Below are 57,671 nucleotides of genomic sequence, written 5' to 3'. Positions count from 1 at the left end.
GCAACGCGCTCTTCGGGGGACCGATGAGTGCCGTCAACACCTGGCTGATCGACAAGACCGGTAACACCATGTGGCCGGCGTATTTGCTGATGGGCGCGGCCCTTCTCGCCCTGGGCGCCGTCGTATGGTCGAAAGACCGCTCCGACTCATCTCTCGAATTCGGCGATCCGGTTGAACCCGCCGAAGAAAAGATTGCGTGAATTGTGACTCAGGGACCACTGTTTCGCGGTGAAACACGGCCTTTCTAGTTAGGGTGCCTACCACCTTCTGAGCTAAAGTCGCCTCAGGGGAGCGTCTGTCTCCCGCGATGATCGATGGGTCACGGCGGATGAGGGCGCTCCACGACAATCAAGCCGGATGGGCTGGACGGTTCACCCGGCACGACTTCGACGAAGAAGGACACATATCCGTGGACCTGTTTGAATTCCAGGCACGCGATCTCTTCGAGAAGCACGGTGTACCCGTACTTCAAGGGATCGTTGCCGAAACTCCCGAAGAAGCAAAAGCTGCCGCTGAGAAGATCGGTGGCGTGACCGTCGTCAAGGCGCAGGTCAAGGTGGGCGGTCGCGGCAAGGCCGGCGGCGTCAAGGTCGCCAAGTCGGCCGACGAAGCTTACGAATACGCTTCCCAGATTCTGGGCATGGACATCAAGGGTCACACCGTCAACCGCGTGATGATCGCGCAGGGTGCGGACATCGCCGAGGAATACTACTTCTCGGTTCTTCTTGACCGTGCCAACCGCTCCTACCTGGCCATGTGCTCCGTAGAAGGCGGCATGGAAATCGAGCAGCTCGCAGAGGAGCGCCCAGAGGCATTGGCCCGCGTCGAGGTCAACCCGGCCGACGGGCTGAACCAGGCCAAAGCGGAAGAAATTGTCGCTGCCGCAGGCTTCCCCGAGGAGCTCCGTTCCAAGGTCGCTCACGTGCTGGTCAAGCTGGGAGAGGTCTTCGACAAGGAAGACGCGACCCTGGTTGAGGTCAACCCGCTGGTCAAGACCGGCGAAGGCGACATCCTTGCGCTCGACGGCAAGGTGTCCCTGGATGACAATGCCGAGTTCCGTCACGAGGACCACGCAGGTCTCGAGGACAAGTCCTCGACCGATCCGCTGGAGGCCAAGGCAAAGGAAAACGACCTCAACTACGTCAAGCTCGACGGTGAGGTCGGAATCATCGGCAACGGCGCGGGTCTCGTCATGTCCACGCTCGACGTGGTGGCCTATGCCGGCGAAAAGCACGGTAACGTCAAGCCTGCCAACTTCCTTGACATCGGTGGTGGCGCCTCTGCTGAGGTCATGGCCAACGGTCTCGACGTCATCCTCGGCGATGACCAGGTCAAATCGGTTTTCGTCAACGTCTTCGGCGGAATCACGGCATGTGACGCCGTGGCCACGGGCATCGTCAAGGCCCTGGAGATCCTCGGAGACACGGCAACTAAGCCGCTCGTTGTCCGCCTCGACGGCAACAACGTCGAAGAGGGCCGCCGGATTCTGAATGAGGCCAACCACCCGTTGGTAACCCAGGCAGAAACCATGGACTCCGGTGCAGACAAAGCCGCCGAGCTCGCGCATCAGGCTTCCTAAGAACCCGCCGATACATCTCAAGATTTGTAAGGAAAACATGTCTATCTTTTTGAACAAGGACTCCAAGGTCATCGTTCAGGGCATCACCGGCGGCGAGGGAACCAAGCACACCGCGCGCATGCTGGCCGCGGGTACCCAGGTTGTCGGTGGCGTGAATGCACGCAAAGCCGGCACCACGGTGTCCCACAAGGCCCAGGACGGCTCCGACGTCGATCTGCCCGTCTTCGGAACCGTTGACGAGGCCGTCAAGGAGACCGGCGCCAATGTGTCGATCGTCTTCGTCCCGCCGGCATTCACCAAGGACGCCGTGATCGAGGCCATCGACGCCGAGGTGCCCCTCGTCGTCGTCATCACCGAAGGCATCCCGGTCCAGGACTCGGCCGAGTTCTGGGCACATGCCAAGGCCAGCACGGGCGCGGACGGCAAGCCCAAGACGCGGATCATCGGGCCCAACTGCCCGGGCATCATTACCCCCGGCGAGTCGCTCGTGGGCATCACCCCCGCGAACATCACCGGCACGGGCAAGATCGGCTTGGTCTCCAAGTCCGGAACCTTGACGTACCAGATGATGTTCGAGCTGCGTGACATCGGGTTCTCGACCGCGATCGGAATCGGCGGTGACCCCGTTATTGGCACGACGCACATCGATGCCCTCGAGGCCTTCGAAGCGGATCCCGAGACCGAGGCGATTGTGATGATCGGTGAGATCGGCGGAGACGCCGAGGAGCGCGCCGCGGATTACATCAAGGACCACGTCACCAAGCCGGTCGTCGGCTACGTCGCGGGCTTTACCGCTCCCGAGGGCAAGACCATGGGCCACGCAGGCGCCATCGTCTCCGGCTCCTCCGGCACGGCCGAGGCCAAGAAGGAGGCCCTCGAGGCCGCCGGCGTGAAGGTCGGCAAGACTCCTTCCGAGTCTGCTCAGCTCATGCGCGAGATCTTCGCGAACAAGTAAACTCGACCGAGTTTCGCCCAACCGCCCGGACCATCAGGTCCGGGCGGTTTTGCGTAGGCGCACGCTCACGGGAATAACACGAAGTGAGCAGTGTTCTACTGAACAGACAACCGTCGAAGGAGCCGTATGCAGTCCTTGTTCGCCGAAGCATTTCCCGAGCTGTCCGTCGAATGGAAGGCAGATGAGCCCGAAGACGCCGGTCACATTGTGCTGAACGAGGACTTGGCGGATTTTCTCGGCCTCGATCCGGAGTACCTCCGGAGCCCGGAGGGACTTCGTTTCCTGACAGGTGCAGCACCTTCCGAAGATTCCACGCCAGTGGCCCAAGGATACGCGGGCCATCAATTCGGTTCCTACGCGCCGCGGCTCGGGGACGGCAGAGCGCTTCTTCTCGGTGAGATCACTGCTTCGGACGGCAGACTGCGGGATCTGCACCTCAAAGGGTCCGGGCGAACGCCGTTCGCTCGAGGCAACGCTGATGGGAAAGCCGTCCTAGGCCCGATGCTTCGCGAATACCTCGTGAGCGAAGCCATGTACGCCCTAGGGATCCCCACGACTCGTGCCCTGGCCGTGACCACGACGGGCCAGGACGTCCTTCGCGAGCGGATCCTTCCCGGAGCCGTTCTGGCGCGAGTCGCGAGCAGTCATCTGCGCGTGGGCACATTCCAATACGCCGCGCAGAGTCTCGGGAACTTTGATCTGGTCAGGCGACTGGTCGACGTCGCCCGCGAACGCCACGGTGCAGAAAGTCAGGAACAACCCGACAACCCGGGCCTGGACTTGTATCAGCGCGTGATCGCCGTTCAGGCCGAGCTGATTGCCCAGTGGATGGCTGTCGGCTTCGTCCACGGCGTCATGAACACCGACAATATGACGATTTCCGGGGAGACGATCGACTACGGCCCCTGCGCTTTCATGGATGCATACTCGCCCGCGACCGTTTTCAGCTCGATCGATTCGGGCGGACGTTACCGTTACGGCAACCAGCCGGGCATCGCCGAATGGAATCTCGCGCGCCTCGGCGAAGCGTTGCTGCCGGTCCTCGACGATGACCCCAACGAAGCCGTCCGAGTCGCGACAGAAGCCCTCCAAACCTTCGCACCCCTCTACGAGTCCGCATGGACACGGGCGATGGCACGCAAGCTGGGACTCGAAGGCGCTTCGGCCGATCACGAGGGGGCCGAGACAGACGAGTCGACGGTCCGCGAGCTTGCGAATGAGCTCTTGGACCTCATGTCGGAATCCGGCCTGGATTTCACCAGCACGTTCCGGTCTCTCTCCGACGCCCTCCGGAGCGAGGACTCATCAGATGCGCTTCGAGAGCGCATCGAGGATCCGCGCTTCGACGCGTGGTTTATCCGTTGGAGCCGGCTCCGGCCGAACCCCGAGGCCATGGATCGGACCAATCCGGTGTACATACCTCGAAACCATCTCGTCGAGGAAGCGCTGTCTGCCGCGAACGACGGGGATATCGGGCCGTTCAGCGATCTGCTCGACGTCGTGACCCATCCGTTCGTCGATAGGCCAGGCTATGAACGGTACGCCGAGCCTGCCCCGGCTGATCAAGGACGCTACGTCACCTACTGCGGCACCTGACCGGCCGACGGACGGCGTGCCACAGCCTGAGGCAACGTGCACCGGCAGCACTAGCCACCGACGGATGTGCCGAACAGCAACCCCAGAACATAGGTCGCTGCTGCGGCCCCGTATCCGATCAGAAGCTGGCGGAATCCGCGCCTGAGCGGGGATGCTCCGGACAACAGCCCCACCACAGCGCCGGTCCCCATGAGCGCGATGCCCACGAGCAATAGCGAAATGACCATGCCCGGAAATCCGGAGACGCCGAAGATATAGGGCAGGATCGGAATGATCGCGCCCGAAGCGAAGAAACAGAAGCTCGACGCCGCCGCCCCGAGGTCCGTGCCCAGAGCGACATTTTCCGCGGACTCCTCTTTCAGCTCTGCCTCAGGTCGATGAGAGAAGGAGGGGTCGCAATCGCACTCGAAGTACCCGAACCTCTCCATGGCCCGGTGCCGAGCGGCTTCTTGGTTCATGCCGCGCGCCCGGTAAATGAGTTCGAGCTCGTTGCGGTCGATGTCCAGGTCAGGGGCCACATCCAGGGTGACCTGGGTCGGGCGAGAGGCGTCCAGAAGCTCCCGTTGGGATCGCACCGAGACGAATTCGCCCGCCCCCATGCTCAAGGCGCCCGCCAGAAGGCCCGCCACACCGCTGAGCAGGACCATGTGCGGGCTCGCTCCAGAAGCTCCGATACCCATGATGAGGGCGACGTTGGATACCAGCCCGTCATTGGCGCCGAATACCGCGGCCCGAAAGTTGCCGGAGAGCTTCTCACGGCCGTTGGTTGCCAGGGCCCGTACGACCTCCTCGTGAACTGCCTCGTCCGCGGCCATCGAGTCGGGCGCGTCCGGATCCTCGTCGTAAGGTGAACGGCCTTCGGCTCGTTGTGCCAACGCCAGGACGAAAACGGACCCGAAATGCTTTGCCATGAACTGGAGCGCAAGGGACGAGGCAGACGGGCGCGGCTCGGGGTACGCGCGAGGACCGAGAAGATCCCGCCAATGCTCTTGGTGCCGTTTTTCGGCGTCGGCCATTTCGGACAAAATTTCGCAGTCGCGCCCCTCGGTGCGTTCCGCCAAGTAGTGGTACACCTTGGCTTCAGAAATCTCGTCGGCAAGGTACCGACGCCAACGGCGTCGCTGGGATGCGGTGATGGACTCGGGACTCACCGACTCTTGGGCGGCGCCGGGGGAATCGGGGTAGCGGGAACTGGATGAATCGTGGCCGGCGGGATGGGGGTTCATCGGCTCTTGGCTCATAGGGGGTGTCTCCTCCGGGCCGCGCACCACGAGGAAATATCGCGGAGACTTCGGCCCTAGTTTGTTGATCCCTGGATGGGTCATGGGGCCGAAGGTCTCGCTCGCCCATAGCATCATTCCGCAAGGCCGGGGCCTCTGCGATGCGATGGGTGGATTGCCGGGAGAATGCTCTCCAGCGTGTCGACAATCCTCTTTGGCGCCTCAAAGCGCCGTTGGGAACTACTCCCCTTCGATGCGCTCCACCTTAGCCGTTTTCTGGCCGCGAAGCACGACCCCGGAGAATAATGCGCCGAAGGCCACAACCGCGATGCAGAACCAACCCGTCAGTCTCCAGCCGCCCGCAATGTAGAAGAACCCTCCTGCCCAACCCACGACTGCCGAACCGGCGTAGTAGAAAAGGTTGTACATCGCGGTGCCTTGGGCCTTACCGTCCCCCGCGAGCAAGCCGGTCCACGCGGAGGCCGCGGAGTGTGCCGCGAAGAATCCCATTGTCAGCAGGACCAGTCCAATCACGACGAGGATGAGGGGCCCGGTCGTGGTCAGCAGAACTCCTGCAATCATGACGAACATTGACACCAGAATCGTGGTGAGCCGACCGAACCGCGCGGCAAGTCGACCCGCGATGCTCGAGGTGAAGGTCCCCGAAAGATACGCCAAGAAAAGTAACGAGATCGCTACCTCGGAAAGCGAATACGGTGGCAGCTCCAGTTTGAACCCGACGTAGTTGTACACCGTCACGAACGCGCCCATGAGAGTAAAAGCCAACAGAAAAAGGCTGACCATGCCGGGGTTCCTGAGGTGCCGGCCGATGCGCTCGAGGGTTGTGCGGATAGCACCCGATGCGGGCACGGGTGTGAATCGTCGGGCCTTGGGCAGCAGGATGAGGAACGCGACGGCGGCGGCCGTCGCCAGAACCGCCACGGACATGATGGCGATGCGCCAGTTACCCGTGAACTGTGCGACGGGACCCGAGATAAGGCGACCGGCGAGCCCCCCGATCGTGGTTCCGGCAACGTACAACCCGGTCGCGGCACCCGCATGGAGCGGTTGGGTCTCCTCGGTGATGAACGCGACGGCGACCCCCGCGAGCCCGGCCAAGGCGGCGCCCTGCACGAACCGGAAGAACAGCAGCATCTCGAAGTGAGGTACCCAAGGGATCAGCAGGCCCAAGAGTGTTGCGGTGATGATCGCGATCGCCATGGTGCGGTTCTTACCCCACCGATCGGCAACGTAAGTCCAAGGCAACGCGAAGAGAGCAAGACCAAGCGTGGCCGCAGAAACTATGAGGGCAACGGATGCGACATCACGATTCAGATCCGAGGCAATGGACGGCAAAACGGCCTGCGGCGAATACAGGGGAGCGAAAGTCGCCACGCCCGCACAGAACATTGCTACGAGCATTCTCGTGAATTCTGGGGTGCCGCGTGTATAGCCCAACCACTCGTTGTCGATCGGACCTGTTGGCGGCGTCGAAGACACCAAGAATCATCTCCTGCTCAGCGTGAGTGTGGTGAGGCCCTAAAGAGTCGGGGCCGTGGCAGACCGGCCCAACTCGTAGATGGCTCCCGACCCCCACCGGAATCGGTATGGATCGGAACAGCCCCTGCCGTAGCGGAGCGCGTCCACCAGGATCCCGGCCGCGTCATTCAACGAGAGTTGGGACTGCTCCCAGTGCCACTGATCCGGATTCGGTGGCGTCCAACCTGCTTCTTTCAGGTATTCCTCGTCCAGGGGCCACATGATCGCCGGGAGGAACTGCTCCGAAACCAGGGAAACCGAGACCCCACCCGGACCGGTAAATGCCTGTGCGTAGGGTGAGTCACCTCCCGTATTGCCGGTGTCGTAGTCGACAGTGAGGAAATGCTTCCACGGCAGTTCCTTGATTGCCTGGCCTATTTCTTCGATCAGGCTGCGCCAGGCCGTCTCGTCACCGGTGGCCTCACCGCCTATGTGTTCGACGACGCCAATGCCCCGGTCAATCCAATGCTGAGGCGACCATGAACCTGGCCCTTGCGCTCCTGAGGTGGACTGACCGTTGCCCCAGGGGCCCACCCAATTCTCCTCGTATCGCGGATCGCACCGACCGGGAGCCTCCTCATTGATGAGCCGACGGCCATGAACCAAAGCCTTGTGCCACGACCCGAAACGATTGCGCAGAGTCGCCAGAGTGGGTCGGGGCGTCGTGTGCCGGGCGACGTCGGAAGACCACCGACCGTAAAGCAACGCCAACGGTTTGCGATTGTTCCGGATGCAATACGTGAGGAAGTCAGCGATGGCACTCCGAAACCGGTCCTGCGTGAAATCCGGGACGCGGTCCGTGCCATCCGGACCATAGCGCTTACCGGGAGCCAAACCGATCGAGACAAGGGCACGTGACCACGAACCTTCGCCGAATTGGGAACTCAGCGACCGAGCGCTCGCGGGCCAGTTGCTCCGCACCAACCGTGACATCTCGACGAGATCGCCGGGCAATTCATTGCGGAAGGCCTCATACTCTGTGCTGGTGATCGACGTTTGCGGGAATTCGGTCAGAAAAGACAGCGTTGCCCCGACTTTGCCCAGAAGCGCAGCTGTCTGTTCCTCCGAAGCCCCGGCGGCCTCGAAGATCCGGGAAATATCCTGGACGATCGCGGGGTCGCCCGAAACCGCAATGAAGCGGCGGTCCTCGCCGAGGTCGAGTAGATGATTGAGGGCCAGCCAGACACCCGAGGCGAGCAACGTGCTGTTGAGCGACTCCTCGCCGGGATGCACGAATCGCTGGGGGTATTGGGACAGGGCCCGGTCCAGATAATGGCGCGGAATTTTCGGGTACAGCGTCACCAAACGGTGGCGGGATTCGCTGCGCGTCCAACCAGCGTCGGCGAGTTCATTGACCAGAGGTTTGAAAGCGTCGAGGAACTCCGCGTATCCCTCGCATTCTGAACCGTCCATGATCCCTTCATCCCACCGAGAATTATCCGCCGGGCGGCGGGCTGAAAGACGGGAGCGGACCCATTGCCGCTGACTGCGTCTTTCCTTATGAGCGTATGCATCCTCGACGTGAGCTGCCAAGAAGCGAACGCGATATTACCTGATACTGCGAACGCTTACACTCCGCGGCCGACACACAGAGGCGCCCCTTCCGGACTTTGCGGAAGGGGCGCCGACGGTTCTCGCACTGCGAACCTTCGCTACATGGTCTCGGATGGATCGTGACCGATGCGACCATCTTCACGACTGAGGCCGCTGATGGACTGGATTTCCGCGTCCGTAAGCTTCAGGTCGAGGGACTTGAAGTTCTCGACGATACGTTCGGGCGTGACCGACTTGGGGATGACCACATTGCCCAGAGCAAGATGCCACGCGATGACAACCTGGCCCGCGGTCACACCGTGCTTTTCAGCGATGTCGGTGATGACCTTCTCCTGGAGAACCTCTCCGCCCTGGCCCAGGGGAGACCAGGCTTCCGTCGCGATGCCCAACTCGGCGTTGACTCGGCGTATGTCCTCCTGATTGAAGAAGGGATGCAACTCGACCTGATGGATGGCCGGAGTGACTCCGGTTTCCTCGACGATCTCGCGCAACTGCTCTTCAGGGAAGTTGGAGACGCCGATCGACTTGACTTTGCCTTGCTTCTGGAGCTTGATGAAAGCTTTCCACGTGTCCAAGTACCGCTTGTTCTCGGGCTGGGCCCAGTGAATCAGGTAGAGATCGACCGGTTTGTCCAAGCCGAGGCGCTCCGCGGAACGGTCAAAGGCTTCGAAGGTCGACTCGTATCCCTGATCGTCGTTCCACAGCTTGGTGGTGACGAAAATATCCTTCTCGTTCACGTCGGATGCGGCAATACCGCGTCCCACGCCTTCCTCGTTCCCGTAGATCTTCGCGGTGTCGATGTGACGGTAGCCCGCGGCGAGGGCCTGCTGAACTACTTTTTCGGCGACGTCGTCTTCGACCTGGAATACGCCATATCCCAACTGGGGGATCTGGTTGCCGTCGTTGAATGTGACATTCGGTGATGTGCTCAAAACGTAAATTCCTTTCAAAGATTGCCTTGTCTTGATCGCCATAACAGCTCACCGGGCGAGGGTATTCCCGGCTAGGCTCTTCCCATGTCCAAGCTGTTCATGGACCTCACCCCGTTGAGGAAGTACCCGGACTTCCGCCGGTTGTGGATGGGCTCTGCCTTTTCGACCCTGGGTTTCCAAGTCACCACGATGGCTGTGTCCCTGGAGATTTTCGCCATCACAGGGTCGACATTCGCCGTCGGTGCGGTCGGGCTGGTCGCGGTGCTTCCGCTGATCGTGGGCGGAATGTACGGCGGGGTCATCGCGGATGCGATGGACAGACGCGTGGTCGCGCTCGCGGCTTCGCTGACCCTCTGGTTGGTCAGCGTATTGATCGCTCTCCAGGCGTTTCTGCATCTGGAGAATGTTGGGGTGCTCTATGGACTCGTGGCCGTCCAGTCCTTCTTCCATCCGATCAACCAATCCGCACGTGGAGCCATTATCCCGAAAGTCGTCGGGATGAAGCGGCTTCCGGCTGCCAACGCGCTGAACATGTCCATCAATACTCTTGCCATGACCTTTGGGCCGATGCTCGGGGGTTTCCTGGTCGCGGCCGTCGGATACGGATGGACATACGTCGTCGACGTCGTGACTTTCACCGTGGGGCTGTGGGCGCTGTACCGTTTGCCCGCCCAGCGGCCTGATCACGATGACGCCGCGCCGTCCCGTGGATTCGCCGCGGTCTTCGAAGGTTTCCGCTTCGTGCGCAGATCTCCGGTGATCTCCATGACTTTTCTCTTGGACTTGTGCGCAATGATTTTCCTGTTTCCCCAGGCATTGTTCCCCGCGATGGCCATCACCGTGGTGGGCGGCAATGCGGCGGTGGCCGGCCTGCTGTCCGGAACTATGACGGTCGGAGCTTTTCTGGGGACCTTGCTTTCAGGCCGCGCGGTCGCCGTAACCCGGCAGGGTGCGGCGCTGACGTGGACGTATGCGGGATGGACCGTAGGGATGCTGTGGTCTGGGCTGGCGATCGTGTGGGTAGCCACCGGCACGACCCCGGGGAGCGCAGGCGCCTGGACCGGCCTCGTGCTGTGCTTGCTGGGCCTCATGGTCGCCGGTGCCTCCGACGCGGTGGGCGGTATTTACCGGTCTACCATTCTGCAGACCGCGGCCCCCGACCATATGCGCGGAAGACTGCAAGGCCTGTTCATCGTGACCGTGACCGGCGGGCCGCGCATCGGCTCCGGAGTGATGGGTGCGGCGGGGCAGTGGGCCGGTCCGGGTATGGCGTTGGTCTACGGCTCGATTGCGTGTGCGGCGAGCCTCGGAGCACTGAGCGCGAAGTTTCCGCAGCTTCGCGGTTACCGTGCTCCTGCGCCGCCGGAGACGTCAGCCATAGACACGATTCAGATGCCGCAGACCCGGACCGAGACCGCGGAATTTCCCCAGATACAGCCCCGGAGACCCGACCAAAACGAGTAACGCGCACCGGGGCGGCTGAATTTCGCGAGGCGGCACATTCGCATCGTGCATGCGGCATGTGCCGGGCAAAAGTGCCACCTCGCAGGGATCACAAGATTAGGCGTTGTCCTCCGTGATCAATTCGGCGGCACGTTCACCAATCATGAAGCACGTGATGTTGGGATTGACTGCCACGATCTCCGGCATGACCGATGCATCGGCCACGCGCAACCCCTGCACGCCCTTGACGCGAAGACGAGGATCCAAGGGAGAGTCGATGTCGTCGTCGGCCCCCATGCGCACGGTCCCGACGGGGTGGTAGACCGTGTTGTGGGTCTTGGCGACGTAGTCGGCGATCTCTTCGTCGGTCTGGACGTCTTCGCCGGGGAAGAGTTCGCGTCCACGCCACTCGTCCAAGGCCGACTGCGACGCGATCTCACGGGCCTTCCGGATGCCCGCAACCATGATCGCCATGTCGTAGCCCTCCTCGTCCGTGAAGTACTTCGGGTCGAACTTCGGCTTGTCCCTGAAATCCAAGGAACGCAGACGAACGGTTCCGCGCGAGCGAGCGTGAGGCACGTTAGGGGTCAGGCAGAAGACATTGTCTCCGGTGGGGTAGCCTTGCCGGAGAGTGTGCATGTCGAAGTTCACCGAACCGTAATGCATCATGAAATTCGGCCGACCGGGGAACTCATCCTTGAAAGGCACATCGAGTTCCGTGAAGATTCCGATTTCCCACCACTGCGTCGAGTCGGTGACCATCGGCTTCTTGGCTTCCCACTGGATAACGGCCTCTGGGTGATCCTGAAGGTTCTCGCCCACACCCGGCGAGTCCTGGAGGACCTCAATGCCGACCTGACGCAGATGTTCGGCCGGACCGATGCCCGAGAGCATCAGGAGCTTGGGCGTATCCACGGCACCCGCGGACAGAATGATCTCCTTGCGGGCACGGATGGTCTTGGCGACGGCGAAGGCATTGTCCACGACCTCGACGCCGACTGCCCGCTTGTCCTCGTCGAAAATGACCCGCTTGACTTGGGTATCTGTGATGAGGTGGAAATTCTTCCGGTCCCGGATCGGGTGGATGTAGGACACCGCCGACGATGAACGGGTACCGTCCGCACGGCGGTTGATCTGGAAGAAATTTGCACCGTTGGTCACGGTCTTGCCCGAGTTGAACTGGGTCCGGGGAATCCCGGCCTGTTCGCACGCGTCCAGGAGTGCGACGCCGCAGGGATCCTTGGGCGGGACATTCATCAGGTGAACGGGGCCCGAGTCGCCGTGGTGCTCATTGCCGGGCTTGCCGGCATCTTCGTTCGTCTCGAGCTGTTTGTACAGGCGGAACCCGTTCTCTGCGTCCCATCCTTTGGCACCGAACTTATCCTCCCACTCGTTGAGGTCCTCTTCCGGGGCCCAAAAAGCGATGCAAGAGTTGTGCGACGAGCAACCGCCGAGCACCTTGGCCCGTGCCATTCGCATAAAAGAATTGCCCTTTTCCTGCTCCTCGACCGGGTAATCCCAGTCGTAGCCGGATTCGAGCAACTCCATCCACCGGTTGAGCGCCAGAACCTCATCGATGCCCTCGTCGTCCGGACCGGCCTCGATCAGCGCGACCTGGGCCTCCGGGTTCTTCTCGCTCAAGCGGGCTGCGGTCGCCGCACCCGATGAGCCGCCCCCGACGATGATGTAATCGAATTCCTGAACTTCGGTCATATCTTGGTTTCCTCTCGTGTCGGAGATCTTTACTCGGAGTCGCTGAACCAGCCGGTCACGGCCGGGGCCGTGTTGTGGTAGATGTGCTTGGTCTCCTGGTACTCACCGAGCCCGTGCAGGCCAAGTTCGCGGCCCACGCCGGACTGCTTCATTCCGCCCCATTCGGCCTGCGGCAGGTACGGGTGGAAATCGTTGATCCAAATGGTTCCGTGGCGCAACCGCGAGGCGATGCGCTCGGCCTTGCCGGCGTCCTGTGTCCAGACGGCACCCGCCAGACCGTAGAAGGTGTCGTTCGCGGTTGCCACGGCCTCATCTTCTGTGGAGAAGGTCTCGATGGTCACGACCGGCCCGAAGGCTTCGTCGCGCACCACAGACATCCCGCGCTCGACCTGGTCGATGATGGTCGGCTTGTAGAAATAGCCGTTGGCCAGCTCGCCGTCTGTGGCCCATTCCCCACCGCAACGAATACGAGCGCCTTCTTCGACACCGGCCTTGACGTAGTCAGTGACTTTCTGGCGATGCTGTTCGGAAATCAGGGCGCCGGTTTCGGCCTTGTCGTCGAAGGGGCCGCCGATGCGGATGTTCTCCGCGCGGCGGACGAGCTCAGCGGTGAACTTCTCGGCGATCGACTCCTCGACGACGATGCGTGCACCGGCGGAGCAAACCTGGCCGGAGTGCACGAAAGCGCCATTGAGGGCATTGTCCACGGCGGCATCGAAGTTCGCATCCGCGAAGATCACATTCGGGTTCTTGCCTCCCAGCTCCAATGCGACCTTCTTGACGGTCGCGGCGGCGGCTCCGGCGATCTTGCGCCCGGTCACCAGACCGCCCGTGAAGGAAATCAGGTCCACATCCGGATGCGAGGAGAGCGGTGCCCCGGCCTCGGCTCCGGCCCCCAGAACCAGGTTCCCGACGCCCGCGGGCAGACCGAGCTTGTCCAGTACGTCCAGGAGCAGAATCGCGGTGTGGGGAGTCAACTCGGCGGGTTTGAGGATGAACGTATTGCCCGCGGCCAGCGCCGGAGCGACCTTCCAGGCGACCTGCAGCAACGGGTAGTTCCACGGCGTGATCATGCCGCACACGCCCACTGGCTCGGTCACCACGCGCGAGGAGACGTTGGGATCGCCAGCGTCCACGACCCGGCCCGCGTCCTGTCCTGCGACCTTGCCGTAGTACTGGAAACAAGCAGCGATGTCGTCCATGTCCAATTCCGACTCGACCAACCGCTTACCGGTGTCTAGGGATTCGGCGCGGGCAAATTCGTCCTTGCGTTCCCGCAACTGCTGGGCGACCTCGAGCAGGAAATCGCCACGTTCGGGTGCGGTGGCATCCCATGCCCCTTCGTCGAAGGCACGGCGGGCCGCCGCGATTGCCGACTCGGTGTCGGCCGACGTAGCTTCCGCGACGATTCCGACCTCGGAACCGTCGGCCGGGCAGACAATCGTTCGGGTTCCGCCATTCTGAGCGGAGACCCACTTGCCGTTGATGTACAGCGTATTGCTCACTTCGTTCCTTCCTCTGCGGGAGATTTATCCGGCGCCTCTTGGTCGGTCACCGGGATGTCTTGCGGGGCTGTGAAATCCATGGACCAGTCCGTCGTCGCGACGGAAGAACCGATGATTTCGGTCGAGCCCGCCTCTTCGACGGTCGGCCCACTGATGCGAATGAATTCGATATGACGCTCGTGGTTGTCCAGAACGTCGTGAATGAGCTGCTCCTTCGTGTACCCGTAAACGTCATAGCCTCGGGAACCGGTCAGGGCGAAAGGTTCCAGACGATAGTAATTGTCCTCGGTCTTGGCGGGGTTGAGAAGGTAACTCGGAGTGGGCCAAGCGACCGGGTAGACCTGATAGGTGAAGTCGCGTTCACCATCCATTTTCTCCGTCAGAGTCACGTAAGGAATCGTGGTCGCGGGATCGACACCGCGCTCGACGATCGCGTCCACGCCTTCGGTCCGCAGGGCTTCGCAGACTTCCTCCAGCGCCGGGGAAACGACGGTCTCCAGGTAACGGGTCGTCGCCTTCTGGCCGGGATAGGAGACGGAGCGGGTCAAGCGTTGGCGCCAGCTGCGCGTCGAGGAAGACGGCTCGATCGACATCGCGCGATTCGCGGCCCGGACACCGGCGTAGGCGGCATCGCGGGAAGCCATGTCCGCGCTCTCCACGCGGAGCGCCTTCCACAGGCCGAACATCACCAGATAGAGGACGATCGCGAAGGGGAGGCCGAAGACGATGGTGGCCGATTGCAGTGTTGCGATTCCGCCGATCAGCAGCATAGCCAGCGTCAACAGGCCCGTAGCCGCAGCCCAGAAAATGCGCATCCACTTCGGACCGTCCTCATTGGGATCCTCGATGGTCGAGGCGAAGTTCGACATCACGAGCGCACCCGAATCGGCGCTCGTAACATAGAACAGCAGACCCGTGAAGGTCGCGACGGCAGCGGCCGCGGTCGCACCCGGATACTGGGCGAGCAATGTGTAGAAAGCCTGCTCCGGGGTGTTCATGATCGTCTCGCCGAAGGCCGAGTCCTTTTGTTCGTAGATCAGGTTCAGCGCGGAGTTACCGAAGATCGAGATCCAGATCAGAATGAAAGCGAAAGGAATGGTCAGGGTGCCCACCACGAACTGACGGATGGTGCGTCCGCGCGAAATGCGGGCGAGGAATAATCCCACGAAGGGGGACCAAGCGACCCACCAGGCCCAGAAGAAAAGGGTCCACGTGTTCATCCAGTCGCTGGGATGATCGAAGGCCATCGCGTCCAGCGTCATGCCGGGGAACCGGCTGAGGTAGTCGCCCATGTTCATGATCAGGCCGTTCATCAGGAAATCGGTGTCTCCGAAGATCAGGACGTACAGCAGCAAAGCAATGGCCAAGTAGATGTTCAGCTCGGACAAGCGCCGTATCCCCTTGTCCACACCGGATACGGCGGAGGCAATGGCCATCAGCACGGAGACCGCGATGAGACCCGCCTGCACGCCGACTCCCTGCGGGACGTCGAAGAGGAATTGAAGGCCGTAGTTGATCTGCACGACGCCGATCCCGAGCGACGTCGCGACACCGAAAATGGTGCCGAGCAGAGCGGCGATGTCGACGGCGTCGCCCGCGGCTCCCTTGATGCGCTTGCCAATAATGGGGTACAGGGCCGAACGGATCGACAAGGGCAAGTTGAACCGGTATGCGAAATATCCGAAGGCCAGGCCCATGAGGGCGTACATGCCCCAACCGGTCAGGCCGTAGTGGAACAGGGTCCAGACGACGGCTTGGCGTGCGGCCTCGGCGGATTCACCGTTTCCCTGAGCGGGGGTGTAATACTGCGTGACTGGTTCGAGGACAGAATAGAACATCAGGTCCACGCCGATACCGGCCGCGAACAACATGGCTGCCCACGAGAAGAGAGGGAATTGAGGCCTGGAATGGTCCGGGCCTAAGCGAATTTTGCCTTGTTTGCTCGCGGCAATGATCACAATGAAAACCAGGACCACGGTTCCGGTGAGAATGTAGAACCAACCGAAATTCTGGGAGACCCAGGCCACCACGGTTCCGAGAACCGAACTCGCTGAGTCGGGGGCGATGAGCGCCCAGAGAGAGATCAAAAGGGTTCCGAGGGCCGCACCCAAGAAGACCTTCCAATTGGTCTTGCTGGGAGCGTACCGTTCGGTTCCGGTCGGGGAGTGAGGGTTGGAGTCGCTCCCGGTGAGCTCGCTCAATTCTTCGGATAAGGTCTCGGTCTGTTCAGTTGTGTTCATAGAGTCTCAGCGATCGGTAACGTAATCATAAGTTTACTGATGGGTAACCGGATCAACATTAACCCATACGCGTGAACATCGGTACTCGGCCGTGTTAACACTGCGTGTTTGACAAGGGCTATTGCGCGAGAACAGGGCTTTGTCGTCGGCCCTCAGCTCTCAATCAGGCCCCTAATCTCATCGGCGCCCAGAGCGGAGGAGAAAACTTCACCCTCGTCCATGACGGCGTTGAACAGGGCTGCCTTGGACTCTTTGAGGTCCATGACCTTCTCTTCGATGGTCCCTGCGGAGACGAGCCGGTAGACCATGACGTTGCGCTTCTGCCCGATACGGTGCGTACGGTCCACGGCCTGGGCCTCGGCCGCGGGATTCCACCAGGGATCCATGATGAAGCAGTAATCCGCGGCGGTCAGGTTCAGACCGAATCCGCCCGCTTTGAGACTGATCAAGAAGATCGGTGCTTCGCCGCGGTTGAACGCGTCCAAGATCGCTCCGCGGTTTCGCGTCGACCCGTCCAGGTACAAATACGGAATTCCTTCTTCCTCGAGCACCTTCGCGATCAATTTCAGGAAGCTCGTGAACTGGCTGAAAACCAGTGCCCGGTGATCGTCCTCGATGATTTCCGGTAATTGCTCACGCAAATAGGTCAATTTCGCCGAGTCGACATGTTCCTGTTCTTCGTCCACGAGGCCCGCCGCCAGGGAGAGCCGCCGCAGCATCGTGAGGGACTGGAAGATGGTGAACCGGTTCTTGTCCATCTCCTGGAGCAGACCGAGAATTTTCTGGCGTTCGCGCTGAAGGCGTGTGTCGTAGACCTTGCGATGTTCATCGGAGAGTGCCAGATCAACCCGGTGTTCTTGCTTCTCGGGAAGCTCCGCGGCGACAAGTTCTTTGGTGCGCCGCATCATGAGCGGACGAACCCTTTTGCGCAGCCTCGGCAGGGCCTGGGGATCCTCGCTGTTGGTGATGGGTCTGGCATAGTTGTCGCGGAATTTTCTGGCTGACGGGAAAAGGCCAGGGGCAGCGATGGAGAACATCGACCACAGTTCCATCAGATCGTTCTCCATCGGGGTGCCCGTGACGACCAATTTGAAGGGCGCGGACAGTTCACGCGCAATTCGGTGAGCCTTGGTCTTGGCATTCTTGATGAACTGGGCTTCGTCGAGTACCAGCCCAGTCAGTCCCAGCTCGTTGTATTGGCCTTCGTCGAGTCTCAACAGCGCATACGAGGTGATGACAACATCGGCGCCTTGGGTCCTAGCCGCCACGGTTTTCTTGGCCTTGGCAGAGGAGGTGCTCACGAGCGCCGTCGACAACGACGGAGCAAATCTGTGGATCTCACGTTCCCAGTTCGGGGCGACCGATGTGGGCGCGACGACGAGGAATCGCGGCCGGGTGGCGGCGCCGGAACGTTCCTGGCGGAATACCTCGAAAGCGTGCAGGAACATGGCGATCGTTTGCACGGTTTTTCCAAGCCCCATGTCGTCTGCCAGGATCCCGCCCAGGCGATGATCGTAGAGGAAAGCGAGCCACCGGAAGCCCTCGAGCTGGTACGGGCGAAGCGTAGCCGTCAGGTCCGCGGGCAGTTCCACGGGCGGAATCTCCTCGAGCTCGAGAAGGGCCTGGACCGACTGATTCCATTCTTCGGCGACATGGACGTCCGTCGCCAGGTCCTCGAGATCCTCCCACAAACCGGCCTGGTGCCGGCTGATTTGCAGCGGCGCGGACTGGTCCTGCAGTTGGCGGGCTTCCGAGATCAGATCACGAAGCTTGTGGAATTCGGGGCGGTCCAGCCGGAAATAGGAACCGTCTCCGAGCAGCAAATGCTTTTGCCCCGAGTCGAGAGCCCGGAAGATATCCGCGAAGGGGACATACCAGGCGCCGGCACGAACCGTGACCCCGAGGTCGAACCAGTCCCGGTCCCCCGTGGACTCGACCGAGACCGTGATCTGCGCGTCCGAATCCAGGGACTTGAATTCCGGGAGTTCGCCGTGGATCACCACCGTTGCGTGCGGCATGGCCTCGACGGCAGGGATGACCCGTTCGACCAGGTCGTGAGTCTCCCAGCCAGACACGCGTGTCTGCCGGAAAGGGATTTCGGGCAGAGCGCGACGGATTTCCGAAATCACCGAATGCTCGAGTTCGTTGTCCCGGACCTCGCGGAACGGATCCGGGTGTCCGACGCTGACCGGAACGCGAATCCGACCCTGACCTTCGGCCCCTCCCGAGTGCAGATTCTCTGGCGTTTCACTCGGATCATCCGGCCACACCACGGGCGACTCGGGATAGCTCCAGTACCAGTCGGACGAGGCCGGAAAAATCGAGACACCCTCCGGATCCGACTCGCTCCCGTCGAAAGACACCTCGAAAATCAGCTTGGGTTCTTGGACTTCAGGGAGGGCCGATACGGCGTCATCATCCGCGAAAATCGGAACCCGGCGCGCAATCTGGGGGTAGAAGTCTTCGGCGAAATCCCGAACGTCCGGCTCGGGGACGGTCAGTCCGCCGTCCTCGGCGATCGATCGGGCCAGTTGACTGGGCGTTTCCGCGAGAGGCATGAAGAGAAGTTCGGTGTCATCCGAGACCCATTCTTCTTCCAGGGCCGCGGCGGCCAGTTCGGGGAGGGGGCTAGGTCGGGAGCTTCCCCAGGCCGACGACGCCTCTGCGTCTCTGAGGTATTCCGCGTGCAGCGTTCCGCCCAATGCAAAATACGCCTGGGGTGCATGGGTATTGCCCAGTGGAAAGGCCGAATTCGCGGGGACCCAGTTCGTCGAAGGGTTCTCCTTGCCGTCGTCCTCCCGGTCGAGAGCCAGCCGGAACCCCGGGGAAACATCCAAACCTCCGGCTTCGTTCCGACCGACGCGCAACTCGAGTCGGGTTTCGGGGGCGAGTCCGACGGCGACCGGCCTGCCGCGGACCAGCAGCGCGATGCCCAACCCCGCAGCTCTCTCCAAGAGGTCCCACACGAGGGGCGAGGACACGTGGTCCAGCGAAACGTAATCGTGCGTCGAGGCGTACATGTTCTGGTCGGGCTGGACCACGGAATAGAATTCGCGGAACCAGGCCGCGTGCTCCGGGGGTATGCCAACATCTTGCTGGGGGGACCCCGAGAAGACGTTCCAGTTCAATCCCCCCTTGATCCAGCGGCCCCGAGTGCCCAATTTCAGAGGGCGGGCGGTGAGCCGAACCGGCGCCGGCGAATCGCTGGACTGGCGACCGAACCAGTAATGCTGAGGTACCTCGACGTCGAGGTCCAGCGCGCTGGGAACTGGATTCGAGTGCTGGCTCCCGTAGGTCCGTTGCGACTGAAGCGCCCTAGTCATTTGCCGGCGCCACGAGGACTGCATGTCACCCAAGGCGCGATTCGAGGGCGCTTCACCCGAGTCGTCGCTCTTCTTGAAACTCGTGAAGGTCTCCAACGCCGACGCGGGCAAGGACACGCCGGAGTCCTCGGACCAGCGCTTGACGGCCTCAGGTACGGAATCATCGTTTGACGTCGCGCTCGGATCCTCATGATCTGCTTGGGAAGCAGACCGAATGGGCTGCGACTCCGAGGGAGCGCCCCAACCGCCTTCGTGAAACCAACCCAGGAGCGCGGCGACCACGTGCTTGCAATTGGTTCCCACCGGGCACGAACAGAAAGAGTGGAAAGGCGCCGAGTGAGGGCTCGTCTCTTCGGGAAAGATGACGGTCTGTGAATAGGTGTGCCGCTCGCTGCCGGAAACCTTGGATGAGAAGGTCAGGCTATCGGCGTCGTACGCGGCGGACAGCACTTTGCCCGCGCGGTAGTAGCGCTCGCCGCGGCCAAACGCGTTGTGGCCGACTGCTTTGATGATCTGCGCGACAGATACCGGCATCTGCTGAGCGGGAAATGGCATAACTTCCAATCTAGTACCTCTGAGGAAAACTTCAGAGGAGAGACTTTTCAAGACGGCCGATCCCTGGGTATGCTTGAACACAGCTTCAAGAGACTCAACTGACAAGCTCCGACTTGGTTGAGCGCCAACCCCATGTTCAAGGGTGGCTCGGATGACGAAGCGGTCTATATTCGCCGTACGCGGCAGAAATAGTTTGGTATAGGCAAGAGCATCGAAAGGATTGCGCGCTCGCGCTGATGGCAATGTCCAATAACACCGCCCGTCCCGATTTTTCCTCGGCCGTTCCCGTATCTCGTGGCTATCAGGCCATGAGCATTCAGGACTACGCCCGCGTCGACTCCGCACGGTCAGAGTTCCTCAACTTCCTGCTGGCACCCGCCGGAACCGGCGAGCCGATCGTCGAGTTGGCGGTCGAAAGCGCCGCATGAGTTCAGGCTCACGGGGCCTCCTGCTCGACTCGGATGTCCTTGCGGAAATCCGTCGATCCAGGCCGAATCCCACGATCGTTGCTTTCCTGCGCCGCCGGGCCCACCGGACCCTCTTTCTCTCGACGCTCTCCTTGGGAGAGCTACGGGGCTTGTACCCGCAGCAGGAAACGGAACGATGGCTGGAGGAGTTAATCGAAAGATTCGACGATCATGTCCTCGACGTGGATTCGGAGGTCGCCCGGGAATGGGCGGGCCGGTCGACTCCCCAGTCGATTCTGCGCACCGGTCAGAACCCCGGTGCGTCGTGGACCGGCGCCGCAGTGGAAGGCCTGGTGGCCGCCACGGCTCTGGTCCACGATTTGACGGTGATCTCCTCGAAATCAGACGTTTATCGGTCGTGGGGTGTCCAGGCGCAGAATCCCTGGAAGGAAAACTAGACCGACTCGATCCGTCGACCGTGACCAGAGGCGCCATGGCGTGACGAGGTCTGGCTGTTTCTGTCTCCGGCGCTGGGGTGCTCGTCCCTCCAGCGACTCAACTGCCGCGTCCTGTGGAATTCTGCGGCACGATGGTAGTAGTTCTCCAGCTTGAGCGACGTCGCGGCCCAGGATTTCGTTTCCATGGCCTCGCGCCCGTTGGCGGCCAGGCGGGACCTCGATCGGTTGTCCCTGAGGGATTCCACGATGGTGCGCAGCATACCGAGCTGCCCAGGCTCGTAGAGCCTGCCGGTCACGTCGTCGTCGATGATGTCCAGTGGCCCGCCCTTTCCTACAGCCACAGTCGCCACGCCCGAGGCCATGGCTTCCTGAAGGGTTTGGCCGAAAGTCTCGAATTCGCCCGGATGTGTGAAGACATCGAGGCTCGCCATGTGCTCGGCCAGTACTGTCCCGGTCAGCTGGCCGGCGAAGACGGCCCGGTGCAATGTCGATTGGAGGCGCTGGGCCTCAGGCCCGCCTCCGATCACCACGAGCCTGACCCCCGGCAGCGACTGAATCACGCGCAAGTCCTCGACCTGCTTTTCCGATGCAAGGCGTCCCACGAAACCGACGAGGAGATCGTCCGGCCCTGCGCCCAAGGAGGACCGAATCGACAATCTGCGGCGACTGGGGTTGAAGAGTCCGGTATCGACGCCGCGGCCCCATCTGAAGACCCGTGGGACACCCAAAGACTCCAAATAAGCCATGGACGACCGGGAAGGAGCCAGTGTCAGGGTCGCATTCGAGTGGATCGCTGCTATGCGTCTGTCGGCCGTTGCCGCGAGCCACGACATCCCATACCGGTGCGTATAAGCGGCTACGTCCGTTTGGTACACGGCGACCGACGGTATTCCGAGGCCCTTGGCCGCGGTCACCGCGCGAGCCCCCAGAACGAAAGGCGACGCGACGTGCACGATGTCGGGCCGATAGTCGGCCATGATCCGACGAACGGCAGCCACAGTTCCCAGGGAGAAGCGGAGCGTGGGATAACCGGCCAATGGCAACGAAGGCAGACGAAGGGTCGGGACGTCCTCGATCTCTTCGAACGCCTGCCCAGGGGCCAAGGCAACGGGGGAGGAGTCCTCTGGCCACGGCCGGACCTCGGGTATGGCGCCGGACGGGACCACGCGGGGGAAGCGCGGAAACAAAGCAGGGGACCAGTCCGAGGGCTTGAACCCGCGACCGGACGGGGCCACATGCATCACCTCGTGGCCACGCCGACGCAGGTTCTCGGCGCTTCGCAAGAGCGAGGTCGTGACACCGCTGAGATGAGGGACAAAAGATTCCGCAACCATCAGGATTCGCACAATCCAAGGCAACCGTCTGACCCGAACTTTCGTGCGAGGTTCAGATGACGTCAGATTGAACTGTGGATTAAAAGCCAAAGGCCGTGCCGCGTGACATGATGAGAGGCGATGAAGAAGACGCCTCGTAGCCCCTCGCCTTCCCGGTCGTTGCCTATGCCGCTCTGGCTTCAGGCGATGATCGAAATCCTCCTGACCAGCCTCGGATCGTGGTTTGTCATTCTCGTCCTGGTCCTGATCGGTTGGGCTTCACTGGGTTTCCCGGGATCGCCGGTGGCCGTGCTCGCCGGAACCGGTCAGCTGTGGCTCGCCGGACACGGCGTGGGGCTCCACATTGACATTCCCATGTCGGAATCCACGGAGGCGGTCGAGGGTCTTGCGACCTTCACCCCGCTCGGACTGACCGTGGTCTTGCTCCTCTTTGCGCGCCGAGCCGGGAAAAGGCTCGCTCGGGCGTCCTACGAGGGACAATTCTGGCAGGCCCTCGTGGGCGGGGCCGTGATGTACATCGTCATCGGGGCTGCCTTGAGCCTCGTCACGAGCACGTCCGCGCTTTCGAGCAATCCGGTGGTCTCCGCGATCGTTCCACTCGGAGTCTTGATGGTCGGTATGTTCTGGGGCGGTCACCAGGTTGCGGGCTCGTGGTTGCGCCTGGTGGGGATAGACCCGGAAAAGCTGTCCGAACGCTACAGCCAATATTCGAGGTGGACCGGAGCATACGTTGTATCGCTCATTCGGGCGGCATGGGTCGGCATCGTCGGGATCCTTGCGACGGGTGCTTTGCTCACGGGCCTTTCGATCTTTTTCCACTGGAACCGCATGATTTCTCTCTACCAAGGGCTCCATGCGGGGTTCCTCGGCGATATCTCGGTGACCCTCGTTCAGTTCGCTTTGCTGCCCAATCTGATGATTTTCGGGATGGCTTGGGGCAACGGGGCAGGATTCGCCGTCGGCCAGGGAACTGTGATTTCGCCCGCCGCGACTCATGCAGGTGCTCTGCCGTCTCTTCCGATCCTCGGCGCCGTTCCGGCAGAACCAACCACGTGGGCCTATGTTGTCCTTGCACTTCCGATTCTCGCGGGCGCCATGGCCGGCTGGTACTTCATTCGGGACGGGGAGAACCATCTCGATGAGTGGCTGACCCTCAAGCTCGCGTGGCGATGGCTGGCCGCCGTGCTGTCCGGGCTGATCCTGGCCATTTCCTTGGGGGCGCTTGTCGGCTTGGCCGCGTGCCTGTTCGCGGCGTTGGCACACGGGTCTTTGGGTGTGGGACGCTTCACCGATTTCGGCCCGCATCCCTGGACGACGGGTCTCTGGACCGCAGTGACCATAGCCATCGGTGCGATCATCGGTCAGCTCATTGGCCCGTGGATCGAGCACGACCCGACGACCGATGTCAGCCATGAGCCCCGCCCGGCCCGAGGTGTGAAAGGAAGAGGGAAAGAGCCGTCCAAGCCCAAGATCCCCGCCCAAAATTCCCCTGACCGGAAATCACGAGTTCGGACCATGGCATCGAGACCTGATTCGGAGCCGGTCTCACCCCAGAACGGGAATTCCCCAGAACGACCGGCCCAACCGAAGAATTCCGGGGTCAGAGCCTCCTCGGCCAAAGTCTCCCAGGCACCCGATCCCGGGCCGGAGGCCGCCTCGTCGGCCGCTCCGGAGCCGGAAGCAGAATCGAAGGAGCGCGACTCCGACCAGGTCAGCGCGCTCGCACGATTGCGCAAGTTCCGGCCGGGGCCCGACCAAGCACAGTCGTCGTCCACGGATGACAAGGCGCCGCTTGAACCGCCGGAGGCTTCCGCGGCTCCCCATGAGGAATCAGATCTGCCGTGGGCCGGCCCGGATGCGACGCCGGAAGAACCCTCCACAGAGGAGCAGGAACGGGGACCCAGAACTAAGGCGCCGGAACCCGAGGAATCTGAGCCTTCCGTCCCCGAGAAGCCCCACACCGTTCCGGAAAATCGTCCGGTGATCGCGCGGCCCGGTCGGCGCCGGAAATGAACGATAAGGCGAGGACCTAGTTCTCGTCGGTCATGGCGTTGTCAACGCTGGCATGGAGTCATGGAGCCATGAGGCAGGAAGCTGGTCGCCGCAGGCGGTGTGCGGGTGATGATAGTTGTCATGGTGGACCCGGGCGGCGACTGCCCGGTCTCTCGCTCAGGCAGCTCGGAGGAGGCTTCAACGTCGGCGCCCCATGACCTGCAAAAGCTAGGACCCGAGCTCGGCGGTGGAACAGCGCTACCGGGCGCCGGAGCCGACATCAACAAGCGCTCCCCGCTGGCCGAGCTGTTCCACCTCGATGCCGCGGTCGCGGGCAGTACGGCAGCCGCTCCACGGGCAAAGAGGCTCGCCGAGGTTCAGACCGTCGCGGCCCGGTCGAGGTCGGCGAGCATCTGATCGTCCAGCACCAGGGAGCCGGCGGCGATGTTCTCCTCGAGATGATCGACGGACCCCGTGCCCGGGATGAGCAAGCAGGTCGGGAAATGGTGGAGCAGCCAGGCGAGACCGACCTGGGAAGGCGTGGCGCCGAGCGCAGCGGCCACGTCACGAGCCGCGGGGAGATCGCTGACCGAGGGCGTCCCGGGAAATGCGCTGCCCAAGGGGAAAAACGGGACCCAGGCGATGCCCTCCTCCTGGCACAGAGCGCCGATCGCCTCGTCCCCGCGGGACAACAGACCGTAGGCATTCTGCACGCAGACGATCCCAGCGGAGATCGCGCGGCGGACCTCGCTCTCCGGGGCATTGCTGATCCCGAAGTCGCCGATCAGCCCCTCCTCACGCATCGCAGTCATGGCCTCGAGCTGGTCATCCAGGCCCACCGCCTGATCCGCGGGCAGAGGCATGCGACTCTCGTGCTCCGGCCGACGCAGGTTTACGACGGGGATCTGGTCCAGCTTCAGGGTCCGAAGATTGGTCGTGACACTCGCGCGCAGCTCCTCCGGACGCTGAGCCGGGCGCATCGGGAATTGCCCGCCGGGGTTCGGGTCGAAGCCGACCTTGCTGACGATCACCACGCCGTCCTCGGGCCGGATCGCTTCCCCCAGATACTCGTTGACCAGCTGGTCCCCGTAGAACTGGGCGGTGTCGATGTGGTCCACCCCGAGCTCGACGGTTCGGCGCAGGAGTGAGATCGCTGCGGTGCGGTCGGTGCTCGATCGCACGAGCTGCATCGCCCCGTATCCGACCCTAGCGACCGTGCGGCCGGCGATCGACCCCGGACCTCCGGGGCGCTGGGCGTCTGTGTTGTGATGAGCAGGCATGGTGACGACCCTTCATATAGAATGATGAGGTAAAGCGGAGGTTACTCCGTTTCCAGACCCACAGTAACCGGAGGTTCCTCCGCATGCAAGAATCATCGTCAAAAATCGGCACCACCCCACCCGCCCCGGAGAGACCACTCCGCGCGGATGCACAGCGCAACCGGGAGCGACTGATCAAGGCCGCGACTCACGCCCTGACGGATAAGAACCGCTCTTCCTCCCTCGAGGCAATCGCCGGGGAGGCAGGCGTCGGTATCGGGACCCTCTACCGACACTTCCCAACCCGCGACGCGCTCGTCGAAGCCGTCTACGCGACCCAGCTCGACGCGCTGCAGGACGAGGCCGAAGACCTCAGCCGCCGCCTCCCTGGCGACCAGGCGCTGCGCGAATGGGCCGCGCGACATGCCAGGTTCGCCGCCACCAAGCACGGAATGCTCGACGCCATCCGAACCGAGCTCTCCACGCCCAGACCCTCTCGTCCGCTTATCCGCCGCCGGGTGGCCGAGTCCGTGGAGCTGCTGCTCCGGACCGGCGTCGCGGACGGCACCTTGCGCGGCGACGTCGAGGCGGACGATGTGGCGGTCCTGCTGCTTGGCATCTTCCTGGCCACAGCCCGCGCTGGAAGGCCCGAGCAGGAGTGCAGACTTCGCGACCTCGCGCTCGACGCCTTACGAGTGCGGTAGCACTCCGCCCGCGAGTCCGCCGACTGAGTCCCCGCTGCATCGCCATCCCCGCTTTTCAGCGTCTCGATGACTATCGACGGCGCTGCATTGCCACCCATCGTGCAATCCAGGGGCTTGTTCCTTCATCCTCGGCGCGGTGACCACAACGTCATGGCCCGCAATGCCTAGCGTCCGGTCAACGAGTTCATCAGCGAGTCGTACAGGCTCTGCTGGCAACCGCTGTTGGATGAGATGGTGAGGGAATTCTGAACGCATTCACGGTATTCCGAGGTAACTGACCACATGGCCAGATTGATACCGGCGTTGGCGGCGAAATAGAAGTTGGCCAGTAGAACGAGCGCCAAGACGAAATAGCCGATCCACTGCCCACGGACCTTTTTGAGCGCAATCATGGTCAGGATGCACCAGACGGCCGCCAGGATCATCAGAATCATCGACACGACCAGCGCAGCCATGCCATACCGTGTGCTGGAGAGCATCGTGGCCACAAGCCCCGCGACCGAAAGCAGAATAGTGATCCTCGAGCGGTACACCAAGGAACCGCGGTGCTTGGGATTCGGCTGGTCCTGAGCAGGGCTGGGTGATGTCATATCTCAACACTACCGGGCATGTCGGTAAGGTTGAGTTCATGCGCATAGTGGTCATGGTCTCTGGTTCCGGGACAAATCTTCAGTCCATTCTGGATGCAGTGCAGGCGGATCTGCTCGACGTCGAGATCGCTGCCGTAGGGGCGGACAAGCCCTGCCGAGGAATCGAGCGAGCGGCCGATTCCGGTATCGAGAATTTCGTGGTCAGCCCTTCGGATCACGCAGACCGGGCCGCATGGAACCGCGCCCTTGAGGAAAAGATCGCCTCCTACGCGCCGGATTACGTCATCTTCGCAGGTTTTATGCGCATCGTGGATGCGGACCTGGTCGGCCGTTTCGAAGGCCGGATCGTCAATACCCACCCGGCCCTTCTGCCGTCTTTCCCCGGGGCCCACGGCGTCAGAGATGCTCTGGCCCACGGCGTCAAAATCACCGGCGTGACTGTTCACGTGGTGGACTCCGGAGTGGATACAGGTCCGATCCTCGCTCAGGCCGCGGTGCCCGTCCTGGATGGCGATGACGAAGAAGCACTTCACGAGCGCATCAAAGCGCAAGAACGTTCCCTCCTTGTAACCACAATTAAGAACCTGTCCGGCGGCGCAATAGACTGAGCGTCGTCACCGGCAGTAGTACGCCATAACCGATGAGTTGGAGTTTCCGTGTCCCTGACCGAGCTGAATCGCGTCCCGTTCAAACGAGCCCTGATTTCCGTTTTCGACAAGACCGGGCTGGATGGCCTGGCCCGTGGTCTGCACGAGGCAGGCGTGGACATTGTCTCCACGGGGTCCACTGCCCAGAAGATCAAGGATGCCGGCGTTCCGGTGACCGAAGTCGCTCAGATCACGGATTTCCCCGAGTGCTTGGAGGGGCGAGTCAAGACCCTCCACCCGAAGATCCATGCGGGCATCCTGGCGGATCGTCGCAAGAGTGACCACGTCCAGCAGCTTTCGGACCTAGGTATCGAACCCTTCGACCTCGTGATCGTGAACCTTTATCCGTTCGTTGACACCGTCGCCTCGGGGGCCGGGGAAGAGGACATCATCGAGAAGATCGATATCGGTGGCCCTTCCATGGTTCGCGCCGCGGCCAAGAACCATCATTCGGTTTCCGTCGTGGTGGACCCCGCTCAGTACGGCCGCGTTGTCGAAGCCGCCCGGAACGGCGGATTCGACCTGGCCGAGCGCCGTCGTCTTGCGGCAGGAGCCTTCTCCCATACCGCAGCCTACGACACCGCCGTGGCAACCTGGACCCAGCAGCAATTCGCTCAGGACCCGGAGGCCAATTTTTGGCCTCCCTACGCCGGAATGGGCTTCGAGCGCTCCGAATCATTGCGTTACGGCGAGAATCCGCATCAGCGCGGTGCACTGTACGTCGATCCGGCGGTAGCACCGGGCATTGCCCAGGCCGAGCAATTGGGCGGCAAAGCGATGTCCTACAACAATTACGTCGACGGGGATGCGGCGCTGCGAGCGGCCTTCGACTTTGCCGACCCGGCTGTTGCGATCATCAAGCACAACAACCCGTGCGGAATTGCCGTGGGTTCGGCGGATGCTGCGGATCCCATCGCTGACGCCCACCGCAAGGCTCATGCATGCGATCCGCTGTCCGCCTACGGTGGGGTCATCGCGGCGAATCGTGAAGTCACCCAGGAAATGGCCGAGACCGTCAAGGGGATCTTCACGGAGGTCATCATCGCCCCTTCTTACGAAGACGGCGCCCTCGAGGTTTTGAAGACCAAAAAGAATCTGCGAATTCTCCTCCTGCCGGAGGGTTTCGAGCGCGAGAGCATCGAATACCGTCAGGTTTCCGGTGGCGCGTTGTTCCAGCAGAGCGATAGGCTTCAGGCCGACGGTGACAATCCCTCTAATTGGACGCTCGTGGCAGGGGAAGCCGCGGACGAAAAAACTCTTTCGGATCTTGAGTTCGCGTGGCGCGCTCTGCGTTCGGCCAAATCGAATGCGATTCTGTTGGCCGAAAGCGGAGCTGCGGTCGGAATCGGTATGGGCCAGGTCAACCGCGTCGATTCGTGCAAGCTCTCGGTCGAGCGTGCCAATTCTCTCGGCGAAGGCAACCAGGAGCGTGCTCGTGGCGCCGTTGCGGCATCTGATGCATTCTTCCCGTTTGCCGACGGCCTTGAGGTCCTCCTGGAAGCTGGCGTGCGCGCCGTCGTCCAGCCCGGTGGATCGATCCGGGACGAAGAAGTCATTGAAGCGGCAAACAAGGCCGGCGTAACCATGTACGTCACCGGGGCACGTCACTTCTTCCACTAGTGCTCCCGAACGAACAAGCGATGACTCCCCGTTTTCCCGAAGAAAGCGGGGAGTCATCATGTTTGCGGCCGGAGCGGTCGCTTCTTCATGCCGAACAGGCGCCTCGGACCGGCTGCACGGCAAGAAACGGGAAAACTGTGCCGAAACGGCGGCAGGATTTTGCCGGTTCGCGACGGGGGTCGAGAATCTAGCCATGCAGGACAACGGAAAAGCCCGCGAATCGACCGGCCCGGCGAGTATCTACGACGTCGCCCGCGAGGCCGGTGTCGCGGCATCGACCGTCTCCCGCACTTTCTCACGCCCTGGAAGGGTCTCTTATGCGACCGCGGAGAAAGTCCGTGCGGCCGCGGAACGGGTCGGATACAGGAATCAGGCGCTGAGGCGTGCGGGCGGGACCGAGCGGAGGCCGTCTTGGATGCTCGGACTGATCGTTGCGGACATATCCAATCCGGTTTTCATCGACATGGTCCAGGGGGTCGAGATGGCAGCGCGGGATTCAGGGATGACGACGATTCTGTCCAACTCGCGCGAGTCCCGGGATCGGGAACAAGAGGCTATCCAGCGAAGCCTCACGAGCGTGGACGGGCTCATTCTTGCCGGTGCACGCTTGCCCGACGCCGCGATCCGGACCTTCGCCAAGCAGAAGGCGATGGTCGTGATGAACAGGGCCGTGCGGGGAGTCGCTTCCGTCGTCATCGATCAGGAACAAGGAACTCGGTCGGCGGTTGAGCACCTGGCGAGGACTGGAGCGCGCAGCATCGCGTACATCATGGGTCCCGAAACGTCGTGGGCCAATGGAATGCGGTGGGCAGCCGTCCGCGACGTCAGTAAGGCCGTTGGGCTGGAGTTTCGCCGCATCGGTCCTTTCGAACCCACAATGTCGGGAGGTGTCCAAGCCGCGAAGGTTTGGCGGGAGCGCCCCACCGACGCAGTAATTGCCTACAACGACCTGATGGCTCTGTCCTTTATGCGGCACGTCCAGTCGACCGGTGTCGTGGTCCCCGACGACCTGCAGATCGTCGGTTTCGACGACCTACTCGCATCAAGCCTGGTGAGGCCGAAGTTGACGACCGTCGTCGGACCTTTCGAACGAATGGGTGCAACCGCGGCCGCCCATGTGATGGCGATTGCCAATGGGGTCAAGGCGTCAACAGAGCGTCCCGTGGTTCTCCCGGCGCGTTTGATTACCCGGGGGAGCACGCGCGGCATCGGTTAGGCACCTCTGCCCCAACTCAGGGAATTCGCGGCAACTTGTGGCAACCGGTATCTGAGTTACGGTCACCGGGCGTGGAATGTCTTTATGACACAGTCCATTGCATTGCACCCCGATCGCCTTCTTCCGGCAGATCCGGCAACACGCAACGTGGCCCGGGATCTGGTTGCGGTCGCCGAAGAGCTGCCGCTGTTGTCCCCTCACGGCCATGTGACCGCGGAATCCATCGCGCGCAATGAAGCCTTCCCTGATCCCGCGGCCCTGCTCATCAGCCCCGACCATTACGTATATCGGCTGTTGAACGCGGATGGGGTGAACCTGGAGAACGTCAACGCGGGCACCGCCGAGGATGCCGATGCCCGCGATATCTGGCGTGCCTTCTGCGAACGGTGGGAGCTCTTCGACGGAACGGCCTCCGGGTACTGGCTCCGAAGAGAATTCGCGACCGTCTTCGGGGTCGACGATTCGACGATCGACGGTGCCCACGCCGACGAGCTCTTTGACCAGATCTCGGAGGTGCTGGCGCGTCCTGAATTCCGTCCGCGTGAATTGTTCCGAGACTTCGACCTCGAGGTGCTGGCCACCACGGACGACCCGTTGGATGATTTGGCGGCCCACCGGGAATTGGCGTCCGACCCGACCTTCGACGGGAGGGTCCTCCCGACTTTCCGACCCGATGCTTTCGTCAAATTCTGGAACCCTTCTTTTGCTCGGAATGCGGACCGGCTCATCCAAGAGGCAGGAGACGGGCTGACGGGATACGCAGGTTATCTGCGTGCGATGGCCAACCGCAGGGCCTACTTCGTGGAAAACGGTGCCGTTTCGGCAGATCACGGAGTGTGGACCCCTGAGTCGGTCAAGCTCGGGGACCAAGAGGCCAATGACCTCTTCGAAAAGGGCCTCGCGGGAACGGCCACCAACGCCGAAGCCCTCCGCTTCGAGGCCAACATGACCTATCAGTTCGCTCGGATGTCCTCGGAGGACGGGCTGACCATGACGATTCATCCGGGATCCTACCGAGACCACAGCTCTCGGACCGTTGAACGTTTTGGGCCGGATACCGGCAACGACATCCCGTTCGGGGTGGATTACACGCGCGGGTTGCAGCCCCTGTTGTCGGATTTCGGCAATTCGGACGATTTCAATCTGGTGCTCTTCACCCTGGACGAGACGACGTTCTCGCGGGAAATCGCACCGCTGGCCGGCTTCTACCGCGCCGTGTACGCGGGCGCCCCGTGGTGGTTCCTCGACGAACCCGACGCGATGCACCGTTTCCGTTCGGCGACAACTGGAACCCTCGGTTTTTCGCGAACTTCGGGATTCATCGATGACACGCGAGCGTTCTGTTCCATCCCCGCCCGTCACGACGCCGCCCGCCGGGTTGATGCGGGGTTCTTGGCCAAGCTCGTGGTCGAGCACCGCATTACGGAGGAGCGTGCGCGCTCCGCGATCGTGGAATTGACCGATTCGAACCCGCGGAAGGTCTTCAAGCTATGAGCACGTCGCTGAACCGGATCACCGCCGCCCGGCACGTGGGCGATCCCGCCCCCGTCCGTGTGGTCCATCTGGGGTTGGGCGCATTCCATCGTGCCCACCAGGCCTGGTACACGCAGCACGCGGAGTCCGACGCACGTGATCCGAAGTGGGGTATTGCGGCGTTTACCGGTCGCAGTCCCGTCGCGGCCGAAGAACTCGCTCCCCAGGAAGGCTTGTATTCGCTGGTTGAGCGGGCCGCCGACGCGGATTCCGTGGAATTGATCCAGTCGATCGTCGAGGTCCGCCCGGCCTCGGATTCGAAACGTTTGGTTCAGCTGCTGTCCGCTCCGGAAATTGCACTCGTCACGCTGACCATCACGGAAGCCGGATACCACCTAGATCCGGCCGGAGAACTGAAAGCCACCGACGAGGACGTGGCCGCCGACATCGCAATCTTGCGTGAGGCTCTATCGGACCCTTCACAGGACCCGCCGTTGCTCACGGCCGCGGGCCGATTGGTGCTCGGCCTCGATCGTCGCCTCAGGTCCTTGGGAAACGAAGCCGGAATCGCGGTCGTATCCTGCGACAACATGGCTGACAACGCGACCGCGACTCGGAACGCGGTTCTCGGCACGGCCCACGCATGCAAGGACGGACTCGCGGAGGAGATCGATCGGGTGGTCTCCTGGGTCGGGACTTCGGTGGACCGCATCACGCCCGCGGCGACGGAGGAACTCGCTCAGTTCGTTGCCGAGAAAACGGGGTTCGATGACGCGGCGCCGGTCGTCGCGGAGCCCTTTCGTTCTTGGATCTTCTCGGGAGATTTTCCGGGGGGTCGCCCGGAATGGGAACGTGCAGGTGCCCAGTTCGTGGACGATCTTGAACCCTTCGAGCGCAGAAAACTGTGGCTCTTGAACGGTACTCACAGTTACATGGCCTACGCCGGCCAGCTGGCAGAACATCGCACCGTGGCCGAAGCGATCGCCGATCCCGCGATCCTGTCGAAGATCGAAGCTTTTTGGGACGAGGCCTCGCGGCACCTGACGGACCCACAACTCGATGTGCCGTCCTACCGGGAGGATCTGCTGACCCGGTACCGCAATCCCCGGATCCAGCATTTCCTGGCTCAAATCGGTACCGATGGGGCCAGCAAGTTGCGCATTCGCGCCCTGCCGATCTACCAGGCCGAACGCGAGGCCGGCCGCGACGGCGCCGCCGCGGCCGGCGCGATCGCCTCGTGGATCGCTTGGCTCATCACCCAAGACTCCCGGGACATCAAGGACTCGGAGGTGGATTCCATCCGTCAGGCCCTCGCCTCAGACGACACCACGCGTGCCTTGCTCGATGTGCTTCAACCCGGGCTGGGGCAGGATACGCACCTTGTCTCGCTCGTGCGGTCCCATAACTGACCCCTCAGAATACGGTTCCACGGCAAACGAGCCACCCATCGAACCTCGTGTTGCCCCAGAAAGGACTTACCCCACATGTTGCGACCCCAAGACACATCGACTCGTCAGCGAGTCAGCCTGGATGGTCTCTTCGACTTCGCGGTCGACTGGCACCACGACAGCTTTGAGAAGGGCTGGGCCCAGCAGTTCCCGAAACAAGGGTTGAAAGCGCCGGTGCCCGGGTCTTTCAACGACCTGTATGCCGATAGCGCGATTCGCGAGCACGTCGGTTGGGTCTGGTATTCCCGTGATGTCCGAGTTCCGCGCGGATTCTCGACGGGTAGGACTCTCCTCCGCTTCGACTCCGCGACCCATCTCGGAGTGGTCTTCGTCAACGGTCAGGAAGTGGTCCGCCACCAGGGCGGTTATATGCCGTTCGACGTCGACGTCACCGAGCACGTCCACCCCGGTGAGGTATTCACTATGACCGTCGCCGTGAACAACGAGTTGTCGCACGAGACTCTTCCTCCCGGGGAGGTAACCCAGGACGGCCAGGGCCGAAAACATCTCGCGTACCGTCACGACTTCTTCAATTACGCGGGCCTTCACCGTAGCGTGTGGCTTTGCAATGTCGCCGACGTTCGCCTCGACGATGTGACTGTAGTTGCCGAATTCGAAGGCGGTGAAGGCGGCCGAGGAATCGTGCATTACACCGCGAAGTTCACCGGGGATGCCCCGGAAGCGGCCGTTCAGGTCCTGGACGCGGAAGGCGATGTCGTCGCAGGTGCAGAGCGAGTCGCGGCGAGCGACTCGACCCTGGACGGTGAGTTGTCCTGGTCCGGAGTTGAACTCTGGAAACCAGGACGAGGCTACCTCTATACGCTCCGCGTGCTGACGTACGACAACGGTGAACTCGTCGACGAATACGATCAACGTTTTGGCGTACGGACCGTTGAGGTACGAGGCAAGCGGTTTCTCATCAACGGGGAGCCTTTCTACTTCACGGGTTTCGGAATGCACGAGGACCACGAGACGATCGGCAAGGCCCACTCGAACGCCCACATGGTTCAGGACTTTGGCCTGCTGAATTGGATCAACGCCAATTCCTTCCGCACCTCGCACTACCCGTACGCCGAAGAAATCATGGAGTACGCCGACGAGCGCGGAATCGTCGTCATCGACGAGACCCCGGCGGTTGGACTGAACTGGCATATGGGTGCCGGAATCATGGACCAGGGAGGCGGAAACACCTTCGATCCCGGCAACGTCGACGAGAACACCCAAAAGGTCCACGCCCGTGAAATCCGCGAACTCATCCAACGGGACAAGAACCATCCCTCGGTGGTTCTGTGGTCGATCGCCAATGAACCAGACTCCGGGGCCGAGGGCGCGCGGGAGTACTTCGAGCCGCTCGAAAAGCTGACCCGCCGACTCGATCCCTCACGGCCTGTCGGGTTCGTCAACGTCATGTTCGCGCCCTGTGGAGTCGACAAGATCTCGGATCTGTTCGATGTGCTGATGCTGAACCGCTATTACGGCTGGTACGTAGACGCCGGAGACATCGTCGCGGCCCGAGGTTCCCTTCGCAAGGAACTCGAGGCCTGGGACGAGCAATACGGCAAACCAACCATCATGACCGAATACGGCGCGGATACGATCGCGGGTCTCCACTCGGTTTTCGAGATCCCCTTCACCGAGGAATACCAGACAGCACTGCTGCGCATGTATCACGAGGAATTCGACCGCGTGGAATGCATGGCCGGTGAGCAGGTGTGGAATTTCGCGGATTTCCAGACCAAGAACGGGTTCGCGCGCGTGGACGGTAACAAAAAGGGAGTGTTCACCAGGGACCGCAAACCCAAGGCTCTGGCCCATGAGCTCCGGAGACGGTGGTCGGAGAAACTCGGCCGTTGACCCCTGGTACGTGACGATGCTGCCGGTCCGCCACGGGCTCACCGATGAGAACGGTCAACCCTGGCGAGGTCGAGACACCGTCCCAGCCATCTCCATTAAGCCCTTGTAGGGCACCCCAGGCAAAGGAGCCTGTCATGTCAGAAATAGCTACTTCGTCCATACCTCACGTGGCCCACGAGCATCTGCCCAAGAGACGCATCGCGGGCTACGGTCTCGGAGACGCAGGATGCAACGTCGCGTTCCAAATGACCGGCGTGTTTCTTCTCCTGTTCTACACGGACGTGGTGGGCATCCAGCCCGCGCACGCGAGCGCGATCTTCCTGTTCGTGAAATTCTGGGACGCTTTTGCTGATCTTTTTGCCGGTCGCATGGTCGACCGGACCATGACCCGGTGGGGCAAATTCCGTCCGTTTCTGCTGTGGTACTCGGTTCCGCTTCTGCTGTCGAATGTTCTCTGCTTCTGGATTCCCGTGGACTCGTACGCGACCAAGATCGTATGGGCGACCGTAAGCTATGCCCTCTTGGGACTGCTGTATTCGATGGTCAATATCCCGTTCGGGTCGCTCGCGGGGGCCATGAGCCAGAATCCGGTGGACAGGTCGCGGCTCGCTTCGGCGCGCATGGTCGGCTCAGGGGCCACGATTCTTCTGCTTTCCGTATTTCTCGCACCCCGGCTCAAACAGGCTGAGGACCTCGCGACCACCTTTCTTGTCACGTCCATCGTCTTCCTGGTGATCGGCGCGATCTTCTTCTACACCACGTTCCTCACTTCGAAAGAAGTGGTGTTCCGTGAGGTCGAGAAGGTGAGCTTCAAGGAGACCCTGTCCACGATCCGGCGGAACGGCCCCTTGCTGAGGTTGTGCGCCTCTTCGCTCTTCTACTTGACTGCGCAGTCGATGATCGGTGCGCTCACCATTTATCTCTCCAACGTGGTCCTCTCCCGGTACACCTCTGGAGGCTGGGTCGCGTCCGTCTCGATCATCATCACCACGGGAGCGGTATTGTACGTCGGCCCGTTCGGCCCTATGGTCACCCGCGCGATGGGGAAGAAGAGAGGGTTCGTCTACAACTGCATGGTGGCCGCCGCGGGCGGTGTCCTGTTCGCGTTGAGCAATTCCGTCTGGCATTCCTTGGCCATGAGCCTCATTGGGCTGTTCCTGATGGGTGTCGGGATGGGGCTGCTGAACACCATGACATGGGCGCTCGAAGCCGACACCGTTGAATACGGTGAATACCGGACCGGTGTCCGGACTGAAGGAGCCACATACGCGGCGTTTTCCTTCACACGAAAGGTCGGGCAAGCCCTCGGACAGTCCCTGGGCGGCATCGTGCTGACCTGGGCCGGATATACCGCCGGGAAGGGAAGTCAGGGCGACGGAGTCGTGTCCGGTTTGGCCATCTACGGTGGCCTGATTCCGGCGGCCATATTTATTCTCGCAATGCTGATCATGACCGGTTATCCCCTGACCGAGGCAAAATTCACATCGGTCATGAAATCCATTGAGGCAAACCGGAGGCAGCGTCACGAAGGCCTGGAAACAGGAGCGATCCCGACCTCGGTCGAGACCTCCTCGGACCTCAATGGTCCTACTGCTCGTGCGTCCCATCCCGCCACCAGCTCGCAGGAGGCCGTGCCCGGGAACGATCAGGCCCAAATCCACATTGTCGAGGATCAGTCCGGGGACAATTCCACGGACGATGATTCGCACCACGACGACTACCCAACGAAAGGACAATAATGCGCATCGAGAAGGCAGAGGTCTTCGTGACGAGCCCGTCCCGCAACTTCGTGACTCTTAGGATCACGACGGACGAGGGAGTCACCGGTATAGGCGACGCAACCCTGAACGGGCGTGAACTGGCGGTTGCCGCTTACCTCAAGGAGCATGTCTGTCAGCTCCTGCTGGACAAGGATCCCAGCACTATCGAAGACACATGGCAATTCCTGTATCGGGCGTCGTACTGGAGACGCGGCCCGGTCACCATGGCCGCGATCGCCGCCGTCGACATGGCTCTCTGGGATATCAAGGGCAAGGTCGCCGGAATGCCCGTGTACCAGTTGCTGGGCGGGGCCTCGCGCCGCGGCTGCCGGGCCTATGGCCACGCGTCCGGAAGAGACCTTGAACAGCTGTTTGACTCGATCCGGGAGGAACTCGAGTTGGGCTACAAGTCGATTCGGGTGCAGACCTCGGTACCCGGAATCGAGAAACTGTACGGTGTGGCCGCACAGGAACAGTCGACGGGAGAGCGGTACGACTTCGAACCAGCTAACCGCGGGACCCAACCCGTCGAGGAGGACTGGGACACCCGGGCCTATCTGCGGCACGTCCCCACCGTCTTCGAGGCCGTGCGCAACGAGTTCGGGCCTGAGCTGCCCTTGCTGCACGACGGCCACCACCGGATGACACCTCGGGAGGCCGCTCAACTGGGGAAATCACTGGAACCGTATGACTTGTACTGGCTCGAGGACTGCACGCCGGCCGAGAACCAGGAAGCATTGCGACTGGTCCGTGAGCACACCACGACCCCTTTGGCGATCGGTGAGGTCTTCAACTCCGTCTACGACATCAAAGATCTCATCCAGGAACAGCTCATTGACTACGTGCGGTGCGCCTCGACGCATTTCGGCGGAATCACGCAGCTCAGGAAGGCCATGAATTTTGCCGAGATGTACCAGGTCAAGTCGGGATTCCACGGTCCTACGGACGTCTCACCGATCGGATTCGCGGCTCAACTTCACCTCGGATTGTCCATCCACAACTACGGGCTCCAGGAATACATGCCCCATTCCCCGTTGACACGTGAAGTCTTCCACGAGGGGCTGACCTTCGAAGACGGATATCTGCACCCGGGTGACGCTCCGGGACTCGGAGTCGAATTCGATGAGGAAGCCGCGGCCCGTTTCCCCTACGATCAGGCATATCTCCCGTACAACCGACTTGCCGATGGGACCGTACACAATTGGTAGAAAATCAACATACTGAGCCGCCGCTGATCGTGGTCATGGGGGTTTCCGGCGCGGGCAAAACGACCATCGGATCCCTCCTGGCTACTCGCTTGGACGCCGAATTCGTCGATGCCGACTCGCTGCATCCTCTGTCGAATGTCGAGAAAATGGCGGCTGGTCACCCGCTCACGGATGAAGACCGGTGGCCGTGGCTGCGCGTCGTCGGCCAGAAGCTGCACGATGCCGCCCTCGCCGACCCCCAGAGCACCGGACTGGTCATTGCGTGTTCGGCACTCAAGCGTGTCTATCGCAAGACGATCAGCGCGGAGTCCCCGGGGACATTCTTCGTTCATCTCGCCGGCGACGAAGAAACGCTGTCTCACCGTCTCGAGGGTAGGAGCGGACATTTCATGCCTCAAGGACTTCTGCGCTCGCAATTGGACACGCTCGAGGAACTTGAAGACGACGAGCGGGGTACGCGCATTGACATCGATGCGTCGATAGACCACATCTTGGACGAATCAGTGCGAGCAATAGCCCGTAGGGCCGCCGGCTGGTAGAGATATCACATGAACTCCACCGACCAGACCACGCCGTCACCGACCAAGAATTCGGAAGAGCGCAGCGCTCTGTACGCCGTGACGATCTTTCCGTTATTGATCCTTGGGGCCGGAATTCTCGGGTTCTTTCTCCCGGGGTTCTTCTCGGGGTTCTCTGGATGGGTCAATCCACTGCTGGGCGTCATCATGTTCGGAATGGGACTGACACTGACGGGCCCTGACTTTGCGCTCGTCGCCAAGAATCCTGTCCCCGTCATCATCGGTGTGGTCGCACAATTCGTCATCATGCCGCTGCTCGGGTTCGTTATTTCGTGGGCCCTGCAGCTTCCGCCCGCGCTCGCGGTCGGTGTGATCCTGGTCGGCTGTTGCCCTGGGGGTACGGCTTCGAACGTCGTCTCGTACCTCGCCAAGGGCGATGTCGCGCTTTCCGTTGCGATGACCTCGATCTCGACGTTGATCGCGCCTTTTCTCACGCCGCTCCTGGCGATCTGGCTGGCGGGTGAACGGATGAACGTGAGCGGCAGTGACATGATGCTCTCGATCCTCGAGGTCGTCCTGATTCCGGTGGTCCTGGGCCTCGTGGTGCGCTGGCTCGCGCCCGGCGTAGTCCTCAGAGTGACCCCCGCGTTGCCTTGGGTTTCGGTCGCGGCGATCTCGGTGATCGTGGCGATCGTCGTCGCCGGGTCCGCGGAAGCGATCGTGTCGGCGGGACTCCTGGTTCTGCTCGCGGTGATCCTGCACAACGGTCTGGGCTACCTTCTCGGCTACGGGGCGGCGAGCCTGTTCCGGGTGCCAGTCTCCGCTCGTCGTACGACCGCGATCGAGGTGGGAATGCAGAATTCGGGTCTGGCGACGTCATTGGCTCGAACCTATTTCACCCCGGAGGCCGCCCTGCCGGGAGCGGTCTTCTCGGTGTGGCACAACGTTTCGGGAGCTCTCGTGGCCGCGTTCTTGCGCCGCAGGTCCGCTTCTCGCGACTGAGATACGGCGTGGTCCCAGACGCCGCGGCCGAAACGACACAAGGCCCCGGTTTCAACTCGAAACCGGGGCCTTTTCAGTCGCTTGGGGTCAGCGTGTCGGGCGAGGTGCCCGAGAGCCCCTCAGCGCGTTACGGAGTGGAGATCCTCGAGCTTGTATTCGCACGAGTCTCCGCCCTCGAGAACCGTTTCGAATTCGCCGACGCGTACCCGTACGGCGCTGGCTTTCTGCGACCGCGCGGACAGCCGAACTCGTTTGGAATCGATGAAAACGTCGAGCAGTTGACCGCGATACTGGACCTCGAACCCGACTGAGCGCAATTCTTCCGGCATGGACGGTTCCAGCTGAATGCAATCCGTGAGCACCTGAACCCCCGCGTAGGCTCTTTGCACGACGTCGAGCGTGCCGCACATCGCCCCGAGGTGAATGCCCTCCTGAGTGGTGCCGCCTTGGGTGTCGTCCAGGTCGGCCATGAGTGCGTCCTGGTAGACACTCCATGAGTGCCGTGGGTCGACTCGGGACATGATCGACGCCGTCACGACTCGGGATAGCGAGGAGCCATTGGACGTCCGGGCCAGATAGTAGCTGATCGTGTCCTCGATCTTGGCCAAGGATACGTCGTAGCCCAGGTGCGCCAACTCCTCCTGAAGGCCCCGTTGCCCGAAGAGGTACACGAGCATCAGGGTATCGGCCTGTTTGGAGAGCTTGTAGTTGTTGGTCGCATCGCCCTCCGATTCGAGAATCAGGTCCATGCGCCCGATATTCCCGTACTTCCGCCGGTAATGGTCCCAGTCGATCTCCTTGAGATCGTCGTACCCCTCGAACTGGCTGATGGTTCCGTCATGATTGAACGGAACCGCAATGTTCGCGGCCATATGCTTCCACGCAGCGAGTTCGGCCTCGGTCACGTTGTTCGCCGACGACACCCGCAGTGATTGATGCTCGGGCAGTTCCTCGAAGATCTCAAGCGTATGGCGGAAGAGCCACGCGGCAAGGACATTGGTGTATGCGTTGTCCTTCAGGCCGCCGCCATCGACTGAGCCGGGGTAGCCGTCGTGATACTCGTCCGGTCCCATCGCTCCTTCGATGTGGTACCGCCGGTCGTTAGGGTCAAAGGTCACCAGCGAGGTGAAGAAACGAGCGATCTCGATCATGAGCTCCGCGCCCTGGTGAGCGAGCCAGCTCGTGTCTGCCGTGGCGGTGTAGTACTGCCATGAGTTGTAAGCAATGGCCAGGCCCACGTGGAATTGGCGCCACGAGTTGTCCGGCATCCAACGGTCCGAATGAGGGTTGTACAACTCGACGGGAGTTTCTTCTCTCCCGTCTGAGCCGGACTGCCAGGGGAACATTGCGCCCTTGGCCCCGAATTCTGTGGCCTTGTATCGTGCCGCTGGCAGGCGCGCCCACCTGTATTGCAAGAGCGACCTGGTCACAAAAGGCAGGCGCATTGTGATGATCGGCAGAATGAAGATCTCGTCCCAGAAGATGTGCCCCCGGTAACCCTCACCGTGGAGGCCGCGAGCGGTCACGCCGGCGTCGTTGAGCTCCATGTTGGGGCCGAGGGTTTGCACAATATGGAAGATGTGGAGGCGGAGGGCCAGCATCGTATCCACATCGGTCTCGATGTCCACGGCGAATCGAGCCCACAATCGGGACCACGTCTGCTCGTGGGGGCCGTAGAGCGCATCGAACCCGGTGTCGGTTCTGTTCAGCGCCTCAACCGCGCCGAGCACCGGGGACGCGATCGCCGAATCGCGTGACGTCACCAGCGCCGTGGTCGTATCGAACACGACGGCCTTTCCGTCCTGCCCGTCTACCCGGTAACGGCGCATTTCGACCCCGCCCGGTCGGATTTCCCGCTCGAGACGCGAGCTGACGGGCGCACGGACTTCGGTGCGTTGAGCGACGGCGATCTCGTGGCCCGACTGATTGGTCCGGACGACGTTGATCAAGGTGTTGTCCGGAAGCGTGGTCGAGGCCTCTGCGACGAGGTGATGACGGGCCAATTCGCGGTATTCGGCAACATTGTTGTTGGTGACGTTCGGGTCGATTCCGCTCCGCACATGAATTCGCCCCGACCAGCCGACCGGTGTCACCGTGGTTTCCATGGCGGCCAGGTGACGATTCGCCATCGAGACGATGCGTCGCTGTTCGACCTGGACACGCCGGGGTGTTTCCGAATAGGGCTCGCCGACCTCGCTGGGAACCTCTTCCAACAGACACCGACGGGAGAGTACTCCATGGCGCAGATCGAGTTCCGTGACTTCGTCGAGGGGTTGCATGCCGCCCTCGGACCACCAGTCGCCGCCCCGCAACCGAAGGTCCAAGAACTGGAAGTTCGGAAGATTGACCATCGACTCGTGTTCGAGGTCGCGACCGTTGATATGGGAGACCACACGATTGAACAACCCCGCGGCGTAGGTTCCCGGGTAATGGACCCCGTCGTCGCCGCGCTCGGGCCGGCAGCCACGGACACCCATGTAGCCATTGGCGAGGGTCAGTAGCGCTTCCCGATGGCCTTCCTGCTCCGGGTCGAAACCGTGGTAGATGAGTTTCCACGAATCGTCACGTTGCGCTCCGAGATCGAGCTCCGCGACGTCGTTGTGCACCAGGTCGGCGCCGGCCTCGTCCAGTTCATTGCGGTCGCCGTGTCGGTTGATGCCGACGACGAGACCGAACCCGCCTGCCCGAGCCGCCTGAACCCCTGATACGGCATCCTCGATGACCGCGGCATCCTTTGGGGCGACGCCGAGTTGTTTCGCCGCGGCGAGGAACATATCGGGCGCCGGTTTTCCGGGGACGTTGTTCTCAAGAGCGTAAGTACCGTCGATGATGAGGTCGAAGAGGTCCCCCAGATCCGCGGCCTCGAGAACCGACGTCGAATTTCTGGACGCCGTGACGAGGGCGATCGGCACGCCGCTGCGCTTGAGGCGGCGAGCCAGTTCAACGGTTCCCTTGAAAACGGTCACGCCGTTGAACTCGAGCTCCTCCTGAAAGTAGTCGTTCTTGAGGCGAGACTGTCCCTGAACCGTCCACTGGCCTGCGGAGTCGTTGTCATTGCCTTCGGGGAGAGCCGCGTTGCGGGCCGCGAGTAAGGTTCGAACGCCGTCCTCGCGGGCGCGCCCATCCACGTAAGAGCGGTAGTCCGTCGTGATGCTGAATTCGCTGCGATCTATGTCCCCGGCGTCGTGCCCTTCTGAAGGCTCCAGGCGAGAATCGGACAGGATCGCATCGAAGAGCTTCTTCCACGCGTTCGCGTGCACTGCTGCCGTGTCCGTGACGATGCCGTCCATGTCGAAGATGACGGCCTTCTGGGGCACCGAAAGCGGCAGTTGCGAACGATTTTCTCTCGTAGTGCTCGATTCCGGCCTGTACGGGGAACCGGAACGCAGGTTAAGGGGATCACTGGTTCCGAGCGGGTTGAGAGAGTTCATCAAGGACCTTTCCTGTTGGCTCAGGCACCCATTAAACACGCTCAAGTTACCGATTGGTTCGATACGAGGGTTATTTCTTAGGCCGTTCACGTACGGCTATACACAACCCGTCCTACTGTGAAACGGACCAATGTCCATGGTGTCCCATGTCCTAGAATGATGCAGAAGCCTTTCGCGTGCCACGCCGGGCCCGGTGTGGAGTCAGCCCAACAGGAGAACTATGAGCAACTCGTCCGCGCAGGATGTCAACAACCGGCCGCTCGCCGAACTCGACCCCGAAGTTTCGAAAGCCATTGACAACGAGCTGAGCCGACAGCGCAATACCCTGGAAATGATCGCTTCGGAGAATTTCGCTCCTCGGGCGGTTCTGGAAGCACAGGGATCGGTACTGACCAACAAGTACGCGGAGGGTTATCCCGGCCGTCGTTATTACGGCGGCTGTGAGTACGTCGACGTCGTCGAGGACCTGGCTCGCGAGCGCGCCAAATCGTTGTTCGGCGCCGAGCACGCCAACGTGCAGCCGCATTCCGGCGCCCAGGCCAACGCGGCCGTGATGATGGCACTCATGCAGCCGGGGGACACCCTGATGGGCCTTTCACTTGCCCATGGTGGCCACCTGACCCACGGGATGAAGCTCAACGTCTCGGGCAAGTTGTACAACATCGCCGCTTACGAGGTCGATCCGGAAACCGGCCGACTCGATATGGATCGTGTGCGAGAGGTTGCTCTGGACGCCAAGCCCAAGGTCATCGTCGCAGGCTGGTCAGCGTACCCGCGAGAACAGGATTTCAAGCGTTTCCGTGAGATCGCCGACGAGGTCGGCGCATACCTGTGGGTCGACATGGCGCACTTCGCCGGTCTCGTCGCCGCAGGGATCCACGCGAACCCCGTGCCCCACGCTCACGTCGTGACGTCCACTGTCCACAAGACTCTGGCCGGTCCCCGCTCGGGTGTGATCCTCTGCACCGAGGAACTGAAGAAGAAGGTCGACTCGGCAGTTTTCCCGGGACAGCAAGGGGGACCGTTGATGCACGTTATCGCGGGCAAGGCCGTCGCTTTCAAAATTGCCGCGAGCGAAGAGTTCAGGGACCGACAGAAGAGGACCGTTGAGGGTTCCAAGATTCTCGCGGACCGTCTCACGCAATCCGACGTCGCCGAGCACGGAATCTCCGTCCTCTCCGGAGGCACCGATGTGCATCTGGTTCTGGTGGATCTGCGCAATTCAGAGTTGGACGGCAAGCAAGCCGAAGACATCCTGCACGAGGTCGGCATCACCGTGAACCGCAATGCGGTCCCCAATGATCCTCGTCCGCCCATGGTGACGTCGGGGCTCCGCATTGGAACCCCCGCCTTGGCGACCCGTGGATTCGGTCGGGAGGAGTTCACCGAGGTCGCGGATATTATTGCCGCGGCCCTGAAACCGGGTGTCGACGTCGAATCGCTGCGGAGCAGGGTCGAGAAGCTGGCCGGAGAATTCCCTCTCTACGAGGGCCTCGAGCAGTGGTGACGGTAACCGAAGAACAAAAAGAAAGAGAATCCGAAATCAGCGATATGGCCAACCACGGCAATTCCCCGAAGATCCTCGATGGCACCGCGACGGCTGCGGCCATCAAATCAGAGCTCCATGACCGGGTGGAGGTTCTCAAGGGAAAGGGAATCACGGCCGGACTCGGGACGGTTTTGGTCGGTGACGATCCGGCGTCGCACTCCTATGTGGGTGGCAAACATCGCGATTGCGCCGAGGTGGGGATCGCGTCGATTCGCCGAGAACTGCCTGAAGACGTGACCCAGGAAGAGCTCGAAAGAGTTGTCGAGGAGCTGAACCAGGATCCGGAATGCACCGGTTACATCGTTCAACTGCCGTTGCCACCGCATATCGACACGAACCGAATCCTCGAGAGAATCGACCCGGACAAGGATGCCGACGGTTTGCACCCGACCAACCTGGGGCGGCTCGTGCTGAATGTCTACGGGGATATCGATTCTCCGCTTCCGTGTACGCCGAACGGCATCATTGAGCTGATGCATCGGCACGGAATCGATTTGGTTGGAAAGAATGTGGTGGTCCTGGGCCGCGGAATCACGGTCGGGCGCCCTCTGGGGCTGCTGTTGTCGCGCCGAGACATCAACGCGACCGTGACAATCGCTCACACGGGAACCAAGAATCTCGACGACGTTCTGTCCCGTGCGGACATTATTGTTGCGGCAATCGGAGTTCCGCATGCGGTACGGCCGGAACAGGTCACTGACGGGGCGATTCTGTTGGACGTCGGGGTTTCACGAGTTCTGAACCCGGAAACGGGCAAGAAGAAGCTCACCGGGGACATCCATCCGGAAGCGGCGGCCAAATCCTCATGGTATTCGCCCAACCCGGGCGGAGTCGGTCCGATGACCCGTGCGATGCTGCTCGTCAACGTCGTGGAGAGAGCCGAAAGGCTGGCGGCAGACGCATAACCGGCCGCGGTCGTTTTCGCTACTTAGAGTGGCCGCTTGGCGAGCGATCCGTGGAGGAATCGCACGCGTCAGGCGGCCACTTTTTCGTAGGGGATGGTGGTCCGTCGGTCTGTGGCCGTAGGGCTTCTCCACAGGCTCGTCCGCCACGTGTTTGTGTATAAACGTCCTTGTACAATAGGCACCATGCAACCGATCGGAAGTTCAGGCCCCCGCGTGGGCAATGCAAGTACCAACAGTGCAACGAGCGGAAGGGCCTTTTGGGCCACCGTGATTGGCATGGCGGTGATGGTTCTGATCTTCGTGTTTGCGGTGATCACCGCGGCCAATGAGCAGTCGGTTCTGGGCTGGATCCTGGCCGCTATTGCATTGGGGTGGCTTGCCCTCGCGGCCTATGCTCTTTTCCTCGTCCGAGGAACGTTGCGCTTCGGCAAAAATGCTGTCAGAAAGTTGCAGAGCGACCTCGAGGACGCTCAGCTCCGGGCGCCGTCTTCGGGAACATCGTCCGTGCCCGAAGCGGACGCCATGCGGGACCAAAAACTCGCGCATTCCTTCCAGATCGTGCTGGTCCAGAACAAGGTTCTCAAAGAGGAAATCGCCAAAGGCGAGCAGGCTGATCGGGAAGTCGTCGACCGTGCGATCGATACCATCAACTTCACGGCCAAGAACGGGATGGGTATGGTTCAGTCGCAGGACACGGTGGACGGCACGGTCGTCGACTGACACCCACTACGAACATCGGCACATGCGCCAGGGCGCCTGAGGACGCCTCGCGCCGGCAATTCGAAGGATCATGAGGAAGGCCCCCCACTACATGAATGAGAGCACTCGAGACGCCAAAAGTCTGCGCATCGCGACCGTCAACGTCAATGGAATCCGTGCAGCTTACAACCCCAAGAAGAAGCAGACGATGGGGGACTGGCTGGCAGATCGCGATATCGACATCCTGTGCATGCAGGAGGTTCGTGCTCCGGACAAGAACCTCCGCAACCTTCTCGGTGAAGACGAGTGGGACATCCTCCATGCTGAGGCCGAAGCCAAAGGGCGCGCCGGAGTCGCGATTGCTACTCGCAAGGATTCGGCCGAGCGTCCTTCGCGTCTGTCCGGTCAACCCGTAGCCAAGAGGGAGAACATTGGAGTCGACTACTTCGCAACGTCGGGCCGCTGGGTCGAGGCCGATTACGAGCTTCCCCATGGTGAAACCCTGACGGTCGTCTCTGCCTACGTCCATTCGGGCGAAGTCGGCACGGAGCGTCAAGATGACAAGTACCGTTTCCTGGACGTCATGCTCGAGCGCCTGCCTGCGCTGGCTCAGCATTCCGACCACGCGCTGATCGTAGGCGACCTCAACGTCGGCCACACCGAACTCGATATCAAGAACTGGAAGGGCAATCTCAAGAACGCCGGATTCCTCCCGGAAGAACGGGCCTATTTCGATCGGTTCTTCGGCGACCTCGGATACCGCGACGTTGCCCGCGAGCTGGCCGGCGAGGTGCCCGGCCCGTACACCTGGTGGTCCTACAGGGGCCAGGCCTTCGACAACGACGCCGGCTGGCGGATCGACTACCACATGGCGACTCCGGCTATGGCCGAAGCAGCGAAGTCCGCAGTGGTCGATCGTGCGCCGAGTTATGACACCCGTTTCTCCGACCACGCACCGCTCGTGGTCGATTACCAGTTCTAGGAATACCTAGCCCATCCGTCGATGACCGGCCATGCTGGGCAGGTATTGAAGAGAGTAGAAAAGACAAGAATGACTGAACGCACTATTCCCAACGCATCCACCGGCGCGCCTCGAGTATTCTCCGGTGCGCAGCCCTCCGCTGATTCCCTGCATCTGGGAAACTATGTTGGAGCGGTCCGGAACTGGGTGGACATGCAGGAGGAAAACGAGTGCATTTACTTCATTCCTGACCTCCATGCCATTACTGTGCCGCAGGATCCCAAACAGCTCGCGGAACGGACTCGGAAGACGGCGGCGCAGTACATCGCGGCAGGCATCGATCCCACTAAGACGCCGTTTTTCGTGCAGTCGCACGTTCCGGAGCATACGCAGCTGGCCTGGTTGCTGAACTGCATTACGGGTGACGGCGAGGCCCGTCGCATGACGCAATTCAAGGACAAATCCGCCAAGCAGGGATCCGAGAACACATCTGCCGGTCTGTACGCGTACCCGATGCTCATGGCCGCCGATATCCTGCTGTATCAAACCGACCAAGTCCCGGTCGGCGAAGATCAGCGCCAGCACCTCGAATTGACCCGCAACCTCGCACAACGCTTCAATGCACGTTTTGGGGAGACCTTCGTGGTCCCGGAGGCCAAGATCCTCAAGGACACCGCCAAGATTTACGATCTGCAGAACCCGTCTGCCAAGATGTCCAAATCGGCGGAGTCCGAGAGCGGAATCATCTGGTTGCTGGACGATCCGAAGAAGTTGGCGAAAAAGATTAAATCCGCGGTCACCGACGACGGCACGGAAATCCGTTTTGACAGGGAATCCAAACCGGGTGTTTCGAATCTTCTGACCATTTATTCTTCGCTCACCCGGCGTCCGGTCGATGAAATCGTCGCGGAATACGAAGGCAAGATGTACGGACACCTGAAGGTCGGACTGGCCGAAGTCGTCGCTGAGGTCTTCGGGCCGATCCGTGAACGCACGCTGGAGATCATGGATGATCCCGCTGAATTGGACAGGCTCCTGGCGATCGGAGCCGCCAAAGCCCGGGAAATCGCGGTTCCGACCATCGCGTCAGCTTACGAGCACATGGGATTCCTGCCTCCGCGGGCCTGAAACCTCTTGGAAACCATGGTGCCCACTTCTGACGTGAACAACGGCAAGATTAGTGTGAGTCCGACCATCATGCCTGGTCGCAGCTATCTGAGTTTGGTTCTGGATGTGCCCCTTCAAGTGCACGAGGACGTTATTCGCTGGCGTTCGGAACACTGCACGGGCACTGGGGTTCCGCTCCACATTACGGTCTTCATTGCGGAGCTGGGCGAGAATCCTGAAGAAGAAGCCACGCGCTTCATCTCCGAGCTGCGCGAGAAATGCCGCGGTTTCGCGCCGGGGAACCTCACACTGTCCGGCACCGGGACTTTCCGGCCCATGAGCGACGTCGTGTTTCTCTCCGTGGGGGAGGGCGAGGACTTCTTGACCGACCTGCACGAGCGGTGCCTGTCGTTACGGGAGAGCGCCTCACCGTTCCTTTATCATCCGCACATGACACTGACCCAGAACGAGAACCGCAAAACCCTCGAGGCGGCCTTGTCCGACTTCCGAGATTACAGGGTCACGTTCCCGCTTCGAGGAATGGATGCCTATATCGGTGAAGTCAGCGGTTGGCGACCGTTGGGAAGAATCAACTTCGGCTGAGGCGCTGGTATGGAGCGGCACCGAGGGCAGTCAGAGCCGCCACCATCTTCCGCAAGAGACTGGGGCGGCTTCGAGGTTTGCGGGCCCCCCAGAGGCCTTCGGGTTCCGTGAGGACGATGCCTTTACAGGACGTCGGTGTCGCCGTTCTCCTTGAGTGCATTGACAGCGTTCTTGACCCGTTGAGCGTGCTCCTGAGTGGTCACCAACAGGGCATCCGGGGTATCGACGACGACAATGTCCTCAACCCCGATCAGCGCCACGATGCGGCTCGTGTCAGAGGCGACGATGCCGGAGGCGTTATCGGTCATCACGCGCTTGTTCTTGCCGATGACCGCCACTTCGTCCACGTTGACGGCGCGGTTCAGCCGGCTGATGGCGGCGAAATCCCCGACGTCGTCCCAGGTGAAGGACGCGGGAACCATGGCGACGTCGCCCGCAGCCGCGGCGGGCTCCGCGACGGCGTAGTCGATAGCGATCTTCGGAAGATTCGGCCAGATGCGGTCCATCACCGCATCTCTCTGTTCTGTCTCCCATGCTTCGGCGATCTCCATAATGCCTGCATGCAACTCGGGCTGGCTGGCCTCGAGATGGGCCAAGAGGAGCTTGGCAGGCGCCACGAACATTCCGGCATTCCAGGTGTATTCGCCACTGCGGACGTAGGCCCGCGCGGTGTCTTCATCCGGTTTCTCGACGAATTCGGCGACTTTGAGTGCCGATGGAGCTGCCGGGACGTCGAGTCTCTCGTTGGCACGGATATAGCCGAAGCCGGTGGAAGGGGACGTCGGCGTGATACCGATGGTCACGATCCGGCCCGTGGCCGCGGTCGCGATGGCTTCCTCGACGACCCTATGGAATTCATCTGTGGGTTCCACCACATGGTCGGCAGCGAACGAGCCGATAATGGCTTCCGGATCTCGCAGGGAAATGATGGCCGAGGCCAGGCCGATGGCCGCACCCGAATCCTTGGGGGAGGGCTCCAAGACCAGATCCGACTCCGAGCATTCTGGCAACTGCTGGCGGACGGCCTGGGCGTGAGAGCGACCCGTGACAACCATCACACCACTTGAGCTGAGATCGATCAGCCTGTCGAAGGTGGAGCGCAGAAGCGAATGGCCCGATCCCGTGAGATCCAGGAGAAATTTTGGTGCGTCTGCCCTGGATAGGGGCCAAAGGCGGGACCCAACCCCGCCTGCCGGGATAAATGGGTGGAAGTGTTTGTGTGGTGATTTCATCGCTCACATCGTACCGGTTGCGTTCGTCATAATTCTCAAGGCTCGGGGAGGAGCCTTTGGGGCAGGTCGACCAGGCCGCCTGGGAATTTCCCGGGAGCCGATCGGCGGAAACAGTGGGAAGCAAGGTATTAGGTGATGAAATTGTTGCTTATTGCCCCCAGAATTCCGGGGAAGGGCGGCGTCGACATGGTGTCAGCAAGCCGTCTGGCTGCTGGTAATCTGACAAGAGAACTCGCTCACTCATGACTCACGGGCCTGCCCGGTCTGCGCAGTGGCAGTGTAAACGTGGGCCCCTCGCCGGATGGAAGACCGACGCCGCGGCCCTCCGGTTGATGAAACAGGGAGGTTATTCAGTGCCGAATACATCCAAGGGCACCCTCTATCGAGGCCGCCAGGGCATGTGGTCCTGGGTGGCCCATCGCGTCACAGGCATCGCTATCTTCTTCTTTTTGCTTGTCCACGTACTTGATACGGCCCTCGTGCGGGTTTCCCCCGAGGCTTACAACCACGTGATCGCCACGTACAAGAACCCGATCATGGGTCTCGGCGAGGCCGGCTTGGTTGCCGCTATCGTCTACCACGCCTTCAACGGTCTTCGGATTATCCTGATCGACTTCTGGAAGAACGGCGCCAAGAACCAGAAGGCGATGCTTTGGGGCGTTCTGATTCTTTGGGTCATTGCCGTTGTGCCGTTCCTCATCCGCCATCTCGCCATCGTCTTTGGAGGTCACTAACCAATGGCAACTCCGTTGAAAACTCGGATCGCGGTTCCCCGTAGCCGTGACAACAGCGTCGATGGCATCAAATACAACCGCTCCGGTTCCAAGCGCAATAACTTCGAGATGTTCGCATGGTTGTACATGCGAGTCTCCGGTGTCCTGCTGATCGTTTTGATCTTCGGCCACTTGTTCGTCAACCTCATGATGGGCGACGGCGTGCACGCGATCGATTTCGGCTTCGTGGGCGGCAAATGGGCCAATCCGTTCTGGCAGACCTGGGACTTGATCATGTTGTGGCTCGCCATGATTCACGGAACAAATGGCGTTCGCACCGTGATCGACGACTACGCCGAAAAGGACAAGACCCGCTTCTGGCTCAAGACTCTGCTCTTCCTGGCCTCCGGGTTCATCCTGCTCGTCGGCACCTTGGTGATCTTCACCTTCTCGCCGTGCCCCACGGGCGCAGACCCCTCGCTGGTTCCGTCCTTCTGCCCGGCACCGTAGTACCGGCCGAGGCACGACGTCGGGGGATTCGGCCGACCGCCACCCCACATATACAGAGACTCAACAAGGAAAGAGCATCGAAGAATGCAGCTTCACAAGTACGATGTGGTCATCGTCGGTGCCGGCGGAGCCGGTATGCGCGCAGCCATCGAGTCCGGCCAGCGCGCCCGCACCGCCGTACTGACCAAGATCTACCCAACTCGTTCGCACACCGGTGCGGCGCAGGGTGGTATGTGTGCGGCACTCGCCAATGTCGAGGAAGACAACTGGGAGTGGCACACCTTTGACACCATCAAGGGCGGCGACTACCTGGTGGACCAGGACGCTGCGGAGGTCATGGCAAAGGAAGCCATCGACGCCGTGCTGGACCTCGAGAAAATGGGTCTGCCCTTCAACCGCACGCCCGAGGGCCGCATCGACCAGCGTCGTTTCGGCGGCCACACCCGCGACCACGGCAAATCGCCCGTGCGTCGTGCATGCTACGCGGCCGACCGCACCGGGCACATGATTCTCCAGACCCTGTACCAGAACTGCGTCAAGCACAACGTCGAGTTCTTCAACGAGTACTACGTCCTGGACCTGGTCATGACGGAGGTCGACGGCGAGCGTCGCCCGTCCGGCGTCGTCACCTACGACCTCGCGACCGGCGAAGTCCACGTTTTCCAGGCCAAGTCGATCGTTTTCGCTTCCGGCGGGTGCGGGAAGATTTTCAAGACCACCTCGAATGCCCATACCCTCACCGGTGACGGGATGGCCATCGCTTTCCGCAATGGCCTTCCGCTCGAAGACATGGAGTTCGTCCAGTTCCACCCCACGGGACTTGCGGGTCTGGGTATTCTCGTCTCCGAGGCCGCCCGAGGTGAGGGCGGAATCCTCCGTAACTCCGAGGGCGAGCGCTTCATGGAACGCTATGCCCCGACCATCAAGGACCTTGCGCCGCGTGACATCGTGGCCCGCTCCATGGCCAATGAGGTGCGGGAAGGCCGTGGTTGCGGCCCGAACAAGGATTACGTCCTGCTCGACCTGACCCACCTCGAACCGGCGCACATCGACGCAAAATTGCCTGATATCACCGAGTTCGCACGCACCTATTTGGGCGTCGAGCCGTACACCGAGCCCGTCCCGGTGTTCCCGACCGCGCACTACGCGATGGGTGGTATTCCCACCAATATCGACGCCGAGGTCTACCGGAACTCCGAGCAGACTGTCCCCGGGCTGTTTGCCGCGGGCGAGGTCGCCTGCGTGTCCGTTCACGGTTCCAACCGTCTCGGCACCAACTCCCTGCTGGACATCAATGTTTTCGGCAAGCGCGCCGGCATCAAGGCCGCCGAATACGCCGCGACCGCAGATTTCCTGCCGGTTCCGGAAGATGCCGCGCAGCCAACTCTCGATTTGCTCGATCTGATGCGCAATGGCAAGGGCGACCAAAAGGTTGCTGTCCTCCGCAAGGAGCTGCAGGACGTGATGGACGCCGATATGCAGGTATTCCGCACGGCCGACACCATCCACAGCGCCCTGGACAAGATCGCTGATCTGCAGGAGCGTTACAAGCACATACAGATCCAGGACCAGGGCAAGCGTTTCAACCTGGATCTGCTCGAGGCCGTTGAGCTGGGCTTCTTGCTCGAGCTTGCCAAGGTCATGTCGGTCGCGGCCTTGCACCGTGAGGAATCCCGCGGCGGTCACTTCCGCGAGGACTTCCCCAATCGCGATGACGACAAATTCATGAAGCACTCGATGGCCTACCTGGACGAAAGCGCCGAGACCGACAGCGTCGCCGGCATTCGTCTCGAGACCAAGCCGGTGATCTTCACCCGCTACGAGCCGATGGAGCGTAAGTACTAATGACTACTCAGGAACAGGAAGCTGCCGAGCCGGCATCGAAGGTCGATCTACCGGGTGAGACCGGTGGCGGGGGAGAAATTCCCACGTACGATCTGACCTTGAAGGTCCGGCGTTATAACCCCGAAGTTTCGGATGAGGCTTACTGGGACGAGTTCGAACTCGAGATGTTCGGTACGGACCGTGTTCTGGACGCACTGCACAAGGTCAAATGGGAGATCGACGGCTCGCTCTCCTTCCGCCGCTCGTGCGCTCACGGAGTGTGCGGTTCGGACGCGATGCGTATCAACGGTCGCAACCGTCTGGCCTGCAAGACCCTTCTCAAGGACCTCGACCTCTCCAAACCGGTCACGGTCGAGGCCATCAAGGGTCTTCCGTGCGAAAAGGACTTGATCGTGGACATGGAACCGTTCTTCCAGTCCTACCGCGAGATCATGCCGTTCCTCATGAACGAGGGCCACGAGCCCGAGCGGGAACGGTACCAGTCCCAGGAAGACCGTGAACGATTCGATGACACCACCAAGTGCATCCTGTGCGCCGCGTGCACGTCGTCCTGCCCCGTCTTCTGGACCGATGGGCAGTACTTCGGTCCCGCGGCGATCGTCAATGCGCACCGTTTCATCTTCGATTCGCGTGACGACGCCGGCGATCTTCGTCTGGAGATCCTGAACGACAAGGAAGGCGTGTGGCGTTGCCGCACGACCTTCAACTGCACCGAAGCATGCCCCCGTGGGATTCAGGTGACCAAGGCCATTGCCGAGGTCAAGCAGGCCGTACTGGCTCGCGCGTTCTGATCCAACCACCACCTGGCAATATCACGACGCCGCCCTTCCCCGAAAAAGGGGAGGGCGGCGTCGTCATGTTCTGACACGGATGCAACGTGGGCACGATTGCCTTTCAGGGCGCTAAGGTCGCTTGTATGGCAAATAGTCCGTCTCCATCAGCATCTGGTAGCCCGCTCCACGTGACCCCGCTCGTGGGCAAGTTCGTCGACGAGCTGATCGATTTCAGACGCGTGATTCACCGCCACCCGGAGCTGTCTTTCCGAGAACACCGGACGACGGACAGGATTGTTGAGCGTTTGGAAGAGGCCGGCCTGCACCCCGTCCGGTTCAAGTACACAGGGTGCTACGTCGATATCGGCAACGGCCCCCTTGCCGTTGCTCTCCGCGCGGACATCGATGCTTTGCCGATCGAAGAGAATACGGGCCTTGATTTTGCGTCGATCAACGAGGGCGTGATGCACGCGTGCGGTCACGATATTCACCAGACCGTCATGCTCGGTGTTGCACTGACCCTGGCGGACATCAATTCTTCCGCGCCCCTGGCGGGTACCGTGCGGATCATCTTCCAACCGGCCGAAGAGAAGCTTCCTGGTGGCGCGATTTCCGTGATCAAAGAGGGCGTTCTGAAGGACGTTCCGAGGGCATTTGCCCTGCATTGCGAGCCGAAGGTCGACGTAGGGCAGGTCGGCACGCGTATCGGAGCCATCACCTCCGCGACCGACACGATCAAGCTGACCGTGCGCGGACACGGCGGGCACACGTCCAGGCCGCATCTGACGGAAGACCTGATCTACGCGATGGGTCAGATCGCGATCAACGTTCCGGCGGTACTGTCCAGAAACTTGGATGTCCGCTCGGGGGTCCTGGTGGTCTGGGGACAGATCGAGGCAGGCGTGGCCCCCAACGCGATACCCGCGACCGGTTATATGGCCGGGACTATGCGGTGCCTGGACGCTGATGCGTGGTACAAGGCAGCAGAAATGCTCGACGAAGTCGTCGAGCAGGTCGCAGCGCCCTATGGCATAGATGTGGAACTCGAACACGTTCCTGGCGTTCCGCCCGTGGTCAACACCGAAGCCGAGACGACGCTATTGGAAAATGCCGCACGGGCGGAACTGGGCGAAGACTCCGTGGTGCTCATGGAACAGTCCATGGGCGGGGAAGACTTCGCGTGGATGTTGCAAGAAGTTCCCGGTTCGATGATGCGATTGGGAACGCGCCCTCCGGGGGGTCCGACCTACGATCTGCACCAAGCGGACTACGTCGCCGACGAACGAGCCATAGAATGCGGCGTGCGTGTCATGACAGCCACCGCCCTGCGGGCCATCAACTACCAACGTCGGAGTGACGAGGACAAACGTCGGTAATTAATGCTGTCAGCTGTCAGCGAATGACGGAGTGACGGTTTAGACTATGGGGCGTACCGCAGATCACTCGCTGCCGTCACCCTCCTGCATCGTCAATGGAGACCCGGGGAACGGCGCACCCGGAGGTTTCTCATGCCTGCCCTTTACCCCATGGGCCCGCGCCGTGCCGTACTGGCAGGTGGCGCCATCGTCAGCGCAACAGCGTTGCTACTGACTGGTTGCGCCCCCGCACCGGACAAAGACGCGGATATTGCCAACGACCGCTCGGATTACACGGGATGCATCGTCTCCGACTCCGGTGGATTCGATGATCGCTCGTTCAACCAGAACTCGTACGAAGGCCTGCTCAAGACCAAGGACGATTACGGCATCCAGACCAAGCAAGCCGAATCCCAGGCGGTCACGGACTATGAGCCGAACGTCAACTCCATGGTCCGGGGCGGCTGCGGGCTGACCGTGACGGTCGGCTTCAATCTGTCGGACGTTACCAAGTCGACCGCACAAGCCCACCCGGACAAGCATTTCGCGACCGTCGACGACAACTCGATCGACCTGCCGAATGTGCGTCCGATCATCTACGACACCTCGCAGGCCGCCTTCCTGGCGGGGTATTTGGCCGCCGGTTCGACGAAAACCGGCAAAATTGCGACCTTCGGCGGACAGGAGATTCCGACCGTCACGATTTTCATGGACGGCTTCGCCGAGGGCGTGAACTACTACAACCAGCAGAAGAACAAGGATGTGTCGCTGCTGGGGTGGGACGTCCAGAAGCAGACTGGCAGCTTTACGGGCGATTTCGAGGATACGGGCAAAGGCAAGACCACGACCCAGAACTTTCTCAATGAAGGGGCCGACATCGTGATGCCGGTTGCGGGCCCCGTCGGCAACGGTGCGATGGATGCGGTGAACGGGTACAACGCCGACGAACCGAAGAACCCCGCCCGCGTCATCTGGGTGGATTCGGATGGTTACGAAACCCTGGCTGGCGGGCAGGAATATTTGCTGACCTCGGTGATCAAGAAAATGGGCGACGCGGTCGAACAAGCCTATGTGGATGACATGGATGACAAGTTCACCAATACCCCGTACGTCGGCAACCTGGAGAACGATGGTGTCGGGCTGGCCCCGTTCCACGATCAGGACGGCAACGTCTCGGATGAGATGAAGGACGAGCTGAAAGACCTCAAGAGCAAGATCACCAGCGGGGAAATCACAGTGCACTCGCAGGCCAGCCCGGTGAAGAACTAGTAAGGACCCCCGACGATGAAACTCGAATTGCGGTCCGTGACCAAGCGTTTCGGTACTTTTGCAGCGAACGACTCGATAGACCTGACTGTCCAGCCAGGGACCGTCCATTGCCTTCTCGGAGAGAACGGCGCCGGCAAATCGACGCTCATGAACGTGATCTACGGATTGTACGAACCGAGCGCCGGCGAGATCATGATCGACGGCCGCGAAGTCAGATTCTCCGGACCCGGCGACGCGATGCGCGCCGGGATCGGCATGGTCCACCAGCACTTCATGTTGGTCCCCGTATTCACGGTCGCGGAGAATGTCGCGTTGGGCGCAGAATCGATGCGCGGCTTGAGCCTGGATCTGGACCAGACCCGACGCAAGATCCGCGAGATCTCGGACCGGTACGGATTCCGTGTTGACCCGGACGCCGTCGTCGAGGACTTACCGGTCGGCGTCCAGCAGCGCGTGGAGATCATCAAAGCACTCGTCCGGGACGCAGAAATCCTGATCCTGGACGAACCCACCGCGGTTCTGACCCCGGCGGAAACGGACGAATTGCTCGCGATCATGGCTCAGCTGCGAGACGACGGCAAATCCTTATTGTTCATATCGCATAAATTGCGTGAGGTATGCGCCGTATCGGACGAGATCACTGTGATCCGACGGGGCAAGGTCGTCGGAACCGTGGAACCCACGGCGTCGACCACGGAATTGGCGTCCATGATGGTCGGTCACGACGTCAATCTGACGGTCGCCAAGGAAGAGCCGCAGTACAGTGACTCCCGCTTCTGCGTCCGAGGACTCTCCTTGGTCGCTGAATCCGGGGTCAAAGTCCTCGACGAGATCGACCTGGACGTCCGCGGAGGCGAGATCGTTGCGGTTGCGGGCGTCCAGGGCAACGGACAGACGGAATTCACGGAGACCGTTCTGGGGCTGCACCCCAAAGCCTCGGGCAAGATCATGCTGGACGGCAAGAACCTGCTGGGTTCCTCGACCAAGAGGATCATCGAATCCGGAGTCGGCTTCGTCCCCGAGGACCGGACGGTCGACGGACTCGTGGGTACGTTCAGCATCGAGGAGAACTTGG

At 61.5% G+C, this 57,671-nt stretch carries 46 protein-coding genes and 1 riboswitch (2 of these 47 running past the window's edge); of the genes, 33 read left to right on the top strand and 13 right to left on the bottom strand.

Annotation, left to right across the window (positions count from 1 at the left end; all coding sequences use genetic code 11):
* From sake_RS10590 to sake_RS10575, 4 genes are all read left to right on the top strand, one after another.
* A protein-coding gene (locus sake_RS10590; RefSeq protein WP_129360787.1) for an MFS transporter crosses the window boundary here: on the top strand, positions 1–200 show its end. The gene continues 1,192 nt to the left of window position 1, outside the view; 200 of the gene's 1,392 nt are visible here — the last part of the coding sequence; its start codon lies beyond the left edge, outside the window; its stop codon occupies positions 198–200.
* Between the two features lie 209 nt (positions 201–409).
* A complete protein-coding gene (gene sucC, locus sake_RS10585; protein ID WP_129360786.1) occupies positions 410–1,579 on the top strand; it encodes an ADP-forming succinate--CoA ligase subunit beta in 1,170 nt (389 codons plus the stop codon).
* 37 nt (positions 1,580–1,616) lie between these two features.
* Positions 1,617–2,534 carry a succinate--CoA ligase subunit alpha gene (gene sucD, locus sake_RS10580; protein WP_129360785.1) on the top strand — a complete coding sequence of 306 codons (918 nt, stop codon included), beginning with the start codon at positions 1,617–1,619 and terminating at the stop codon, positions 2,532–2,534.
* Between the two features lie 126 nt (positions 2,535–2,660).
* Positions 2,661–4,130 carry a YdiU family protein gene (locus sake_RS10575; RefSeq protein WP_178946009.1) on the top strand — a complete coding sequence of 490 codons (1,470 nt, stop codon included), beginning with the start codon at positions 2,661–2,663 and terminating at the stop codon, positions 4,128–4,130.
* A gap of 50 nt (positions 4,131–4,180) precedes the next feature.
* Here the strand turns inward: sake_RS10575 and sake_RS10570 are convergent, their stop codons facing one another.
* The 4 genes from sake_RS10570 to sake_RS10555 all read right to left on the bottom strand — a co-directional run bounded on the left by sake_RS10570 (position 4,181) and on the right by sake_RS10555 (position 9,375).
* Entirely contained in the window at positions 4,181–5,371 is a 1,191-nt protein-coding gene (locus sake_RS10570; RefSeq protein ID WP_238147724.1) for a VIT1/CCC1 transporter family protein, read from the bottom strand.
* 219 nt (positions 5,372–5,590) lie between these two features.
* Complete coding sequence (locus tag sake_RS10565; RefSeq protein WP_129360783.1) at positions 5,591–6,850, bottom strand: MFS transporter; 1,260 nt, start codon at positions 6,848–6,850, stop codon at positions 5,591–5,593.
* Between the two features lie 39 nt (positions 6,851–6,889).
* Positions 6,890–8,302, bottom strand: a complete 1,413-nt coding sequence (locus sake_RS10560; RefSeq protein ID WP_129360782.1) for a hypothetical protein — start codon at positions 8,300–8,302, stop codon at positions 6,890–6,892.
* 239 nt (positions 8,303–8,541) lie between these two features.
* Positions 8,542–9,375, bottom strand: a complete 834-nt coding sequence (locus sake_RS10555) for an aldo/keto reductase (RefSeq protein ID WP_243155684.1) — start codon at positions 9,373–9,375, stop codon at positions 8,542–8,544.
* A gap of 84 nt (positions 9,376–9,459) precedes the next feature.
* Between sake_RS10555 and sake_RS10550 the strand changes: the two genes are divergently transcribed.
* On the top strand, positions 9,460–10,839 hold the full coding sequence (locus sake_RS10550) for an MFS transporter (protein WP_178946007.1): 1,380 nt from the start codon (positions 9,460–9,462) through the stop codon (positions 10,837–10,839).
* A gap of 96 nt (positions 10,840–10,935) precedes the next feature.
* On the opposite strand, the gene sake_RS10545 is transcribed toward sake_RS10550, so the two are convergent.
* From sake_RS10545 to sake_RS10530, 4 genes are all read right to left on the bottom strand, one after another.
* Complete coding sequence (locus tag sake_RS10545; RefSeq protein WP_129360779.1) at positions 10,936–12,531, bottom strand: GMC family oxidoreductase; 1,596 nt, start codon at positions 12,529–12,531, stop codon at positions 10,936–10,938.
* Between the two features lie 29 nt (positions 12,532–12,560).
* Entirely contained in the window at positions 12,561–14,036 is a 1,476-nt protein-coding gene (locus tag sake_RS10540) for an aldehyde dehydrogenase family protein (RefSeq protein WP_178946006.1), read from the bottom strand.
* Positions 14,033–16,276 (bottom strand): choline BCCT transporter BetT, encoded by a 2,244-nt coding sequence (betT, locus tag sake_RS10535; protein ID WP_129360777.1) that lies wholly within the window; start codon positions 16,274–16,276, stop codon positions 14,033–14,035. The genes sake_RS10540 and betT overlap by 4 nt, the downstream gene beginning before the upstream one ends.
* A 152-nt stretch (positions 16,277–16,428) precedes the next feature.
* Positions 16,429–20,154 carry an SNF2-related protein gene (locus sake_RS10530; RefSeq protein ID WP_178946005.1) on the bottom strand — a complete coding sequence of 1,242 codons (3,726 nt, stop codon included), beginning with the start codon at positions 20,152–20,154 and terminating at the stop codon, positions 16,429–16,431.
* A gap of 83 nt (positions 20,155–20,237) precedes the next feature.
* A riboswitch (SAM riboswitch) is annotated at positions 20,238–20,369 on the top strand.
* Positions 20,370–20,396: 27 nt separating this feature from the next.
* Here sake_RS10530 and sake_RS10525 point away from each other — a divergent pair.
* Together sake_RS10525 and sake_RS10520 are read left to right on the top strand one after the other, a co-directional pair.
* On the top strand, positions 20,397–20,582 hold the full coding sequence (locus sake_RS10525; protein ID WP_129360775.1) for a hypothetical protein: 186 nt from the start codon (positions 20,397–20,399) through the stop codon (positions 20,580–20,582).
* The gene (locus tag sake_RS10520) at positions 20,579–21,019 is read left to right on the top strand and encodes a type II toxin-antitoxin system VapC family toxin (RefSeq protein WP_129360774.1); all 441 of its coding nucleotides are present in this window, start codon (positions 20,579–20,581) and stop codon (positions 21,017–21,019) included. Before sake_RS10525 ends, sake_RS10520 begins: the two co-directional genes overlap by 4 nt.
* On the opposite strand, the gene sake_RS10515 is transcribed toward sake_RS10520, so the two are convergent.
* The gene (locus tag sake_RS10515) at positions 21,016–22,365 is read right to left on the bottom strand and encodes a glycosyltransferase family 1 protein (protein ID WP_129360773.1); all 1,350 of its coding nucleotides are present in this window, start codon (positions 22,363–22,365) and stop codon (positions 21,016–21,018) included. The two genes, sake_RS10520 and sake_RS10515, sit on opposite strands and share 4 nt — an antisense overlap.
* Before the next feature lie 108 nt (positions 22,366–22,473).
* Between sake_RS10515 and sake_RS10510 the strand changes: the two genes are divergently transcribed.
* Positions 22,474–24,366 carry a DUF6350 family protein gene (locus tag sake_RS10510; RefSeq protein WP_178946004.1) on the top strand — a complete coding sequence of 631 codons (1,893 nt, stop codon included), beginning with the start codon at positions 22,474–22,476 and terminating at the stop codon, positions 24,364–24,366.
* A gap of 105 nt (positions 24,367–24,471) precedes the next feature.
* Entirely contained in the window at positions 24,472–24,762 is a 291-nt protein-coding gene (locus tag sake_RS10505) for a hypothetical protein (RefSeq protein WP_178946003.1), read from the top strand.
* Here sake_RS10505 and sake_RS10500 read toward each other — a convergent pair.
* Positions 24,723–25,625: an aldo/keto reductase gene (locus sake_RS10500; RefSeq protein ID WP_178946002.1), complete on the bottom strand. Its 903-nt coding sequence runs from the start codon at positions 25,623–25,625 to the stop codon at positions 24,723–24,725. The two genes, sake_RS10505 and sake_RS10500, sit on opposite strands and share 40 nt — an antisense overlap.
* Positions 25,626–25,708: 83 nt before the next feature.
* On the opposite strand from sake_RS10500, the gene sake_RS10495 reads away from it, so the two are divergent.
* A complete protein-coding gene (locus sake_RS10495; RefSeq protein WP_178946001.1) occupies positions 25,709–26,308 on the top strand; it encodes a TetR/AcrR family transcriptional regulator in 600 nt (199 codons plus the stop codon).
* 164 nt (positions 26,309–26,472) lie between these two features.
* Here sake_RS10495 and sake_RS10490 read toward each other — a convergent pair whose 3' ends face one another.
* Complete coding sequence (locus tag sake_RS10490) at positions 26,473–26,898, bottom strand: hypothetical protein (RefSeq protein WP_178946000.1); 426 nt, start codon at positions 26,896–26,898, stop codon at positions 26,473–26,475.
* 38 nt (positions 26,899–26,936) lie between these two features.
* On the opposite strand from sake_RS10490, the gene purN reads away from it, so the two are divergent.
* From purN to sake_RS10440, 10 genes are all read left to right on the top strand, one after another.
* Positions 26,937–27,506 carry a phosphoribosylglycinamide formyltransferase gene (gene purN, locus sake_RS10485; protein ID WP_178945999.1) on the top strand — a complete coding sequence of 190 codons (570 nt, stop codon included), beginning with the start codon at positions 26,937–26,939 and terminating at the stop codon, positions 27,504–27,506.
* Positions 27,507–27,554: 48 nt separating this feature from the next.
* A complete protein-coding gene (gene purH / locus sake_RS10480; protein ID WP_178945998.1) occupies positions 27,555–29,165 on the top strand; it encodes a bifunctional phosphoribosylaminoimidazolecarboxamide formyltransferase/IMP cyclohydrolase in 1,611 nt (536 codons plus the stop codon).
* Positions 29,166–29,358: 193 nt separating this feature from the next.
* Complete coding sequence (locus tag sake_RS10475) at positions 29,359–30,381, top strand: LacI family DNA-binding transcriptional regulator (protein WP_165001032.1); 1,023 nt, start codon at positions 29,359–29,361, stop codon at positions 30,379–30,381.
* An 84-nt stretch (positions 30,382–30,465) separates the two neighbouring features.
* Positions 30,466–31,875: a glucuronate isomerase gene (uxaC, locus tag sake_RS10470; RefSeq protein ID WP_129360765.1), complete on the top strand. Its 1,410-nt coding sequence runs from the start codon at positions 30,466–30,468 to the stop codon at positions 31,873–31,875.
* Positions 31,872–33,263, top strand: a complete 1,392-nt coding sequence (locus sake_RS10465) for a mannitol dehydrogenase family protein (RefSeq protein WP_129360764.1) — start codon at positions 31,872–31,874, stop codon at positions 33,261–33,263. The genes uxaC and sake_RS10465 overlap by 4 nt, the downstream gene beginning before the upstream one ends.
* A 75-nt stretch (positions 33,264–33,338) precedes the next feature.
* A complete protein-coding gene (gene uidA, locus sake_RS10460; RefSeq protein ID WP_178945997.1) occupies positions 33,339–35,156 on the top strand; it encodes a beta-glucuronidase in 1,818 nt (605 codons plus the stop codon).
* A 134-nt stretch (positions 35,157–35,290) separates the two neighbouring features.
* Entirely contained in the window at positions 35,291–36,895 is a 1,605-nt protein-coding gene (locus sake_RS10455; protein ID WP_165001031.1) for a glycoside-pentoside-hexuronide (GPH):cation symporter, read from the top strand.
* Positions 36,895–38,124 (top strand): D-mannonate dehydratase ManD, encoded by a 1,230-nt coding sequence (manD, locus tag sake_RS10450; protein ID WP_129360761.1) that lies wholly within the window; start codon positions 36,895–36,897, stop codon positions 38,122–38,124. The genes sake_RS10455 and manD overlap by 1 nt, the downstream gene beginning before the upstream one ends.
* Positions 38,118–38,663, top strand: a complete 546-nt coding sequence (locus sake_RS10445) for a gluconokinase (protein WP_243155683.1) — start codon at positions 38,118–38,120, stop codon at positions 38,661–38,663. The genes manD and sake_RS10445 overlap by 7 nt, the downstream gene beginning before the upstream one ends.
* Before the next feature lie 9 nt (positions 38,664–38,672).
* Positions 38,673–39,644 (top strand): bile acid:sodium symporter family protein, encoded by a 972-nt coding sequence (locus sake_RS10440; RefSeq protein ID WP_129360760.1) that lies wholly within the window; start codon positions 38,673–38,675, stop codon positions 39,642–39,644.
* Positions 39,645–39,763: 119 nt separating this feature from the next.
* On the opposite strand, the gene sake_RS10435 is transcribed toward sake_RS10440, so the two are convergent.
* Positions 39,764–43,075 carry a beta-phosphoglucomutase family hydrolase gene (locus sake_RS10435; RefSeq protein WP_178945996.1) on the bottom strand — a complete coding sequence of 1,104 codons (3,312 nt, stop codon included), beginning with the start codon at positions 43,073–43,075 and terminating at the stop codon, positions 39,764–39,766.
* A 220-nt stretch (positions 43,076–43,295) separates the two neighbouring features.
* Between sake_RS10435 and glyA the strand changes: the two genes are divergently transcribed.
* The 6 genes from glyA to sake_RS10405 all read left to right on the top strand — a co-directional run bounded on the left by glyA (position 43,296) and on the right by sake_RS10405 (position 48,899).
* Positions 43,296–44,582 (top strand): serine hydroxymethyltransferase, encoded by a 1,287-nt coding sequence (glyA, locus tag sake_RS10430; RefSeq protein WP_129360758.1) that lies wholly within the window; start codon positions 43,296–43,298, stop codon positions 44,580–44,582.
* Between the two features lie 44 nt (positions 44,583–44,626).
* Complete coding sequence (locus tag sake_RS10425) at positions 44,627–45,529, top strand: bifunctional methylenetetrahydrofolate dehydrogenase/methenyltetrahydrofolate cyclohydrolase (RefSeq protein WP_178946329.1); 903 nt, start codon at positions 44,627–44,629, stop codon at positions 45,527–45,529.
* Between the two features lie 183 nt (positions 45,530–45,712).
* A complete protein-coding gene (locus tag sake_RS10420; protein WP_129360757.1) occupies positions 45,713–46,249 on the top strand; it encodes a hypothetical protein in 537 nt (178 codons plus the stop codon).
* Between the two features lie 91 nt (positions 46,250–46,340).
* Entirely contained in the window at positions 46,341–47,210 is an 870-nt protein-coding gene (locus sake_RS10415) for an exodeoxyribonuclease III (RefSeq protein ID WP_178945995.1), read from the top strand.
* Positions 47,211–47,279: 69 nt separating this feature from the next.
* A complete protein-coding gene (gene trpS, locus sake_RS10410; RefSeq protein ID WP_129360756.1) occupies positions 47,280–48,317 on the top strand; it encodes a tryptophan--tRNA ligase in 1,038 nt (345 codons plus the stop codon).
* Between the two features lie 69 nt (positions 48,318–48,386).
* Positions 48,387–48,899 (top strand): 2'-5' RNA ligase family protein, encoded by a 513-nt coding sequence (locus tag sake_RS10405; protein WP_207718906.1) that lies wholly within the window; start codon positions 48,387–48,389, stop codon positions 48,897–48,899.
* Between the two features lie 122 nt (positions 48,900–49,021).
* Here sake_RS10405 and sake_RS10400 read toward each other — a convergent pair whose 3' ends face one another.
* A complete protein-coding gene (locus sake_RS10400) occupies positions 49,022–50,131 on the bottom strand; it encodes a mannose-1-phosphate guanylyltransferase (protein ID WP_129360754.1) in 1,110 nt (369 codons plus the stop codon).
* 332 nt (positions 50,132–50,463) lie between these two features.
* Between sake_RS10400 and sdhC the strand changes: the two genes are divergently transcribed.
* The 7 genes from sdhC to sake_RS10365 form a co-directional block, all read left to right on the top strand.
* The gene (gene sdhC, locus sake_RS10395) at positions 50,464–50,865 is read left to right on the top strand and encodes a succinate dehydrogenase, cytochrome b556 subunit (protein ID WP_129360852.1); all 402 of its coding nucleotides are present in this window, start codon (positions 50,464–50,466) and stop codon (positions 50,863–50,865) included.
* Positions 50,866–50,868: 3 nt separating this feature from the next.
* The gene (locus sake_RS10390; protein ID WP_129360753.1) at positions 50,869–51,354 is read left to right on the top strand and encodes a succinate dehydrogenase hydrophobic membrane anchor subunit; all 486 of its coding nucleotides are present in this window, start codon (positions 50,869–50,871) and stop codon (positions 51,352–51,354) included.
* A gap of 84 nt (positions 51,355–51,438) precedes the next feature.
* Positions 51,439–53,199 (top strand): succinate dehydrogenase flavoprotein subunit, encoded by a 1,761-nt coding sequence (gene sdhA / locus sake_RS10385; RefSeq protein ID WP_129360752.1) that lies wholly within the window; start codon positions 51,439–51,441, stop codon positions 53,197–53,199.
* Positions 53,199–53,990, top strand: coding sequence for a succinate dehydrogenase iron-sulfur subunit (locus tag sake_RS10380; RefSeq protein ID WP_129360751.1), 792 nt, complete (start codon positions 53,199–53,201; stop codon positions 53,988–53,990). The genes sdhA and sake_RS10380 overlap by 1 nt, the downstream gene beginning before the upstream one ends.
* Positions 53,991–54,115: 125 nt before the next feature.
* Positions 54,116–55,348: an amidohydrolase gene (locus tag sake_RS10375; protein WP_129360750.1), complete on the top strand. Its 1,233-nt coding sequence runs from the start codon at positions 54,116–54,118 to the stop codon at positions 55,346–55,348.
* Positions 55,349–55,480: 132 nt separating this feature from the next.
* The gene (locus sake_RS10370; RefSeq protein WP_238147720.1) at positions 55,481–56,596 is read left to right on the top strand and encodes a BMP family protein; all 1,116 of its coding nucleotides are present in this window, start codon (positions 55,481–55,483) and stop codon (positions 56,594–56,596) included.
* A gap of 15 nt (positions 56,597–56,611) precedes the next feature.
* Positions 56,612–57,671, top strand: partial view of an ABC transporter ATP-binding protein gene (locus sake_RS10365; protein WP_178945993.1) — the 5' portion only. The gene runs 500 nt beyond the window's last position; only the first 1,060 of its 1,560 coding nucleotides appear in the window; its start codon is at positions 56,612–56,614; the stop codon falls past the right edge of the window.

This window comes from Kocuria sp. TGY1127_2 (genome assembly GCF_013394385.1).
Lineage (GTDB): Bacteria > Actinomycetota > Actinomycetes > Actinomycetales > Micrococcaceae > Rothia.
The sequence above is the reverse complement of the archived record's forward strand: the minus strand, read 5'-3'. Positions and strand labels throughout refer to the sequence as shown.

Coding starts and splice junctions, on each gene's coding strand:
- sake_RS10545 (WP_129360779.1), bottom strand. CDS start 12,531: ATGACCGAAGTTCAGGAATTCGATTACATCATCGTCGGGGGCGGCTCA.
- betT (WP_129360777.1), bottom strand. CDS start 16,276: ATGAACACAACTGAACAGACCGAGACCTTATCCGAAGAATTGAGCGAG.
- sake_RS10510 (WP_178946004.1), top strand. CDS start 22,474: ATGAAGAAGACGCCTCGTAGCCCCTCGCCTTCCCGGTCGTTGCCTATG.
- sake_RS10400 (WP_129360754.1), bottom strand. CDS start 50,131: ATGAAATCACCACACAAACACTTCCACCCATTTATCCCGGCAGGCGGG.
- sake_RS10405 (WP_207718906.1), top strand. CDS start 48,387: ATGCCTGGTCGCAGCTATCTGAGTTTGGTTCTGGATGTGCCCCTTCAA.
- glyA (WP_129360758.1), top strand. CDS start 43,296: ATGAGCAACTCGTCCGCGCAGGATGTCAACAACCGGCCGCTCGCCGAA.
- sake_RS10570 (WP_238147724.1), bottom strand. CDS start 5,371: ATGAGCCAAGAGCCGATGAACCCCCATCCCGCCGGCCACGATTCATCC.
- sake_RS10495 (WP_178946001.1), top strand. CDS start 25,709: ATGCAAGAATCATCGTCAAAAATCGGCACCACCCCACCCGCCCCGGAG.
- sake_RS10490 (WP_178946000.1), bottom strand. CDS start 26,898: ATGACATCACCCAGCCCTGCTCAGGACCAGCCGAATCCCAAGCACCGC.
- uxaC (WP_129360765.1), top strand. CDS start 30,466: ATGACACAGTCCATTGCATTGCACCCCGATCGCCTTCTTCCGGCAGAT.
- sake_RS10375 (WP_129360750.1), top strand. CDS start 54,116: ATGGCAAATAGTCCGTCTCCATCAGCATCTGGTAGCCCGCTCCACGTG.
- uidA (WP_178945997.1), top strand. CDS start 33,339: ATGTTGCGACCCCAAGACACATCGACTCGTCAGCGAGTCAGCCTGGAT.
- sake_RS10390 (WP_129360753.1), top strand. CDS start 50,869: ATGGCAACTCCGTTGAAAACTCGGATCGCGGTTCCCCGTAGCCGTGAC.
- sake_RS10425 (WP_178946329.1), top strand. CDS start 44,627: ATGGCCAACCACGGCAATTCCCCGAAGATCCTCGATGGCACCGCGACG.
- sake_RS10530 (WP_178946005.1), bottom strand. CDS start 20,154: ATGCCATTTCCCGCTCAGCAGATGCCGGTATCTGTCGCGCAGATCATC.
- sake_RS10575 (WP_178946009.1), top strand. CDS start 2,661: ATGCAGTCCTTGTTCGCCGAAGCATTTCCCGAGCTGTCCGTCGAATGG.
- sake_RS10520 (WP_129360774.1), top strand. CDS start 20,579: ATGAGTTCAGGCTCACGGGGCCTCCTGCTCGACTCGGATGTCCTTGCG.
- sdhA (WP_129360752.1), top strand. CDS start 51,439: ATGCAGCTTCACAAGTACGATGTGGTCATCGTCGGTGCCGGCGGAGCC.
- trpS (WP_129360756.1), top strand. CDS start 47,280: ATGACTGAACGCACTATTCCCAACGCATCCACCGGCGCGCCTCGAGTA.
- sake_RS10475 (WP_165001032.1), top strand. CDS start 29,359: ATGCAGGACAACGGAAAAGCCCGCGAATCGACCGGCCCGGCGAGTATC.
- sake_RS10420 (WP_129360757.1), top strand. CDS start 45,713: ATGCAACCGATCGGAAGTTCAGGCCCCCGCGTGGGCAATGCAAGTACC.
- manD (WP_129360761.1), top strand. CDS start 36,895: ATGCGCATCGAGAAGGCAGAGGTCTTCGTGACGAGCCCGTCCCGCAAC.
- sake_RS10455 (WP_165001031.1), top strand. CDS start 35,291: ATGTCAGAAATAGCTACTTCGTCCATACCTCACGTGGCCCACGAGCAT.
- sake_RS10435 (WP_178945996.1), bottom strand. CDS start 43,075: ATGAACTCTCTCAACCCGCTCGGAACCAGTGATCCCCTTAACCTGCGT.
- sake_RS10380 (WP_129360751.1), top strand. CDS start 53,199: ATGACTACTCAGGAACAGGAAGCTGCCGAGCCGGCATCGAAGGTCGAT.
- sake_RS10560 (WP_129360782.1), bottom strand. CDS start 8,302: ATGGACGGTTCAGAATGCGAGGGATACGCGGAGTTCCTCGACGCTTTC.
- purN (WP_178945999.1), top strand. CDS start 26,937: ATGCGCATAGTGGTCATGGTCTCTGGTTCCGGGACAAATCTTCAGTCC.
- sake_RS10415 (WP_178945995.1), top strand. CDS start 46,341: ATGAATGAGAGCACTCGAGACGCCAAAAGTCTGCGCATCGCGACCGTC.
- sake_RS10500 (WP_178946002.1), bottom strand. CDS start 25,625: ATGCCTGCTCATCACAACACAGACGCCCAGCGCCCCGGAGGTCCGGGG.
- sucD (WP_129360785.1), top strand. CDS start 1,617: ATGTCTATCTTTTTGAACAAGGACTCCAAGGTCATCGTTCAGGGCATC.
- sake_RS10465 (WP_129360764.1), top strand. CDS start 31,872: ATGAGCACGTCGCTGAACCGGATCACCGCCGCCCGGCACGTGGGCGAT.
- sake_RS10525 (WP_129360775.1), top strand. CDS start 20,397: ATGTCCAATAACACCGCCCGTCCCGATTTTTCCTCGGCCGTTCCCGTA.
- sdhC (WP_129360852.1), top strand. CDS start 50,464: ATGAAACAGGGAGGTTATTCAGTGCCGAATACATCCAAGGGCACCCTC.
- sake_RS10370 (WP_238147720.1), top strand. CDS start 55,481: ATGCCTGCCCTTTACCCCATGGGCCCGCGCCGTGCCGTACTGGCAGGT.
- sake_RS10550 (WP_178946007.1), top strand. CDS start 9,460: ATGTCCAAGCTGTTCATGGACCTCACCCCGTTGAGGAAGTACCCGGAC.
- sake_RS10440 (WP_129360760.1), top strand. CDS start 38,673: ATGAACTCCACCGACCAGACCACGCCGTCACCGACCAAGAATTCGGAA.